The 57,671-nt window shown below is 62.1% G+C and carries 49 protein-coding genes, 1 other RNA gene, 3 pseudogenes and 1 riboswitch (1 of these 54 running past the window's edge); of the genes and pseudogenes, 35 read left to right on the top strand and 18 right to left on the bottom strand.

Going from position 1 to position 57,671, the window contains the following annotated elements; translation table 11 throughout:
- The 4 genes and pseudogenes from KQI12_RS08800 to KQI12_RS08815 form a co-directional block, all read right to left on the bottom strand.
- Positions 1-249, bottom strand: a pseudogene (locus tag KQI12_RS08800) (hypothetical protein); the annotation flags it as partial.
- Positions 250-416: 167 nt separating this feature from the next.
- Entirely contained in the window at positions 417-2,045 is a 1,629-nt protein-coding gene (gene groL / locus KQI12_RS08805; protein ID WP_216572589.1) for a chaperonin GroEL, read from the bottom strand.
- 87 nt (positions 2,046-2,132) lie between these two features.
- The gene (groES, locus tag KQI12_RS08810) at positions 2,133-2,417 is read right to left on the bottom strand and encodes a co-chaperone GroES (protein ID WP_216572590.1); all 285 of its coding nucleotides are present in this window, start codon (positions 2,415-2,417) and stop codon (positions 2,133-2,135) included.
- Positions 2,418-2,806: 389 nt separating this feature from the next.
- Complete coding sequence (locus KQI12_RS08815; RefSeq protein ID WP_216572591.1) at positions 2,807-3,931, bottom strand: class I SAM-dependent RNA methyltransferase; 1,125 nt, start codon at positions 3,929-3,931, stop codon at positions 2,807-2,809.
- A 205-nt stretch (positions 3,932-4,136) separates the two neighbouring features.
- Here KQI12_RS08815 and KQI12_RS08820 point away from each other — a divergent pair, with 205 nt between their 5' ends.
- The 12 genes from KQI12_RS08820 to hpf all read left to right on the top strand — a co-directional run bounded on the left by KQI12_RS08820 (position 4,137) and on the right by hpf (position 17,711).
- Positions 4,137-4,583, top strand: coding sequence for an NfeD family protein (locus tag KQI12_RS08820; protein WP_216572592.1), 447 nt, complete (start codon positions 4,137-4,139; stop codon positions 4,581-4,583).
- Between the two features lie 27 nt (positions 4,584-4,610).
- On the top strand, positions 4,611-5,534 hold the full coding sequence (locus KQI12_RS08825) for an SPFH domain-containing protein (RefSeq protein ID WP_216572593.1): 924 nt from the start codon (positions 4,611-4,613) through the stop codon (positions 5,532-5,534).
- 80 nt (positions 5,535-5,614) lie between these two features.
- Positions 5,615-7,702, top strand: a complete 2,088-nt coding sequence (locus KQI12_RS08830; RefSeq protein WP_216572594.1) for a hypothetical protein — start codon at positions 5,615-5,617, stop codon at positions 7,700-7,702.
- A gap of 182 nt (positions 7,703-7,884) precedes the next feature.
- Complete coding sequence (gene rfbD / locus KQI12_RS08835; RefSeq protein ID WP_216572595.1) at positions 7,885-8,751, top strand: dTDP-4-dehydrorhamnose reductase; 867 nt, start codon at positions 7,885-7,887, stop codon at positions 8,749-8,751.
- Positions 8,751-10,022, top strand: a complete 1,272-nt coding sequence (locus KQI12_RS08840; RefSeq protein WP_216572596.1) for a dicarboxylate/amino acid:cation symporter — start codon at positions 8,751-8,753, stop codon at positions 10,020-10,022. The genes rfbD and KQI12_RS08840 overlap by 1 nt, the downstream gene beginning before the upstream one ends.
- A 96-nt stretch (positions 10,023-10,118) precedes the next feature.
- Positions 10,119-11,279, top strand: coding sequence for a cation diffusion facilitator family transporter (locus KQI12_RS08845; RefSeq protein WP_216572597.1), 1,161 nt, complete (start codon positions 10,119-10,121; stop codon positions 11,277-11,279).
- Between the two features lie 112 nt (positions 11,280-11,391).
- Entirely contained in the window at positions 11,392-12,081 is a 690-nt protein-coding gene (locus KQI12_RS08850; RefSeq protein ID WP_216572598.1) for a response regulator transcription factor, read from the top strand.
- A complete protein-coding gene (locus tag KQI12_RS08855; RefSeq protein WP_216572599.1) occupies positions 12,081-13,514 on the top strand; it encodes a cell wall metabolism sensor histidine kinase WalK in 1,434 nt (477 codons plus the stop codon). The genes KQI12_RS08850 and KQI12_RS08855 overlap by 1 nt, the downstream gene beginning before the upstream one ends.
- Before the next feature lie 12 nt (positions 13,515-13,526).
- Positions 13,527-14,825 carry a S1C family serine protease gene (locus KQI12_RS08860; RefSeq protein ID WP_216572600.1) on the top strand — a complete coding sequence of 433 codons (1,299 nt, stop codon included), beginning with the start codon at positions 13,527-13,529 and terminating at the stop codon, positions 14,823-14,825.
- A 164-nt stretch (positions 14,826-14,989) separates the two neighbouring features.
- Positions 14,990-16,144 carry an amidohydrolase gene (locus KQI12_RS08865; protein ID WP_216572601.1) on the top strand — a complete coding sequence of 385 codons (1,155 nt, stop codon included), beginning with the start codon at positions 14,990-14,992 and terminating at the stop codon, positions 16,142-16,144.
- A 19-nt stretch (positions 16,145-16,163) separates the two neighbouring features.
- On the top strand, positions 16,164-17,006 hold the full coding sequence (locus tag KQI12_RS08870; protein ID WP_216572602.1) for a fumarate hydratase: 843 nt from the start codon (positions 16,164-16,166) through the stop codon (positions 17,004-17,006).
- Positions 17,007-17,159: 153 nt separating this feature from the next.
- A complete protein-coding gene (gene hpf, locus KQI12_RS08875; protein ID WP_216572603.1) occupies positions 17,160-17,711 on the top strand; it encodes a ribosome hibernation-promoting factor, HPF/YfiA family in 552 nt (183 codons plus the stop codon).
- Between the two features lie 454 nt (positions 17,712-18,165).
- On the opposite strand, the gene KQI12_RS08880 is transcribed toward hpf, so the two are convergent.
- Entirely contained in the window at positions 18,166-19,065 is a 900-nt protein-coding gene (locus KQI12_RS08880) for an Ig-like domain-containing protein (RefSeq protein WP_253290944.1), read from the bottom strand.
- 236 nt (positions 19,066-19,301) lie between these two features.
- On the opposite strand from KQI12_RS08880, the gene KQI12_RS08885 reads away from it, so the two are divergent.
- The 4 genes from KQI12_RS08885 to KQI12_RS08900 are packed head-to-tail and all read left to right on the top strand — an operon-like array spanning position 19,302 to position 24,777.
- Positions 19,302-20,801: an AAA family ATPase gene (locus KQI12_RS08885; RefSeq protein ID WP_216572605.1), complete on the top strand. Its 1,500-nt coding sequence runs from the start codon at positions 19,302-19,304 to the stop codon at positions 20,799-20,801.
- Positions 20,794-23,055 (top strand): ComEC/Rec2 family competence protein, encoded by a 2,262-nt coding sequence (locus tag KQI12_RS08890; RefSeq protein ID WP_216572606.1) that lies wholly within the window; start codon positions 20,794-20,796, stop codon positions 23,053-23,055. Before KQI12_RS08885 ends, KQI12_RS08890 begins: the two co-directional genes overlap by 8 nt.
- Positions 23,056-23,073: 18 nt before the next feature.
- Positions 23,074-24,135, top strand: coding sequence for a DNA polymerase III subunit delta (gene holA / locus KQI12_RS08895; RefSeq protein WP_216572607.1), 1,062 nt, complete (start codon positions 23,074-23,076; stop codon positions 24,133-24,135).
- 15 nt (positions 24,136-24,150) lie between these two features.
- Entirely contained in the window at positions 24,151-24,777 is a 627-nt protein-coding gene (locus KQI12_RS08900) for a toprim domain-containing protein (RefSeq protein ID WP_216572608.1), read from the top strand.
- 389 nt (positions 24,778-25,166) lie between these two features.
- Here KQI12_RS08900 and KQI12_RS08905 read toward each other — a convergent pair whose 3' ends face one another.
- From KQI12_RS08905 to KQI12_RS08925, 5 genes are read right to left on the bottom strand one after another with little or no spacing between them, the layout of a single operon-like run.
- Complete coding sequence (locus KQI12_RS08905; protein WP_216572609.1) at positions 25,167-25,994, bottom strand: hypothetical protein; 828 nt, start codon at positions 25,992-25,994, stop codon at positions 25,167-25,169.
- 18 nt (positions 25,995-26,012) lie between these two features.
- Positions 26,013-27,368, bottom strand: a complete 1,356-nt coding sequence (locus KQI12_RS08910) for a hypothetical protein (protein WP_216572610.1) — start codon at positions 27,366-27,368, stop codon at positions 26,013-26,015.
- Positions 27,355-29,145 carry an ATP-binding protein gene (locus KQI12_RS08915; protein WP_253290947.1) on the bottom strand — a complete coding sequence of 597 codons (1,791 nt, stop codon included), beginning with the start codon at positions 29,143-29,145 and terminating at the stop codon, positions 27,355-27,357. Before KQI12_RS08915 ends, KQI12_RS08910 begins: the two co-directional genes overlap by 14 nt.
- A gap of 58 nt (positions 29,146-29,203) precedes the next feature.
- Positions 29,204-29,929, bottom strand: a complete 726-nt coding sequence (locus tag KQI12_RS08920) for a response regulator (protein WP_216572612.1) — start codon at positions 29,927-29,929, stop codon at positions 29,204-29,206.
- Positions 29,930-29,971: 42 nt separating this feature from the next.
- Positions 29,972-30,508: an NUDIX domain-containing protein gene (locus KQI12_RS08925; RefSeq protein WP_216572613.1), complete on the bottom strand. Its 537-nt coding sequence runs from the start codon at positions 30,506-30,508 to the stop codon at positions 29,972-29,974.
- 202 nt (positions 30,509-30,710) lie between these two features.
- On the opposite strand from KQI12_RS08925, the gene KQI12_RS08930 reads away from it, so the two are divergent.
- From KQI12_RS08930 to ssrA, 4 genes are all read left to right on the top strand, one after another.
- A complete protein-coding gene (locus KQI12_RS08930) occupies positions 30,711-31,235 on the top strand; it encodes an adaptor protein MecA (RefSeq protein WP_216572614.1) in 525 nt (174 codons plus the stop codon).
- 53 nt (positions 31,236-31,288) lie between these two features.
- Positions 31,289-31,759 carry an SsrA-binding protein SmpB gene (smpB, locus tag KQI12_RS08935; protein ID WP_216572615.1) on the top strand — a complete coding sequence of 157 codons (471 nt, stop codon included), beginning with the start codon at positions 31,289-31,291 and terminating at the stop codon, positions 31,757-31,759.
- Between the two features lie 37 nt (positions 31,760-31,796).
- A complete protein-coding gene (locus tag KQI12_RS08940) occupies positions 31,797-32,321 on the top strand; it encodes a peptidylprolyl isomerase (protein ID WP_216572616.1) in 525 nt (174 codons plus the stop codon).
- 196 nt (positions 32,322-32,517) lie between these two features.
- Positions 32,518-32,865: a transfer-messenger RNA gene (ssrA, locus tag KQI12_RS08945) on the top strand.
- 472 nt (positions 32,866-33,337) lie between these two features.
- Here the strand turns inward: ssrA and KQI12_RS12800 are convergent.
- Positions 33,338-33,583 (bottom strand): annotated as a pseudogene (locus KQI12_RS12800) (zinc ribbon domain-containing protein); the annotation flags it as partial.
- A 404-nt stretch (positions 33,584-33,987) separates the two neighbouring features.
- On the opposite strand from KQI12_RS12800, the gene KQI12_RS08955 reads away from it, so the two are divergent.
- Together KQI12_RS08955 and KQI12_RS08960 are read left to right on the top strand one after the other, a co-directional pair.
- Positions 33,988-34,833, top strand: coding sequence for a GIY-YIG nuclease family protein (locus KQI12_RS08955; protein WP_216572618.1), 846 nt, complete (start codon positions 33,988-33,990; stop codon positions 34,831-34,833).
- Between the two features lie 103 nt (positions 34,834-34,936).
- Positions 34,937-36,169, top strand: a complete 1,233-nt coding sequence (locus KQI12_RS08960; RefSeq protein WP_216572622.1) for a hypothetical protein — start codon at positions 34,937-34,939, stop codon at positions 36,167-36,169.
- A 417-nt stretch (positions 36,170-36,586) separates the two neighbouring features.
- Here the strand turns inward: KQI12_RS08960 and KQI12_RS08965 are convergent.
- The 4 genes and pseudogenes from KQI12_RS08965 to gdhA form a co-directional block, all read right to left on the bottom strand.
- Positions 36,587-36,736 (bottom strand): annotated as a pseudogene (locus KQI12_RS08965) (transposase); the annotation flags it as partial.
- A gap of 58 nt (positions 36,737-36,794) precedes the next feature.
- On the bottom strand, positions 36,795-37,910 hold the full coding sequence (locus tag KQI12_RS08970) for a 5-methyltetrahydropteroyltriglutamate--homocysteine S-methyltransferase (protein WP_216572627.1): 1,116 nt from the start codon (positions 37,908-37,910) through the stop codon (positions 36,795-36,797).
- Positions 37,911-38,055: 145 nt separating this feature from the next.
- Positions 38,056-38,979 (bottom strand): LysR family transcriptional regulator, encoded by a 924-nt coding sequence (locus KQI12_RS08975; RefSeq protein WP_216572628.1) that lies wholly within the window; start codon positions 38,977-38,979, stop codon positions 38,056-38,058.
- Positions 38,980-39,105: 126 nt separating this feature from the next.
- Positions 39,106-40,443 (bottom strand): NADP-specific glutamate dehydrogenase, encoded by a 1,338-nt coding sequence (gene gdhA, locus KQI12_RS08980; RefSeq protein ID WP_216572630.1) that lies wholly within the window; start codon positions 40,441-40,443, stop codon positions 39,106-39,108.
- 486 nt (positions 40,444-40,929) lie between these two features.
- Here gdhA and KQI12_RS08985 point away from each other — a divergent pair, with 486 nt between their 5' ends.
- Both KQI12_RS08985 and KQI12_RS08990 read left to right on the top strand, forming a co-directional pair.
- Positions 40,930-41,988: a GTP-binding protein gene (locus tag KQI12_RS08985; protein WP_216572632.1), complete on the top strand. Its 1,059-nt coding sequence runs from the start codon at positions 40,930-40,932 to the stop codon at positions 41,986-41,988.
- A gap of 136 nt (positions 41,989-42,124) precedes the next feature.
- Positions 42,125-44,587, top strand: coding sequence for an ATP-dependent helicase (locus KQI12_RS08990; RefSeq protein ID WP_216572633.1), 2,463 nt, complete (start codon positions 42,125-42,127; stop codon positions 44,585-44,587).
- 66 nt (positions 44,588-44,653) lie between these two features.
- Here the strand turns inward: KQI12_RS08990 and KQI12_RS08995 are convergent, their stop codons facing one another.
- Positions 44,654-45,280, bottom strand: coding sequence for an HAD family phosphatase (locus KQI12_RS08995; RefSeq protein ID WP_216572634.1), 627 nt, complete (start codon positions 45,278-45,280; stop codon positions 44,654-44,656).
- Positions 45,281-45,362: 82 nt separating this feature from the next.
- On the opposite strand from KQI12_RS08995, the gene KQI12_RS09000 reads away from it, so the two are divergent.
- The 6 genes from KQI12_RS09000 (at position 45,363) to ppk1 (ending at position 51,102) form a co-directional block, all read left to right on the top strand.
- Positions 45,363-46,274, top strand: coding sequence for a DMT family transporter (locus tag KQI12_RS09000; RefSeq protein ID WP_371818000.1), 912 nt, complete (start codon positions 45,363-45,365; stop codon positions 46,272-46,274).
- A gap of 213 nt (positions 46,275-46,487) precedes the next feature.
- Positions 46,488-46,856, top strand: coding sequence for a CidA/LrgA family protein (locus KQI12_RS09005; RefSeq protein WP_216572636.1), 369 nt, complete (start codon positions 46,488-46,490; stop codon positions 46,854-46,856).
- Positions 46,849-47,538 carry an LrgB family protein gene (locus tag KQI12_RS09010; RefSeq protein WP_216572638.1) on the top strand — a complete coding sequence of 230 codons (690 nt, stop codon included), beginning with the start codon at positions 46,849-46,851 and terminating at the stop codon, positions 47,536-47,538. The genes KQI12_RS09005 and KQI12_RS09010 overlap by 8 nt, the downstream gene beginning before the upstream one ends.
- 75 nt (positions 47,539-47,613) lie before the next feature.
- A complete protein-coding gene (locus KQI12_RS09015) occupies positions 47,614-47,856 on the top strand; it encodes a TIGR03905 family TSCPD domain-containing protein (protein ID WP_216572640.1) in 243 nt (80 codons plus the stop codon).
- A gap of 191 nt (positions 47,857-48,047) precedes the next feature.
- Positions 48,048-48,950, top strand: coding sequence for a phosphatase (locus KQI12_RS09020; RefSeq protein ID WP_216572642.1), 903 nt, complete (start codon positions 48,048-48,050; stop codon positions 48,948-48,950).
- Positions 48,943-51,102 (top strand): polyphosphate kinase 1, encoded by a 2,160-nt coding sequence (gene ppk1, locus KQI12_RS09025; protein ID WP_216572644.1) that lies wholly within the window; start codon positions 48,943-48,945, stop codon positions 51,100-51,102. Before KQI12_RS09020 ends, ppk1 begins: the two co-directional genes overlap by 8 nt.
- Positions 51,103-51,168: 66 nt before the next feature.
- Here the strand turns inward: ppk1 and ftsH are convergent, their stop codons facing one another.
- Complete coding sequence (ftsH, locus tag KQI12_RS09030; protein ID WP_216572646.1) at positions 51,169-53,013, bottom strand: ATP-dependent zinc metalloprotease FtsH; 1,845 nt, start codon at positions 53,011-53,013, stop codon at positions 51,169-51,171.
- Positions 53,014-53,362: 349 nt separating this feature from the next.
- A riboswitch (glycine riboswitch) is annotated at positions 53,363-53,453 on the top strand.
- 186 nt (positions 53,454-53,639) lie between these two features.
- On the opposite strand from ftsH, the gene KQI12_RS09035 reads away from it, so the two are divergent.
- The 5 genes from KQI12_RS09035 to KQI12_RS09055 all read left to right on the top strand — a co-directional run bounded on the left by KQI12_RS09035 (position 53,640) and on the right by KQI12_RS09055 (position 57,092).
- A complete protein-coding gene (locus tag KQI12_RS09035) occupies positions 53,640-55,025 on the top strand; it encodes a sodium:alanine symporter family protein (RefSeq protein WP_216572648.1) in 1,386 nt (461 codons plus the stop codon).
- Between the two features lie 233 nt (positions 55,026-55,258).
- Positions 55,259-55,825: a uracil-DNA glycosylase family protein gene (locus KQI12_RS09040; protein ID WP_216572650.1), complete on the top strand. Its 567-nt coding sequence runs from the start codon at positions 55,259-55,261 to the stop codon at positions 55,823-55,825.
- A 291-nt stretch (positions 55,826-56,116) separates the two neighbouring features.
- Entirely contained in the window at positions 56,117-56,503 is a 387-nt protein-coding gene (locus KQI12_RS09045) for a DUF5655 domain-containing protein (RefSeq protein WP_216572652.1), read from the top strand.
- Between the two features lie 36 nt (positions 56,504-56,539).
- A complete protein-coding gene (locus KQI12_RS09050; RefSeq protein WP_216572654.1) occupies positions 56,540-56,884 on the top strand; it encodes a hypothetical protein in 345 nt (114 codons plus the stop codon).
- A complete protein-coding gene (locus KQI12_RS09055) occupies positions 56,871-57,092 on the top strand; it encodes a hypothetical protein (protein ID WP_216572656.1) in 222 nt (73 codons plus the stop codon). Before KQI12_RS09050 ends, KQI12_RS09055 begins: the two co-directional genes overlap by 14 nt.
- Positions 57,093-57,298: 206 nt before the next feature.
- On the opposite strand, the gene KQI12_RS09060 is transcribed toward KQI12_RS09055, so the two are convergent.
- Positions 57,299-57,671: the 3' portion of a V-type ATP synthase subunit D gene (locus KQI12_RS09060; RefSeq protein ID WP_216572658.1), read on the bottom strand. The gene runs 254 nt beyond the window's last position; only the last 373 of its 627 coding nucleotides appear in the window; the start codon falls outside the window, past its right edge; the stop codon is at positions 57,299-57,301.

Raw genomic sequence — 57,671 nt, forward strand, 5'->3', positions numbered from 1 at the left:
CTTGGACTGGATGCCGCTCCCGTCCCGGAAGCCGTCGAAGAGCATGGCCCGTTTGAAGCCGGTGTACTTGCCCTCGTAGTCGTTTTGCAGGAGCAGGTTGTAGAGGTGATAGTTCAGATTCGCGTGGGCCTGCGCCAGCCCGCCCAGCGCCCCGTCGATCTTGGCCAGGTCCCCGTTGAAGTCCGTCCGCAGGAACGGGTCCCCCGGCTCCCACTGGTGGAGCTGATAGTGTTCGGTATGATTCGGCATATCCATTCCTCCTTGTGTTGGATGTGACCGGGGAGGAGATGGCCCGAACGGGACGGGGACGTCGGACGGAGGGGGGAGATGATGGGGAAAAAAGCAGGAAAAAAGCCGACACCCACAGGCGTGAGTGTCGGCTTTCTCATCTCAGATCGGACCGAGCGGAGGACCGCTTAGTACATGCCGCCCATGCCGGGATCGGCGGGCATAGCGGGCTTGGGGGGCTCGGGCTTGTCGGCCACCAGAGACTCGGTGGTCAGCAGGGTGGCGGCGATGGAAGCCGCGTTCTCCAGAGCGGAGCGGGTCACCTTGGTGGGATCCACGATACCGGCGGGGATCATGTCCACGTAGGTCTCGTTGTAGGCGTCGAAGCCGTAGCCGGCCTTGCCGGACTCACGGATCTTCTCCAGGACCACGGAGCCGTCGATGCCGGCGTTGGTGGCGATCTGCTTCACGGGCTCGGTCAGAGCCTTGGCGATGATCTGGACGCCGGTCTTCTCGTCGCCCTCGACCTCGCCGAGCAGCTTCTCGACGGCGGGGACAGCGTTGATATAGGCGGTGCCGCCGCCGGCCACGATGCCCTCTTCCACGGCGGCGCGGGTGGCGTTCAGAGCGTCCTCGATGCGGAGCTTCTTCTCCTTCATCTCGACCTCGGTGGCGGCGCCCACGCGGACGATGGCCACACCGCCGGCCAGCTTGGCCAGGCGCTCCTGCAGCTTCTCACGGTCGTAGTCGGAGGTGCTGATGGCCAGCTCGTTGCGGATCTGGTCCACACGGCCCTTGATGGCCTCCTTGGTGCCGGCGCCGTCCACGATGATGGTGTTCTCCTTCTGGACCTTCACCTGACGGGCCTTGCCCAGCATATCCAAGGTGGCGTCCTTCAGCTCATAGCCCAGATCGGAGGAGATCAGGGTGCCGCCGGTCAGGACGCAGATATCCTTCAGCATCTCCTTGCGGCGGTCGCCGAAGCCGGGGGCCTTGACGCAGGCCACGTTCAGGGTGCCGCGCAGCTTGTTGACGATCAGGGTGGACAGAGCCTCGCCCTCCACGTCGTCAGCCACGATCATCAGGGGCTTGCTGGTCTTGACGACCTGCTCCAGCACGGGCAGCAGCTCCTGGATGTTGGAGATCTTCTTATCGGTGACCAGGATGAAGGGATCGTCCAGGACGGCCTCCATCTTCTCGGTGTCGGTGACCATGTAGGGGGTGATGTAGCCGCGGTCGAACTGCATGCCCTCCACGACCTCGCTGTAGGTCTCGGCGGTCTTGGACTCCTCGACGGTGATGACGCCGTCGTGGGAGACCTTCTCCATGGCCTCGGCGATCAGCTTGCCGATGGTCTCGTCGCCGGAGGAGACGGCGCCCACGCGGGCGATGTCAGCGCTGCCGTTGACCTTCTGGCTGTTGGCCTTGATGGCCTCGATGGCGGCGGTGGTAGCCTTGGCGATGCCCTTCTTCATGACCATGGGGTTGGCGCCGGCGGCCAGGTTCTTCAGGCCCTCGCGGATGATGGCCTGAGCCAGCAGGGTGGCGGTGGTGGTGCCGTCGCCGGCCACGTCGTTGGTCTTGGTGGAGACTTCCTTCACCAGCTGGGCGCCCATGTTCTCAAAGGGGTCCTCCAGCTCGATCTCCTTGGCGATGGTCACGCCGTCGTTGGTGATGAGGGGAGCGCCGAACTTCTTGCCCAGGACGACGTTGCGGCCCTTGGGGCCCATAGTGATCTTGACGGTATCGGCGAGCTGGTTGACACCGCGCTCCAGAGCGTGACGGGCGTCCTCACCGTAGCAAATGATCTTAGCCATGATGGATTACCTCCAATATATCGAGTAAGTTTATGATATGGGATCGGGTCCGGCGGACGGTCCGTCCGCCGGGAGGGGGGGAGCGTCTTACTCCACCACGGCCAGGATGTCGCCCTGACGCACGATGGTGTACTCCACGCCCTCGATCTTGATCTGGGTGCCGGAGTACTTGCTGGTGATGACCTTGTCGCCGGGCTCCACGATCATATCGACTTCCTTGCCGTCGACCAGACCGCCGGGACCGACCTCGATGACCTCGGCCACTTCGGGCTTCTCCTTGGCGGCACCGGTCAGGATGATGCCACCCTTGGTGGTCTCCTCGGCCTCCACCATCTTCAGAACGACACGATCAGCCAAAGGCTTGAGTTTCATAATGGGTTCCTCCTTATATGTGATAAGTGTTCAAACGATATCGGGGTTTAGCACTCAAAAACTCGGAGTGCTAACACGCCTATTATAATAAACTGACTTGTTCGATTCTGCAAGCCCTATTTTTTTAAATTTCTGTGAATGTTTTTGGGAACACCGCAAAAGAATGATGAAAACTCGCTATATGTCATCCAATCTCTTTTTTTCTCGCGATATCTCGGAAATGAGGAAATAGACCGGTCGGTCTCGCGCTGCTCCGGCGGCCCGACCGGAGCATTTTTAGCAGAAAGACCGTCTGAGAGACAGGGAAAGCGGCCTTTTTGCAGAAAAGACATCAGAAGAGCGCAAAAAGGGGAGGACCGCGGAACGGTCCTCCCAGGGGGATGCGAAGATCACTTTTTGCCGGTGTACTGGAAGAGGTCGCATTTGAGCATGCCGTTGTAGAGCTTGCGGCGCTTGTCGGCCGTCCGGCCGAAGGTCCGCTCGAACTCCGTGTGGGAGGAGAGGACGGAGACCTTCCAGCCCTGCGGGAGCCCCCGGACGGTCTGGCCGAAGGCCCGGTAGAGCTCCTCGGCCTCCTTCTTCTCCATGATCCGCTCGCCATAAGGCGGGTTGGTGACGACGCGGCCGTAGGGCTCGTCCCGGTGGAAGCGGGTGGCGTCGGCCACCTCGAAGCGGACGCAGTCCTCCACGTCGGCCTTCACGGCGTTGCTCCGGGCGATCTCCACGGCGTAGGGATCGATGTCGCCGCCCCAGATGTCATAGTCCCCGTGGAACTCCTTGTCCATGGCCTCGTCCGCGGCGGCCATCCACAGCTTGGAGGGGAGCCAGTCCCACTTCTGGGCGGTGAAGGACCGGTTCAGGCCGGGGGCCCGGTTCCGGGCGATGAGGGCGGCCTCGATGGCGATGGTGCCGGAGCCGCAGAAGGGATCGCAGAAGGGATCCCGCCCCCGGTATTTGGACAGCATCACCATGGCGGCGGCCAGCGTCTCCCGCAGAGGAGCGGCCACGCCCACGGCCCGGTAGCCCCGCTTGTGCAGGCCGGGGCCGCAGGTGTCCAGCATGACGGTGACCTCGTCCTTGAGGATAGAGAACTGGATCTGGTGGAGCGCGCCGTCCTCCGGCAGGGTCTCCAGGCCATACTTGGCGCCCAGACGGGCGGCCACGGCTTTCTTCACGATGGACTGGCAGGCGGGCACCGACCGCAGAGCGGAGTTGAGAGAGTGGCCCTTCACGGGGAAGGCGCCGCCCTTGGGGATGAACCGCTCCCAGGGGAGGGCCCGGACCCCCTCGAAAAGGGCGTCGAAGTCGGCGGCGTAGAAGCGGCCCAGCACCACCAGCGCCCGCTCGCCGGTGCGCAGGCCCAGCAGGACCCGGGGGATGTCGGCGGGGGAGGCGGAACAGAAGACGCGGCCGTTCTCCGCGGCCACGCCGGACAGGTCCAGCCGGCGCAGCTCCTCCGCGGCCAGGCCCTCCAGACCGAAGAGGGTGGGGATGACGAGTTGAAGTGTATCCATAAAATGAGGCTCCGATCCGATGTTTGATTGAGATGGTACCATCAGTATATCCTATCCGGGCAGAAACGGCAACCGTTTCCGCCGTATGGGACCGTCCCGGGCGGCGGACATCGGGAACTTTACCGCTTTCAAACTGGATTTCTCGTGCCATGTATGATATCATAAAGAGGACCAAGACCGATGCCGGGGAGAGGAGGGACGGATCATGTGGTGGATCTTCTGGCTGGCTGCGCTGGTGCTCTTCCTGATCGTGGAGGGGCTGACGGTGGGATTGGTGTCCCTGTGGTTCGCGGTGGGGGCGCTGGCGGCGCTCCTGCTCTCACTGGCCGTGGAGAGCGTCTGGGTCCAGACGGCCGCGTTCCTGGCGGTGTCCGCCCTGTGTCTGGCGGGGGTGAGGCCCCTCCTGCGCCGGTGGATGGCCCCCGGAGCGCGGGCGGCCACCAATGCCGACCGCCTCATCGGACAGGAGGCCGTGGTCACAGAGACCATCGACGACCTGGCCGGGAAGGGTGCGGTGCAGGTGGAAGGCCAGACCTGGACGGCCCGGAGCGGCGGCGCACCGATCCCGCAGGGCGCCGTGGTCAAGATCCTGCGCATCGAAGGCGTGAAGCTCTATGTCGCGCCCGATGTCCCCGTATCCCGACCGAACTGACCGAGCGAAGAAGAAGGAGGAACTGATATGCCTGTGCCTATGATCGTCCTGACCATCCTCATCATCCTGATCCTGCTGATCCTGGCGGTGAACCTGAAATTCGTCCCCCAGTCCAAAGCCTATATCATCGAGCGCCTGGGTGCCTTCCATGCGGTGTGGGGCGTGGGCCCCCACTTCAAGATCCCCTTCATCGAGCGGGTGGCCAAGGCCGTCTCCCTGAAGGAGCAGGTGGTAGATTTCGCCCCCCAGCCTGTCATCACCAAGGACAACGTGACCATGCAGATCGACACGGTGATCTACTTCCAGATCACCGACCCCAAGCTCTACACCTACGGCGTGGAGCACCCCATGAGCGCCATCGAGAACCTGACCGCCACCACCCTGCGCAACATCATCGGCGATCTGGAGCTGGACCAGTCCCTGACCAGCCGGGACCACATCAACACCCAGATGCGGTCTATCCTGGATGAGGCCACCGACCCCTGGGGCATCAAGGTGAACCGGGTGGAGCTGAAGAACATCATCCCGCCCCGGGATATCCAGGACTCCATGGAGAAGCAGATGCGGGCCGAGCGGGAGCGCCGTGAGGCGATCCTCCAGGCCCAGGGCCAGAAGGAGTCCCAGATCCTGGTGGCCGAGGGTGAGAAGCAGGCCGCCATCCTCCGGGCCGACGCCTCCAAGCAGGCCGCCATCCTGGAGGCCGAGGGCAAGGCGGAAGCCATCCTCAAGGTCCAGAAGGCTATGGCCGACTCTCTGGAGATGCTGAACAAGGCCGACCCCAGCGATCAGGTGGTGAAGATCAAGGCGCTGGAGGCTTTCCAGGCCGCCGCCGACGGCAAGGCCACCAAGATCATCATCCCCAGCGAGATCCAGGGCCTGGCGGGCCTGTGTGCCAGCGCCAAGAGCGTCTTTGACGGCATGGAGCCCGACAAGGCAAAGACGGAGCAGTAAGACAGCGTGTCGGACACGTCCGGCATGCGGAGTCCCCCGCCGCGGTGCGGCGGGGGACTTTTTGCGGAGGAGGGATGGACATGGAGACGGCGCGGAGAGGGAACTGGCCCGGACGGGTCTGCTATGCCCTGGCCGGGGGACTGATCGGCGTGTTCTTGGCGGTGCGTCTGGGGGCGTTCCTGTACCAGTTCCGGGAGCTGGCCCTGCCGCTGGGCGGGCTTCTGCTCCTGAGCCCGGTGCTGGCCCTCCTGGGGGCGGTCCTGGCTCCGGCCGTGGAGGACTGGCTGGCGGAGCGGGCCTTCGGCGGCCGGCGGTGGAGCTGGGCGGTCTGCGCCCTTTCGGTGCTGGCCTGCCTCCACTGGCGGGGGCTGACGCTGGACAGCGCCGTGGCCGGGGGCGGCCTCGTCCTGCGCCGGGGACTGAGCCTGGCGGCTCTGCTGGGCGGCGGGCTCCTGCTGGGGATCTTCCTGCTCCATCTGTCCTTCGCACTGTGGGAGTGCCTTCCCGGAGCGCGGCGGTGGCTGGCCGGGCTGGAACGGCGGGACTGGCTGACCGTGCTGGGCCTGTGGCTCCTCGTCAACGCGGCGGTGTTCGCCTACGCCAAGGGGAGCGCCACCATCTACAGCTGGGACGCGGCCATCTACTGGAGGCGGACCTATGCCCTGGCGGAGACGTTCCGGGATGAGGGCATCGGGGCGGCCCTGCGGGATATCTGGGATTCGATCTTCACCACCGACTACAACGATACGATCGGGCTCCTGTGTGTGCCCTTCGCCCTGCTGTTTGGCCCCTCCCGGCTGGTGTATCTCATGTCGGTGGGGAACTTCTGCCTCTTCCCCATGCTCCTGCTGATGTGGGGATATGCCCGGAGCCTGCGGCGGCCGGGGCTGTGGCCGGCCCTGGCCGGGATCGGAGCCCTGCCCTCCCTGTTTTACACATCTGTCACGGGATATGTGGACATCGCCGGGGCGGCGGTGGGGACGGCGGCCCTCCTGCTCCATCTGAAGGAGCCGGGGAGAGGACGGTTCTCCCGGTATCTGCTGATCGGCCTGCTGGCGGCGCTGGCCGTGGTCCTGCGCCGGTGGTATGCGTTCTACGCGCTGGCCCTCCTGCTGACGACTGCGGTGGATGCCGCGGCGTTCCGGCGGTCCCTCGCGCCGGTGCTGGGCTATCTCAGCGGCTTCGGCTTCCCGCTCCTGTTCTTCCTCCAGACCTTCGTATCCAGGCGCCTGCTGGCCAACTATGCCCAGATGTACGCCGCCTATGATCTGGGCCTGGGGGTGGATGTGCGGATGCTCTTCCGGTACTATGGGGCCGTACCGCTGATCCTGTTGACGGCGCTGGGGCTATGGCTCTGCCGGAGGCGGGAGGACCGGCCGGCGGCGGTGTCTCTCCTGCTGGAGCCGGTGCTGTGCTTCCTGATCTTCGTCCGGGTGCAGTCCCATGGACAGCAGCACCTCCTGCTCTATGCCCCGGCCCTGGCCTGCCTGACGATCCTGGGGATCCACCGTCTGGCGGAGCTGGGGCGGCCCGGACGGCTGGCCGCGGCGGCGCTGGTGCTGCCCACGTTCCTGAGTCCAGCCCTGCCCCGGACCCAGAGCGGGATCATCCAGGACTACCCCCTGTGGATCCCGTATCCCAACTTCTCCTACGCTCCGCCCCGGCGGGCCGACGCCGATGAGATGGTGGAGCTGATCCGGCGGCTGGACCGCTTCGGGGAGGAGGGGGAGACTGTGGGCCTGCTGGCCTCCTCGTTCACGCTGAACCGGAGCGCGCTGGTGAATGCGGAGGACTCTCTGGGCCTCCCCCGGACCTCTGACGCGGACCGGAGCGCCTATCTGATCGACCTGCCGGCGGTGGACCAGCGGGACGGCTTCTCCGCCGCTCTGTACGACTGCGATATCCTGGCGGCGGCCGACCCGATCCAGCTCCACCTGGCGCGGGAGGACCAGCAGGTGGTCTGGGCCCCGGCGGAACAGCTCCTCACCGGAACGGGGATCGCCGCCGCCTACGAGGAGCTGGACGAGCCCTTCGTGCTGGAGGCCGACGGCATCACGGTCCGGTTCTTCCGAAAAGTCCGTCCGCTCAGCCACGCCGAGATGCAGTCCTTGGCGGATCAGATCCATATGGTCCATCCGGACATGGCCATCCCCACTTGGCCCTCCTGAGGGATAGGGCGGGATGGGATCGGGAAGGATGGATCGAAGATAGACGGCGGGCGGAGGGGTGTGATATAATACCATATCGCACTCCCCGTTGAGAGGCGGCATCCCATCCACGCGTCATGCCCGGGCGGGATCCGCCCGGGCATTCGTTATTCCGAACTGTAGAAAGCGAGCGTATCATCACCATGAGTATCACTACACGCATTTGGATCGCGGGCGCGGGCGGCCGGCTGGGGTCGGCCCTGTGCCGTCGGTTCGACCGAAACATCGCCTATAAGCTGGTGACCAGCGACCGGGACCTGCCGGTGGAGGACAGCCGGGAGATCGGCCGCTTCGCCGATCTGAACCACCCGGACGTGATCATCAACTGCGCCGGCCTCACCGATGTGCATCTCTGTGAGGAGAAGCCGGAGGAGGCCTATAAGGTCAACGCCATCGGCGCCCGCAATCTGGCGGTGGCCGCCCGGCGGATCGACGCCAAGCTGATCCAGATCTCCACCGACGACGTGTTCGACGGCACCGGGGACGCGCCCCTGTGTGAGTTCGATGACGCCCACCCGGTGACCATGTACGGCAGGAGCAAATACGCCGGCGAGAGGCTCGTCGGAGAGCTCACCGACAAGCACGTGATCGTCCGGTCCTCCTGGCTGTACGGCGCGGGAGCGGACGACTTCATCACCCGGGTCATGGATGCCGCCGCCCGGGACAGCGTGGTCCGGCTGGCGGAGGATGAGATCTCCACGCCCACCTCGGCGGAGGCTCTGGCGGGCTTCATCGACTGCCTGATCCACTCCCGGGAGTTCGGCCTGTACCACGCCTCCTGCGAGGGCGGGTGTTCCCGGAGCGAGTACGCCCGGGAGATCCTGCGGCTGGCGGGCATGGAGGACGTGCCCGTGGTGGTGGAGGAGGGGACCGGCGCACGGGTCCTGCGCCCCCGCTATACCCTTCTGGACAACATGATGCTCCGGATCACCGGCCTCTACCGAATGCCGGACTGGAAGGCGGCCCTCCGGGACCACTTCGGGCATCGGACCGGGGGAGGGAAGCACTGATGGAAGAGACAGGCAAGAAAACGATCGGCCTCACCACGCAGATCTTCCTGGCCCTGCTGGGCGGCGCGGTGACGGGAATCCTGCTGTACTTCTTCGCAGGGGAGTCCGCCTTCGTGCAGGACGTGCTGGTGGACGGCGTGTTCTATGTGGTGGGCCAGGGCTTCATCCGGCTGATGCAGATGCTGGTGGTGCCTCTGGTGTTCTGCTCTCTGATCTGCGGCGCCGCCGCTATCGGCGACAGCCAGGCCCTGGGCAAGATCGGCGTCAGGACCATCGGCTTCTATCTGGCCACCACCATGCTGGCGGTGGCGGTGGCCCTGACGGTGGGCATGGTCATCCGGCCGGGCCTGGGGTTGGATATGTCCGCGATCCAAACGGTGGAGACTGCGGCGCCAAAGGAGAAGGTCAGCTTCGCCGAGACCCTGCTGAACATCATCCCCCAAAACCCGATCGCCTCGCTGGCCCAGGGAGAGATGCTCCAGGTCATCGTGTTCGCCCTGATCGTGGGCGTGATCCTGGCCAAGCTTCAGGACAAGGTCCAGATGGTGACGAACTTCTTCCAGCAGTTCAACGACATCATGATGGAGATGACCATGATGGTCATGGCGCTGGCGCCCGTCGGCGTGTTCTGTCTGATCGCCCGGACCTTCTCCGGCCTGGGGTTCGACGCCATGATCCCCATGTTCAAGTATATGGCGTCGGTGCTGATCGCCCTGGCCCTCCAGTGCTGCGGCGTGTACCAGATCCTGCTGAAGGTGTTCACCGGCCTCTCGCCGGTCCGGTTCCTGAAGAAGATGGCGCCGGTGATGAGCTTCGCCTTCTCCACGGCCACCTCCACCGCCACGATCCCCATGAACATCGACACCCTGGAGGAGAAGGTGGGCGTCTCCCGCCGGATCTCCTCCTTCACGATCCCGCTGGGCGCCACGATCAACATGGACGGTACCTCCATCATGCAGGGCGTGGCGGTGGTGTTCGTGGCTCAGGCCTTCGGCATCACGCTGACGCCGGTGGACCTGTTGACCGTGATCGCCACGGCCACACTGGCGTCGATCGGCACGGCGGGCATCCCGTCGGTGGGCCTAGTGACGCTGGCCATGGTGTTCGACTCGGTGGGCCTGCCCACAGAGGGCATCGGCCTCATCATGGGGATCGACCGGATCCTGGACATGGCCCGCACGGCGGTGAACATCACCGGCGACGCGGTGTGTACCACCATCGTGGCCCATCAGGACGGAACGCTGGACAAAGAAGTGTTCCGCAGAGACTGAGGGACCGCCGCATATCCGGCTGACCGACAGCGGGAAGAGGACAGAGGCCGCTCTGGCGGCCGGACCGAGGGTACGGCCCTCAGGATGGGAGACAGCATGATCGAACGACTCATCAGACGTTTCATACAGGAACCGGACCGGACGAAGGACCCCCGGGTGCGGGAGCAGTACGGACTGCTCTCCGGCGGGGTAGGCATCTTCCTCAACCTGCTCCTCTCCGGCGGAAAATTCTGCGCGGGGCTCCTGACCGGATCCGTGTCCATCACGGCGGATGCCTTCAACAACCTGTCCGACGCGGGCTCTTCGGTCGTGACCCTAGTGGGCTTCCGGCTGGCGGGACAGAGGGCCGATGACGAACATCCCTTCGGCCACGGTCGGATCGAGTATCTGGCGGGCCTGCTGGTGTCTCTCCTGATCCTGGTGGTGGGCGTGGAGCTGGGCTGGTCCTCCCTTCAGAAGATCCTCCACCCGGAGGCGGTCCGCTTCTCGGCGATGTCGGTGGGGATCCTGTTGGCCTCCATCGCCGTCAAGCTGTGGATGTGCCGATTCAACCGCTATCTCTCCAAAAAGCTGGAGTCGGCGGCCATGGCGGCCACGGCTCTGGACTCCCTGTCCGACGCGGTGGCCACCACGGCGGTCCTGCTGGCGGCAGTGGCGGGTCAGTTCACCTCCATCCCAGTGGACGGCTGGGCGGGCCTGCTGGTGTCGGCGTTCATCCTCCGGGGCGGCTGGCAGGCGGCCAGAGATACGGTGGATCCCCTCCTGGGCCAGAGCACCGATGAAGCCCTGACGGAGGAGATCCGGTCGATCGTCCTCTCCCACCCTCAGGTGGTGGGGATGCATGACCTGATCATCCACGATTACGGCCCGGGCCGGACCATGATGTCCTTCCACGCGGAGGTGGCCCGGGATGCCCGGCTGGTGGAGATCCACGAGGCGGTGGATCACATCGAGCGGGAGCTGAAAGACCGGCTGGGCATCGAGACCGTGATCCACATCGACCCGGTGGCGGCGGATGACGCCGCCACGGACCGGTGCCGTGCGCTGGTGGAAGAGGCCGTGCGGGCCGTGGCTCCCGAGCTGACCCTCCATGACTTCCAGTGTATGGCCTGCGGGGACCATACCGATGTATCCTTCGACGTAGTGGCCCCCCATAAATTGGCCGTGGACGACGATACGCTGACCTCTATGATCCTCCAGCGGATCCAGGCGGCGGACCCCAGATGCTATGCGGTGATCCAGATCGACCGGGCCTGACAGACCGAGATGGCCCGGCGTCGTTCACAGAATGTACACCCGTTCCGAGGAAAACGGGTGTATGATATCGAAACAGATATGACCTGATACAGAGGAAAGGAAGGAAAGTCCTATGGCAACGAAGGTCCTGATCGTGGAAGATGAGACCAACATTGCGGAGCTCCTCCATCTCTATCTGGAGAAAGAGGGCTTCGAGACCGCAGTCGCGCCGGACGGCGGCAAGGCAGTGGAGCTGTTCCGCTCCTTCCGGCCGGATCTGGTCCTGCTGGACATCATGCTGCCCGTCATGGACGGCTGGTCCGTCCTGAAGAAGATCCGGGAGAACGACAAGACCCCGGTCATCATGCTCACCGCCAAGGGCGAGACCGACGACAAGGTCAACGGGCTGGAGATGGGCGCGGACGACTACATCGTCAAGCCCTTCGAGATGAAGGAGGTCCTGGCCCGGATCCACGCGGTCCTCCGCCGCTTCGGAGCGGAGGAGAACAACGGGGAGAAGAAGCTCTCCTTCGACAAGCTGACCATCGACCTGGACTCCTATGAGCTGCGGGTGGACGGCAAGCGGGTGGACACGCCGCCTAAGGAGCTGGAGCTCCTCTACCATCTGGCCTCCGCCCCCAACCGGGTGTTCACCCGGAACCAGCTCCTGGATGAGGTGTGGGGCTTCGACTACTTCGGTGACTCCCGCACCGTGGACGTACATATCAAGCGCCTGCGGGAGAAGCTGGAAGGCGTCAGCGACCAGTGGAGCCTCAAGACGGTCTGGGGCGTGGGCTATAAATTCGAGGTCGTGAACTCCTGATGAAAAGCATCTACGGACGACAGTTCTCCATGATGGCAGCCATCATCCTGACCTCCTTCCTGCTCCTGGGCATCTCCTTCATCGCCCTGACCTACCGCTATACCATCTCGGAGAAGCAGGATGCCATGGCCCGGAATGCCGATTTCATCGCGGAGTTCACCAGCGCCATGGCCGCCAGCGGGGGGAGCCTCCAGGATTCCTCCTACAAAGCCTATGTCAGCTCGATCGCCAGCATCTCAGACATCTATGTGCTCATCTGCCGCACCGACGGGCGGGTCCAGCTCTACTCCACCGGTTCCATCCGGGACGGAATGGCGGCCCCCGCAGTGCCCGCCGCCATCTGCGACACCGTCAGCGAGAGCGGCAGCTACAGCGGCCTCACCGATCTGGGCGGCATCTTCCAGGAGCGGCGCTATGTGGCCGGCCGGGCGGTGGTGCAGAGCGACTTCACCGGACACACCTATGAGACCAACCTGATCTTCGTGGCGGCCAACAGCTCCAGCCTCACCGAGCTGTGGCGGGCGGTGGCCACCATCTTCCTGTTCACGGCGGTGGTGGTGCTGTGCGTGGCCTTCATCGGCAGCTCCGTCACATCCCTCCACCAGACGAGGCCCATGAAGGAGATCGCCGACGCGGCCCGGAAATTCGGACATGGAGAATTCGACGCCCGGGTCACGGGCTATGAGGACCGGAAGGACGAGATCGGCGAGCTGGCCGAGGCCTTCAATACCATGGCCGAGTCACTGGCCAAGTCGGAGGCCAAGCGCAGTGAGTTCATCGCCAACGTATCTCATGAGCTCAAGACCCCCATGACCACCATCGCCGGCTTTGCCGACGGTATCCTGGATGGTACCATCCCGCCGGAGCGGGAGAAGGAGTACCTCAAGACGATCTCCTCCGAGACCCGGCGGCTGTCCCGGCTGGTGCGGCGGATGCTGGACCTGTCCCGCCTCCAGTCCAAGGAGAACGTGACCGCGCAGGAGCAGTTCGACGTCTCCGAGGTCATGCTCCGGGTGCTGGTGAGTCTGGAGACCAAGATCAATGCCCGGCATCTGGACGTGGACACCCACCTGCCCGAGGGGCCGGTGACCGTATGGGGCGATCCGGACGCGATCACCCAAGTGTGCTACAACCTGCTGGATAACGCCATCAAATTCTCCGCCGAGGGGACCACCATGGGGATCGGCATCGTCACCAAGGGCGGAAAGGCCTATGTGTCGGTGCGCAACACCGGCGAGACCATCCCGCCGGAGGAGCTGGCCCTCCTCTTCGACCGCTTCCACAAGTCGGACCGCTCCCGCAGCATGGACCGGGAGGGCGTGGGCCTGGGGCTCTATATCGTCAAGACCATCCTGGGGAACCACAAGGAGAACATCACCGTCACCAGCGAGGACGGCGTGACCGAGTTCACCTTCACCCTGACTCTGGCATAAGGAGAGGGCACTATGCACAGCTACTATTTCGACCGGCCGGACCTGGAGACGGCGGGGCCTTCCGCCTCCGCTCCGGTCCCTCCGCCCCCGGAGGCCCCTCTGCGGCGGACTGCTCCGCCGCCCCGGCGCCCGCCCTGCCCCGTGGTGCGGCGGAGGCCCGGCGGTCCGAAGCGCCGCCGGGCAGTGCTGGTCCTGGCGGCGTTCCTGACCGTCACGCTGGGCGGGAGCGCGCTCCTGCTGGCCCTGGGGCTCAGCGGCTTCCTGCCGGGGACGATCACCACGCTCCCGGCGGACATCCCCGTGGGTCCGGCGGAGAGCCAGACGCCGGAGACCACCGTGGCCCGGGCCCCCGCCGGAGAGGGGACGCCGCTGACACTGGCCGCGCAGACGGGACGACAGGAGCTGACGCCCCGGCAGATCTATCAGAAGGTGCTCCCTTCTGTCGTCAGCGTCCAGAGCACCGTGCCCAAGGGCGTGTCTCAGGGCACGGGCATCATCCTCAGCGGGGACGGGTACATCCTGACCAACCACCACGTGATCGAAGGGGCCTCCACGGTACAGGTAGAACGCCTGGACGGCGGCGGAGCCTATGACGCCCGGCTGGTGGGGAGCGATGCCAAGACGGATCTGGCCGTGCTCAAGGTGGAGGCTCAGGGCCTGCTCCCGGCGGAGTTCGGGGACTCCGAACTCTTGCAGGTGGGGGATCCGGCCTATGCCATCGGAAACCCCTTGGGGGCACAGCTCCCGGGGACCATGACTGAGGGGATCGTGTCCTATCTGGACCGGACCATCCCGGTGGACGGCAATACCATGACCCTGATCCAGACCGACGCCGCCCTGAACTCCGGCAACTCCGGAGGCGCGCTGGTCAACGCCTATGGACAGGTGGTGGGCATCACCACCCTAAAGATGCGTTCCGAGTTCAATACGATCGAGGGCCTGGGCTTCGCCATCCCCTCCGCCACCGTGAAGGAGATCGGCGACCAGCTCATGGCGCAGGGCCATGTGACGGGCCGTCCGGTGCTGGGCATCACAGCCGGCCCTTCCGCCGCCTACGGGAATGGGACGGACCTGCCGGAGGGGCTCTATGTGGCCAGTGTGGACCCGGGGTCGGACGCCTGGGCCAAGGGACTCCGGGAGGGGGACGTGATCTGTGCCGCCAACGGCTGCCCGACCCCTGACATTGCGGCCCTCAACGCCCAGAAGGCAGGGCTGGCCGCGGGGGACACGCTCACGCTGACCGTCTGGCGGGACGGCGCGGAGTGGACCCTCACCGTGGCGCTGATCGAGGAGTGGACCTTGTCCCAGTAAAAGAAGAAAAAGGGGACGATCGTGTGAGCCACACGGTCGTCCCAAAGCACAAATAAGAGAGAATGGAGTTGGGCGCGGCAGTCAGGAGACCGCGCCGCAGGTATAGAATACCTGAATTTTCCAGTAATGTCAAACAGAACTTTTGTTGAGAGAGGTCGAAAGCGATGCTGATCCAAAACGGAGTGGTCCATCCCATGGACGGACCAGTGATCCCCAACGGCTATGTGTGGATCGAGGGGGAGAAGATCAAGGCGGTGGGGCCCATGGAGGGAGTTCCCGCGGCGGCGGGCGAGGTGCTGGACGCGGAAGGCGGCCACATCTTCCCGGGATTCGTGGACGCACACTGTCATCTGGGCATGTTCGGCGATTCCGTGGGCTTCGAGGCGGACGACGGCAACGAGTCCACAGATCCCTGTACTCCTCAGCTCCGGGCCATCGACGCGGTGAACGTGCTGGACCGGTGCTTCGAGGAGGCGAGAGAGGGCGGCGTCACCACCGTCCTCACCGGACCCGGAAGCGCCAACCCGATCGCCGGCCAGAGCGTGGTCCTCAAGACCAACGGCCGCTGGGTGGACGAGGCGGTGCTCCACTTCCCGGCCTCCATGAAATTCGCGCTGGGCGAGAACCCCAAGACCGTGTATAACGACCGGAAGGAGACCCCCATGACCCGCATGGCCACCGCGGCCATCATCCGGGAGAACCTGTCCAAGGCTTTGGAGTACCGGGACAAGCAGGACAAGGCCAACGAGGATCCGGAACTGGAGATGCCGGATCTGGACGTGAAGCTGGAGGCACTGGTGCCGGTGGCGGCCGGGAGCCTGCCCGCCCACTTCCATGCCCACCGGGCCGACGACATCGCCACGGCGGTGCGGATCGCGAAAGAGTTCGGCCTCCACTATGTGATCGTCCACGGCACGGAGGGCCATCGGATCGCCGACCTGCTGGCGGCGGAGGGGGCCGGAGTCATCACCGGGCCCTGTCTGGGAGACCGGTGCAAGCCGGAGCTGGCCGGGAGCACGCTGGAGGGCCCGGTGATCCTGGCCCGAGCGGGCGTGAAGGTGGCCATCTGTACCGACCACCCGGAGACTCCCATCCAGCACCTGCCCCTCTGTGCCGCCATGGCGGTCCGGGCGGGCATGGATGAGGAGGAGGCCCTGGCCTGCATCACGAAGAATGCGGCGGAGCTGGCCGGCGTGGACCGGCGGGTGGGTACCCTGACGCCCGGCAAGGACGCTGATATCGTGGTGGCCTCCGGTCACCCTCTGGACTGGAAGAGCAAGATCGAGGCGGTGTTCATCGACGGCCGCCGGATCAAGTGAGCGAGAGGAGCGCGAAGGCATGAGAGAGATCGCATATGAGGAGATCGTCCAGGCGGTGCGGGACCTGTGCATCCAGGCCAACTGCCACCTGCCCATGGACGTGCGGGCGGCCATCGAGCGGGCGGAGCGCACGGAGCGCTCTCCGGTGGGGAAGGCCATCCTGGGCGACCTGGAGGAGAACTTCAAGTTCGCCGACGAGCGGGGCCTGCCCATCTGTCAGGACACCGGCATGGCGGTGGTGTTCGCCGAGCTGGGACAGGAGGTCCACATCACCGGCGGTCTGCTGAGCGACGCGGTGGACGAGGGCGTGGCCCGGGGCTATGTGGAGGGCCATCTCCGCTGTTCCGTGGTGGGGGATCCCCTCCGCCGGGTGAACACCAACGACAACACCCCGGCCGTCCTCCATCTGAGCATGACGGCCGGAGACCGGCTCAGGCTGATCGTGGCCCCCAAGGGCTTCGGCAGTGAGAACATGACCGCTCTGCGGATGCTCAAGCCCTCCGTCGGCCCTGACGCCGTGGTGGACTTCATCGTGGAGGCCGTGTCCAAAGCCGGGTCCAACCCCTGCCCGCCGATCGTGGTGGGCGTAGGCTTGGGCGGCACGGCCGAGATGGCGGCGATCCTGGCTAAGAAGGCACTCCTCCGGCCTCTGGACCAGCACAACGCGGATCCCTTCTACGCCGACCTGGAGGCCAAAGCTCTGGAGCGGATCGAGCGGCTGGGCATCGGCCCGCAGGGCCTGGGCGGCTCGACCACTGCCCTGTCCGTGTGCATCCTGCCCTACGGGACCCACATCGCGGGACTGCCCTGTGTGGTGAACATCGGCTGTCATGTGACTCGGCACGCCGAGATGACTTTGTGAACAGATCGTAAAAAACATCCAAAAAGGAGTGGAAATTTCCAACGGATCATGTTATACTTGCCACAAGGAGGACCGATGAGGGCTCCGGTGGGAGTCAGAGGCGCTCCGGCAACGACAAAGGCCCTCTCCGGAGGGCAGTAAGGAGCTGACACTATGAAATTCGTGTTCACCGACAAGAAGGTCGACCTCCCCCGCAAGGTGCATTCCTACGCTGAGAAGAAGGTCAGCAAGCTGGACCGCTATTTCAAGGCGGACGCGGAGGCCTCTGTCGTGTTCAGTGTTGAGAAGGACCGCAACAACGTGGAGTTGACGGTCCGCTCCGGTGGTACCATCATCCGTGTGGCGGAGAGCACGTCTGATATGTTCGCCACGATCGACGCCGCGGTGGCCTCTGTGGAGCGCCAGCTCCGCAAGAACAAGGCCCGTCTGGAGAAGCGGCTCCGTCAGGATGCCTTCACCCGCTCCGTGGACGAGGAGGACGTCTCCACCTTTGCCCCGGACGCGGAGACCGAGGACGATGACTTCAAGATCGTCCGCACCAAGAAGTTCCCCATCAAGCCCATGACGGTGGAAGAGGCCGTCCTCCAGATGAATCTGGTGGATCACACCTTCTTCGCCTTCAAGGACGTGGACCATGACGGCAGCTTCTCCGTGGTGTACAAGCGCAACGACGGCGGCTATGGCCTGATCGAGGACGCGGAGTAAGCGGCAGGCAGTCCAAGGACGGACCGCGAGCCGATAGCTGCGCATCCGTAAGACAGGTCTCGAAAGATGACATGACCCTTGCCGGTCGAGATCGGCCGTGAGTACCCGGCCAGGCCAAAGAAACATCAAGTCCCATGCCCGCGCCATCAAGGCGTTGGGCATGGGACGTTTGTGTATCGGGGCTCTGTATACCTTTCTGGAAATATGGTATGCTCGGCTCGGCGGATCGAACTCGAAAGGGGCCAATGGTATCAGGGAGAGGGTGGAGGCGCTCTCGCGCTGAGTCCGATCGATATTCGAGTGGAATGATCCCTGCCCTTACCGATCACAGAAAGACCAGGACGGTGCCGCTGATCCAGCCGACCGTTCTGGTTTTTCCACAGTGTGTGGAAAAAGGTCCCGGTACTTTCTCAGAGCAGGAGGAAGTACCGGGACCTTGCTGTTTTGCGGAAGATCAGCCGCTGCACCGGACGATGCAGGTGAGCTCCTGGCCGTCCACCTTGCAGACGAGGGTAGTGGTGCCTTTGCCGGCCATGGTGATGAGACCATTGGCATCGACGGTAGCGACAGCGCTGTCGGTGGTGCTCCAGGCGGGGGTGGAACTGGTGCCGGACACACGCATCTGCACGGTGGAGCCCTTGGGCATGGTGAAGTCGGTCTGGTTCAGGGAGAGAGCCGCGCTGGAAGCACCGCTCCCGGAGGGGGAGGCGCTGGGCTCAGCGGCCCCGGCGGGGGCGTCGAAGCGCACCCGGACGATACAGCTCTGAGCGATGTCGGTGCCCTTCAGCGTGGCGGTGATGGTGGCGCTGGCCACGCCGTTGGACTTGCCGATGCCCTTGACCGTGCCGTTCTCATCCACGCTGACCACATTGGGGGCGCTGCTGGTCCAGACCAGATAGCCCACGCTGTCGGCGGGGGAGAAGGAGGCGGAGATGGTATGGGTCTCCCCATAATGGGAGAGGGTGAAATCGCTCTGGCTCAGGGTGAAGCCGGTGGCGGTCTGGTCCGCGGGCGGGGTGACGGAGGGCTCCGCCGCGGGATCGTCCGTGGGAGCGGGGGTGGCAGAGACCACGGGAGTGGCGGAGGGAGGCGTGGTGGTGCTGCCCCGGTCGATCATGGGTTTGACGATGGAGACCACGATGCACACCGCCGCTACGATCAGGGCCAGGGAGATCACCGTGGTGAGGACCTTGGCGGGAGTGGGGCCGCTGGAATATCCGCCGCCCCGGGTGTTGGTAGCCACACGCCGCCCGCCCCGGCGTCCGTCGTCCTCCTCAGGGGGACGGCCGTTGCAGAATGGACAGCGTCTATAAGTAGCGGCGTAATCCTCGCCGCAGACATCACAATGGATCATTTTGTTCCGATTCGGCGCAGAGGCTTTCGGCATCGGGATCCCTCCGTTCAATGATTCGATATCGACTCTATTCTACACGGGAAAGAGGGGAGCGTCAACCGCGGGGGAGGATCGTTCAATAAAAATTAATAATTATGTAGACTCCTGTAACAAACACGGATCCGGCGGGACGCTTGCATCCGGGGCCGGATCACAGTATAATCGATCGTACGACAGAACGACAGCGAGGTGGTCAGATGAAGGGGAGCATGACCGCGGCGGCGGTACACAAGCAGTATGTGGACAGCGTCAGCGCCTTCCGGGCACAGATCGCCGACCCCACTCTCCGGCTCCGGTTCGGGCAGGAGGCGGACATCTTTTTCCGGGCCTGTGCCCTGGGCGTGTGGCAGAAGGACAGCGGGGCTCTGACGCCCCGGCATGTGGAGTACTACGACGCGGTGTACCAGCCCGGCGCGCCGGTGCCCAGCATCCTGTTCTGGGAGCTGAGCACCGCCGTCACCGAGTATCCGGGGTTCCGGCCTCTGGACTGCTTCGCCCGGATGCGGGCCTGCGACAGGGTCTCAGGCACCCATCTGGCCCGGCGGTTCATCGACCTGACCGGGCTGATGATCCTGCTCTTCGCGGCGGTGGACGACTGCGTGAGCCGGGAGGAGGCCGTTTTCGCCCAGTCCTGCATGGACGCGCTCTCTGCCTTGTGCGACCGGGACGGGATCGGTACGGAGAAGGCCCCGCTGGCCCCCATGGACTTCGTGACGCCCCGGCCGGATGCCCCGGTGCCCTCAGTTCCCGAGGGTCCCGCCGCCTCCGCGCCGGAGGCCGGGAAGACGGGCGAAGCGGACGCGGAGGGGGAGCCAGTCTCCGAAGAGGCCGCCCAGCCGGAGCCCACGCTGGAGGAGCTCCTGGCCGAGCTGGATGGGCTGTGCGGATTGGATAAGGTGAAGGCCGACGTGAAGAGCCTCATCAATCTGGTGAAGGTGCGGAAGCTCCGGGAGGAGAACGGGCTCCCGGTGCCGCCCATGTCCCTCCATCTGGTGTTCCTGGGCAGCCCCGGCACCGGAAAGACCACCGTGGCCCGGCTCCTGGCCAAGATCTACAAGGCTGTGGGGGTGCTCTCCAAGGGCCAGCTGGTGGAGGTGGATCGGTCCGGCCTGGTGGCCGGATTCGTGGGACAGACCGCCATCAAGACCAACGAGGTGGTCCAGAAGGCTCTGGGCGGCGTGCTCTTCATCGACGAGGCCTATGCCCTGGCCTCCTCGGAGAATGCCAACGACTTCGGACATGAGGCCATCGAGGTGCTCCTGAAGAACATGGAGGATCACCGGAAGGACCTGATCGTGATCGTGGCGGGCTATACCCAGGAGATGGGGCGCTTCATCCACGCCAACCCCGGTCTGGAGAGCCGCTTCAACAAGTACTTCTATTTCGATGACTATACCGGGGACCAGCTGGTGATGATCTTCCGCTCCATGTGCGCCAAGAACGGCTATACTCTGGACAAGGAGGCCGGCCGGTGCGCGGAGGAGGTGTTCCGGACACTCTACGAGGAGCGGGATGAGAACTTCGGCAACGCCCGGGAGGTCCGCAACCTCTTCGAGAAGGCCGTGGCCCGTCAGGCCGACCGGGTGGCCCAGCTGGAGGCCCCCACGAAGGAGGACCTGATGGCCCTGTCCGCCGCCGATATCCGAGGGGAGGAAGAGAAAGAGAAAGAGCCGTCCACGTCGGAAACAGATGCGTAAGCTCTTCTGCTTCACCACCGCCTGCTCTGCCGCCATGCTGGCGGCGGTGTCCCTGCTCCCGTCCGGGCTCCTCCTGCCGCTGGCGGCGCTGTGCGCCGCATTGGGCGGAGCCGCCTTCGCCCTCCATGGACGGAGCGGTCTGCGGGTCCGTCTGGTGTGCTTCGGGCTGGCGGTGGGACTGGCGTGGACGGCCCTCTACCAGAGCCGGACGCTGATGCCGGCTCAGATGCTGGATGGGGTCGAGCGGCCCATCGAGGCGGTGATCGGAGACTGGCCCAGCGAGACGAGATATGGATGGTCTGCCGAGGCCGCCCTGCATACAGAGCAGGGCGCTGGCCTGCGGATCCGCCTCTATGGGGATGAGGCACCGGCAGATCTGCGTCCCGGAGACCGGATCCGGGGGACGGCGGTCCTGTCCCGGACGGATGCGCCGGGGAACGAGGCTGAAGGCATCTTCCTGACGGGGACCCTTCGGGACGGATGGACGGCAGAACGCCCGGAACGGGTGCCGCTCCGGCTCCTCCCGGCGATGTGGAGCCGAGTGCTGAAGGACGGGATCGGCCGGGCGTTCCCGGAGGACCTGTCCGGCTTCTTCACCGCGTTGGTGACAGGGGACAAGAGCGGTCTGGACGAGGGGACCTACGGCGCCCTCAAGCGGGCAGGGGCAGCCCACATCGCGGCGGTATCCGGCCTCCATGTGTCCTTTTTGGCAGGACTGGCCGTCCGGCTCCTGGGGACGGGACGGAAGCGGACCGCCCTGGGGACGATCCTGCTGATGGGGGCGTTCGCCGGGATCGCGGGCTTCACGCCGTCGGTCCTGCGGGCGGTGTCCCTCCAGACGATGCTCCTGCTGGCGCCTCTCTGCGAGCGGGAGAACGACGGGCCGACCTCCCTGTCGCTGGCCCTGATGCTGATCCTGCTGAACGGCCCCTATGCGGGGCTTGGGATCGGGCTCCAGCTCTCCTTTGCCTCGGTGGCGGGGATCTATGCCCTGTCCGGAAGGCTCTATGAGAACTGGACCTGGTGGATCCCACGGAAGCCGAAGGGGCTCCGGCGGACCGGCTGTCGGGCCTTCCGCTTCCTGGCGGCCTCTCTGGCCACGACGCTGGGGGCGATGGTGTTCACGGTGCCCCTGACGGCCTGGTACTTCGGGACCCTGTCTCTGATCGGGCCGGTGACGGACCTGCTGATCCTGGGACCGGTATCGGCGGCCTTCGCCCTGGCCCTGCTGGCCGGGGCGCTGGGCCTCGCCGTCCCGGCCCTGGGATGCCTCCTGGCGTTCCCGGCGGCCCTGTTGGCCCAGTATGTGCTGTGGGTGACAGAGGAGCTGAGCCGCCTCCCGCTGGCGTCGGTGCCGCTGGAGAGCGTCTACCTCCGGGGCTGGCTGGGGCTGGTCTATGTCCTGCTGATCCTGCTCTTCTTCCTGCGGAAAGGGGAGCACGTCCATATCCGGCCGGTCCTGCCTCTCTGCGCGGGGACCGTGGGGCTGTGTGCGGCGCTGGTCTGCACCGCGGCAGAGTTCCGGGGCGACCGGCTCACCGTGTCCGTCCTGGACGTGGGGCAGGGGCAGAGCGTGGCGTTCCTCTCTCAGGGCCGGACCGCGCTGGTGGACTGCGGCGGCTCGGACGGCACAGCGGCCGGGGATACGGCGGCGGACTTCTTCCGGAGCGCGGGGATCGGGACGCTGGATGTACTGATCCTGACCCACTACCATGCCGACCACGCCGGCGGCGTGGCGGAGCTCCTGCGCCGCATGGAGGTGGGGACTCTGATCGTCCCTGATGTGGAGGAGGGGGACGCCCTCCGCCGGGAGATCCTGTCTCTGGCGGAAGAGAAGGGCACGGAGGTCTGCCTGCTGTCGGAGGACGCCTCCTTCCGGCTGGGCGGGGCGGAGTTCCGGATCGTCCGGCCTCTGGGAGCCGGGACCGCCAACGAGGAGGGCTTGTCGGTCCTCTGCTCGGCGGAGGGGTTCGATGCCCTCCTCACCGGAGATATGGACGATGCCGTAGAGCGCCGTCTGGTGAAATACGGGGCGCTGCCCCAGGTGGATCTTCTGGTGGCGGGCCACCACGGCTCCCGCTATGCCACGTCCTGGGACCTGCTGGAGGCGGTGGAGCCGGACTATCTGGCGGTGTCCGTGGGGGAGAACGCCTATGGACAGCCCGCACCGGAGACCTTGGCCCGGGCGGCGGGGGCGGGCTGTGCCGTCTACCGCACCGACTGGCAGGGCCGGATCGACTTCCATGTGAAATGACAGAAAGGGGTGGGGACCATGCCGCCCAAGGGCACGAAACGGGCCGGGAAGAAGGAAACGACGGATGGCGGAGCTTCCTTCCGGCGGCTGAAGAACGACATCAAGGCCGGGACTCTGGGGAACCTCTATCTCTTCAAGGGAGAGGAATCCTATCTGCGGGACCACTACCTGAAGGCCATGAAGCAGAAGCTCCTGACCGGCATGGAGGAGTTCAACCTCCACACCATGGCGGGGAAGGACTTCGACCTGAAGAAGCTCCAGGAGCTGGTGGACTGCCTGCCCATGATGAGCCAGCGGACCCTGATCGTGGTCAACGACTATGACATCTATAAGGGAGACAGGGAGGGGATGATGAAGGTCCTCTCCGACCTGCCGGATTATGTGTGTCTGGTGTTCGTCTACGACCTGATCGGCTACAAGGCGGACGGACGCACCAAGCTGGCCACGCTGATCCAGGAGAAGGGACAGGTGGTGTCCTTCGACCGGCAGGGGCAAGACGATCTGGTGGCCTGGATCGCCCGGCACTTCCGGGCCATGGACCACGATATCAGCTCTGATGACGCCAAGTACCTGATGTTCCTCTGCGGGGACCTGATGAACGTCCTCAACTCGGAGATCGGGAAGATCGGGGCCTACGCCAAGGGGCGCCGGGTGACCCGGGAGGATATCGACGCGGTGGCCACGCCCCAGCTGGATGCCATCGTGTTCCAGATGACCGACGCGATCGGGGAGGGGGATTTCGACCGGGCGGCCTCCGTCTTGGGGGACCTGTTCCAGATGCAGGAGATCCCGATCAAGATCCTGGCGGCCCTGAGCAAGAACCTGCGCCAGCTCTACGCCGCCCGCCTGCTCCTGGAGCGGAGGAAGGGGATCTCCGACCTGATGGGCCTGTGGAAGATCAAGAACTACTATCCGGCCCAGAAGCTGATGGGCTCGGCCAAGCGCTTCTCGCTGGAGTGGTGCCGCCGGGCGGTGATCCGGTGCGCGGAGACGGATCTGGCCATGAAATCCAACGGCGCGGACGCGGAGCGCCTTCTGGTCACGCTCCTGATGGAGCTGGCCGTCCCTAAGCGGAGCTGAGAGGAGAAAGAGACCATGCTGCATATCCAAGAGGCCATCGTGGTAGAGGGCCGGTACGACAAGAACACGCTCTCTCAGGTGGTGGACGCCATGATCGTGGAGACCTCTGGCTTCGGGATCTTCAAGGACAAGGAACAGCTCGCCTTCCTGCGGAAGTTGGCGGAGGAGCGGGGCTTGATCGTCTTCACCGACTCGGACGGGGCGGGCTTCGTGATCCGCAATTTCCTCAAAGGGAGCATCCCGCAGGACCGGGTGAAGCAGGCGTACATCCCAGACCGGTATGGCAAGGAGCGCCGGAAGCGTCAGCCCGGGAAAGAGGGCAAGCTGGGCGTGGAAGGGATGCGGCCGGAGGTGCTGGTGGAGGCCCTGCGCAAGGCGGGGGCCACGTTCCTGGAGAAGTCTGGGGAGGACTGCCCTGCCGGACGGAGGATCACCAAGGCAGATCTGATGATGGACGGCCTGGCCGGCGGCCCTGGCGCGGCAGAGAAGCGCAAGGCCCTCCTGAACGCTCTGGATCTGCCAGAGCATCTGACGGCCAATGCCCTGCTGGACGTGCTGGACCGGATGTACGGCTACGATGCCTACCGGGCGGCAGTGGACCGGCTGGACGGATGGAACGGAGCGGATCGAGCAGGTGTGTGACACGCTTTTCACGGTTTGTGTCGTGTGCATTTTGAAATCGTGCGGGCGATGGATCGGGCGGCATGGGCAATGCGCAGGGAGTCATATGCGATGGGCGAAAGTCTTGCAGGAGGGAAGAAAGATCCCGTACCTACTGCGGTGCAGTGGGTACGGGATCGGTGGACCTGGGCGGGCCAAATAAGAGCTTATAACGCTTTGTGGAGGCGTTTTCGATTACGATACAAATTAGTCAAAGGCCTCGATGAACGCAGATATCTTGAAAGAGTTCGTAAAAGATGCATTATACTCAGAGTCTTCGAAGAAAGGACTGGATAACGCTTCTTTTATCCTCATGAACAGCGCCTCATTTGGATCAGATGAGATCAGTTTCTGAATAAATACAAAATATATCATCGCCGTTCGTCCCGAAGGGCGCCAGTGGCGCCGTCCAGGATGCTGGTGCCGGTGTCGGTCTCGACGCACCACACCGGGACCAGACTGTATGGCCGGCCGCCGGAATACTGGTATCCGGCGGTCAGGGAGCGGATCTCGCTGGACATCCGGCCGGTCTCGTTCCGCTGGCCCAGGGACCGGATCAGCACTGTAGGCACGTTGAGCATCTCCGAGGGGCCGCTCCGCACCGTCTCGCCGAAAAAGCGGCGGCCCTCGATGCGCCGCAGGTCTCCTCCTTCATAGGTCAGGGTCAGCTCACAGCCGAACACCGGTACCCCGTCCAGCGTCTGCCGGAAGGTCAGCGTCTGCTCCTGTGCGCCGTCCTCCTGACTCAGGAGGACGGCATCCACTCCCAGCCGCTCCAGTACGCTCAGGGCGTGGACCAGCGTAGCCGTCCCGTTCAGCGGCACGGCTCCTTCCTCCAGCTCTGCTTGGAGGCGGCCGTTGCTGAAGGACTCCAGCCATCCGGCGGCGCTCGTGTAGGTCATCCGGACACCGCCCCGCTCCTCCCTCTGCTCACAGTCGCCCAGCAGGGCCTCCGCCTGCTCCCGGCTGGTCTGCATAGACTCCCGATCGATCTGGAGCGGATACAGGGCGGATCCCTGAGGCAGTCCGGAGCGGGACACGGTGACGCCGTTGGCCTCCATGGTCTGGAGCACCTGGCTCAACGCCTGCTCCCGGCTGGAACGGCGCTGTTGGTCCTGCCCCATCGCGATCACCAAAAGGAACCCGTTGAGCAGGAGCAGGATCAGCAGGATGATGTTTTTGATCTTGGACCATTCCAAAGGCTGTCCCTCCCGATCTTAGCGGGCCGTCCAGACGACATCCACCGTCCCGCCGCTGTCCTCATAGCAGAGCGCCAGCTCCCGCTGTCCCTCCATCTCCAGTCCCCGCAGAGCGGCGGCGGCCTGCCGCTCCGGGAGGACCAGCGCGGTCTCTCCGACCGCGGTATAGCTGCGCAGACACAGCTCATAGCGGGCGATATGTCCATCCTCGATCTGGAACACCGCGGCGGGCTTCCCATCCACCAACACAGGCGCTCCGTCCAGCACATAGGAGAAGGTGAAGCTCCAGGCTCCATCCGCCGGCATCTCCGCGCTCCACAGGCAGAGCGAGGCGGCGTTCGCCCCGCCGCTCCAGGCGGTCTCCGCGTCGTTCAGCAGAGACCAGACCACATCCAGAGCAGAGGCCGCGTCGTCTCCCGCCACCGGATAGCGGGCGGCCCCCTCCTGTCCGGCGGAGTCATAGGCTAGAGTCCCGTCCTCGGAGAGGCGCAGGGTGTCCCCGTCCCGGAGCACCCACTCGCCGGGCACGGCGTAGTCCGTCCCCCGGAAGCCCAAGAGACGCTCCAGCTCACCCCGGACCGCGTCATCCGCCAGGTCCAGTCCTCCAGCCGCCTGATAGCGCTCCGGCGTCGGAGCGTCTGGCAGGATCATGGTCTCCGGGGCCAGCTCGGCATAGTCCTCACCGGACAGCTCGTAGGCGAAGCGGGCACCGTTGTCGGTATAGTCCCAAAGGGCCTGCTCCAAATAGCCCTCGATCAGCACGGATGTGGCGCAGGCATAGTATGAGCCGTCCTCTTCGTTCCGGTAGCAGAGTACGGCGGTCTCCGCCCCGGCCTGCTCCACCAGGATCAGTCGCCGGACGGAGCCGGACAGCTCCGCCGCCGCGCCGCCCTCTGCCGACCAGCGGCACAGGGCCTGCATGGGCACCGTCCCCAGCAGGCCGAAGTAGACTCCTGGGGTGCTCAGAGCTTCCCGCCAGGCCCGCTCACTGATCTTCTCCGGGTCCCGGGCGCTGGCCAAAGCCTCGCTGAGGAAGCCCTCCAGCGCCGCATAGTCCCGGTCCAGCTGTTCCTCATCATATTGTACGCCATAGCGCAGGACGGTCTCCCCCGGCAGACAGACCGCCAGACGCACCGGATGGACCGTGCCGTCCCAAGTGCCCTGCCCCGCCGGGGCGACGGTGGGGAGCGCCTCTCCCCGGACCCGCTCCACGATCTGGCCCAGCCAGCTGTCGCCGCTGATATGGTAGAGCTGGCTCCGGGCGGACAGGTAGACCGCCGAGCATACCAGCAGGAGGATCAGCAGATCCTTGCCCAACTCGATGACGCTCCGCCGCCGGGACCGGGGGGCGGGGACCACATCACGCAGCTTCATGGCTGGGCCCCTCCACCTTCAATTCCATGCGTACCGTCAGGCCGGGACCGGGACGGTCCACCAGCCGGAGGCTGCCCTCGTGCCGGTCCACGATCTCCTTGGCGATGGAAAGGCCCAGACCGGTGCCGCCGGACTCCCTGGAACGGGCCTTGTCCACCCGGTAGAACCGCTCGAAGATCCGGGCGCGGTCCTCCTGCGGGATGCCGATGCCGTTGTCCGACACCTCCATCCACACCTTCTGCCCGATGCGGCCGGCCTGGATCAGGATCTTGCCGTTGTCCGGGGTGTACTTGATGGAGTTGGATACGATGTTCATCATCACCTGCACGATCCGCTCCCGGTCGCCGATGACCGGCGGCAGGTCAGGCTCCAGCAGGACGCGCATATCATGACCATGGCGCTGGGCCTCCATGCGGTTGGCATCGTACACATCCTGCACCGCCTGTCCGAAGGGGAAGGGCGCCAGCTTGAGCCCGCTGTGCCCCGAATCGAACCGGGACAGGGTGAGCAGATCCTGGACGATATGGGTCATGCGGTCGCTCTCACTGAGGATGACCCCCAGAAAGTTTTTCTCCATGTGCGGGGGCATCTCCCCGGCGCTGTCCACCAGCGTCTCGGCATAGCTCCGGATATTGGTCAGAGGGGTGCGGAGCTCGTGGGACACATTGGCCACGAACTCCCGGCGCATCTCCTCCGTCTTATGCTGTTCTGTCACATCGTGGATCAGCACCAGCACGCCGCCCTGGCGCTCTCGGTAGAAGGGGGCCAGACGAAGCTCCAGACTGCGGCCGCCTACCTCCCGGGTACCGCTGAGACAGCCGTCATCTTCCACCGCCAGCACCGCATCCAGAGGGGCGATGTCGCCGAAGAGGAATTCGTAGTTGTAGCTGGGCTCGTCTCCGGTCTCCTCACTGGCCACAGGGATGGGCCGGCCCAGCATCTCCTCGGCGGCCGGGTTGGCGTGGATCACCGCTCCCGCCGCAGAGAAGGCCACCACACCGTCGGTCATGTAGCGGAAGAGGGTGTCCAGCTTGTTGCGCTCGTTCTGCACCTCACGGAGGGTCTCCTGGAGGCGCTGGGCCATGGTGTTGAACGTGCCCGTCAGGACGCCGATCTCGTCCCGGGAGGCCACCTCCAGCTTGTGGGAGAAGTCCCCCTCGGCCACCCGCTCGGCTCCCTCGGTCAGATGCTCGATGGGGATCACCATGGTCTTGGACATGAGGAAGGACAGGAGCACCGAGATCGCCAGTCCGAAGAACAGGGACTTGAGGATCAGGTCCACCAGAGCGCTGTTCAGCTCGGAGATACTGGCCCGGTCATCGTAGATATAGACGATGTAGTCCCCATCCCCCCGCCGGATGGGATAGGCCACGTCCATATAATCATCGGATGCGTCGCACTCATAGCCGCCGTCCCGGCCGTTCAGGGCCAGGCTCAGGTTCAGGGACTGGAAGTCCAGGACCGGGTCGCTCTGGCTGTCGGAGGTCTCCAGACACTGGCCGGTACTGTCCAGGACATAGTAGTTCCGGCTGCGGCCGTCCACGCCCAGGGCACCGTTGTTGGCCTCCAGGATCTTGGCGATCATCTCCGCGCCGTTCTCCTCCCCTTGGGTAGAGCTGCGCAGATCGTTGACCAACTCGGTGTCCTGCGCGAACACCTCCTCCATCCGGGCGTAGAAATCATGGATATAGTAGCTCACCACGGAGTTCACGAGGAACGCGCCCACCACCGTCATCAGCGACACGATGAGCAGGGTCATGATGAGTACGAGCTTCATATGCAGACTGCGGAACATGGATGGCATCCCTCATTTCCCGGCGCGGTCCAGCCGGTGGTCACTCTTCCCCGTGGAACAGGTAGCCCAGTCCTCTCCGGGTGAGGATGAACTGGGGGGAGGCCGGGTCATCCTCCACTTTTTCCCGGAGCCGGCGGACGGCCACGTCCACGGCCCGTACATCGCCCACATAGCCCTCATAGTTCCAGACGCGCTCCATCAGGACCTCCCGGGAGAACACCTTCCCGGGCTGAGCGGCCAGGAAGCGGATCAGCTCATACTCCCGCTGGGTCAGGTCCAGCGGCATCCCATCCTTATAGACCACCATGGCTCCGGTATCGATGCGGATGCGGCCCTGGACGATCTGGTCCACGTGTTCCTGCGGCCCGGGCGCAGTCTGGGCCGCGGCATCCTGGAGCACCTCGGTGCGGCGGATATTGGCCTTCACCCGTGCCAGGAGCTCCCGCATGGAGAAGGGTTTGGTGATGTAGTCGTCGGCACCCAGTTCCAACCCCATGACCTTGTCGGTCTCCTCTTCGCGGGCGGTGAGCATGAGCACCGGCGTGCTCCGGTCCTTCTCCCGAAAGGCCCTGCACACGTCGAAGCCGTTCTTCTTGGGGAGCATCAGGTCCAGCAGGACCAGGTCCGGATGCTGTTCCAGAGCCAGCTGGAGGCCGGCCTCTCCGTCATAGGCTTCCAGCGTCTCATAGCCCTCCTTCGTCAGGTTGAAGCTGAGGATGTCCACGATGTTCTTCTCATCCTCCACGATCAGGACTCGCTTCTTCATGCTCTTCCCTCCTCTTGGTCGTTCTCTCTATCTCGGAAGGGCTCACAGTCCCAGCAGGACCTTCGCCTTGAGGGCGGCCGCCACGGTCTTGCCGTCAGCGATCTCCCCCGACATGATCTGGTCGATCAGGGTCTGGAACGGGATGCGCTCCCTCTCCAGGAACTCGTCCTCGTCTGGGTGGCTCTCTCCCTGTGTCAGCTCCCGGGCCAGATACATATGGAGCACCTCGCTGGAGAAGCCGGGGGAGGTGTAAAGGCAGCCCAGATACGTCAGCTCGCCGGGGACAGCGCCCACCTCCTCGCTCAGCTCCCGGAGGGCGGCCAGCCGATGGTCCTCGCCATGCTCCAGCTTGCCGGCGGGGAGCTCCGCGATCACCTTCCGGAAGGGATAGCGGAACTGCCGCACCAGCGTGACGGTGCCGTCATCGTGGAGGGGCAGGATGACTACGCCGCCGGGGTGCTCCACCACCTCCCGGGAGGCGATGCGTCCGTTGGGCAGCTCGGCCTGATCCAGCCGCAGAGTGACGATATGTCCCTTGAACTTGATCTCAGAAGAGACAGTCTTTTCCAGCAGTTCCATAGGATACGCTCCTTCCCCGGGCCCGGCCCGGACGATGTCATCAGTATTTTCTAGTGTATCACAAAAACCACCGCTCCGCCACCCCCTCCGGCCTTCACCGGCCGGGCAAACATTACCGCTGTCCCCGGCGGGCGGGACATGGTATCATCATAGGGATATCCGCGCCCTGCGGTCCGCAGGGGCTTTGAAAGGAGAGACTGCCATGACCATCCAGCCCATCGGCCCCGACAGCGCCCTGCTCTATCTCTCTCCGGCAGACCTGCGGGAGAGGGGGCTCTCCGGAGTGGAGCTGACGCTCGCCCAGATCCTCCCCCTCTGCCGGGCGGCCTGCCGCTCCGCCGATTTGGATCCGGAGGGTTCGGCGGAGCTGGAGATGTTCCCCGGGGAGGCCGGGGCCCTCATCTTCCTCCGGGTCCGGCCGGCCCAATATCTGTGGTGCTGTTTTGATGATCTGGAGGACCTGACCGCCGCCGTCCGCACCCGGCCAGACCCGCCTCCAGAGGCCGCCCTCTACTGGTGGCGGGACCAGTGGTGGCTCTCCATCCCCCGCACCGAGGAGGGCTGGGCGGCCCATCTCTCTGAGTTCGGAGCCCCAGTCCGGGACCGCCCCTGGCTTTCCGCCCGGCTGGCGGAGCACGGGGCCCTCATCTTCCCGGAGCGGGCTTTGGAACGGATCCTTCCATACGGCACGGCGGAAAATGAACGTTCCCCCCGTTTCTTCCCTTGACAGCTGTGGTATAATATTGGTACGATAGATATGGAACATCAGGAGGTGAGACCGTGGACCGCAGAGGAACGAAGCTGATCGCCAAAAACAGCAAGGCCTTCCATGACTATTTCATCGAGGATCGTTACGAGGCCGGCATCGCTCTGGCGGGCACCGAGGTCAAATCCATCCGGCAGGGCAATGTGAACCTGAAGGACTCGTTCTGTCTCATCAAAGATGGGCAGATGCAGGTCCATGGGATGCACATCAGTCCTTATGAGAAGGGCAACATCTTCAATAAGGACCCCCGCCGCCCCCGCCAGCTCCTGATGCACAAGAGAGAGATCCTCCGCCTCTTCGCCAAGGTGAAGCAGGACGGCTACTCTCTGGTCCCTCTGTCCGTCTACTTCAAAGATTCCAGGGTCAAGCTGGAGGTCGGTCTCGCCAAGGGCAAGAAGCTCTATGACAAGCGGGACGCGGCTGCGGCCAAGGACGCCAAGCGCGAGATGGACCGCACCATGAAGACCCAGCGCAGATACGGCTGATCCCAGCCATCTCTCAACAGAAAGGACGTATGTTCCCATGGCTCAGAACCCCATCGTCACCTTCGAGATGGAGGACGGCGGCAAGATGGTCGCCGAGCTCTATCCCGATGTGGCCCCCAACTCTGTGAACAACTTCATCAGTCTGGTGAAGAGCGGCTTCTATGACGGCCTCATCTTCCACCGCGTGATTCCTGGCTTCATGATCCAGGGTGGCTGCCCCCAGGGCACCGGTATGGGTGGTCCGGGCTACTCCATCAAGGGAGAGTTCTCCGGCAACGGCTTCCGTCAGAACACCCTGAAGCATGACCGGGGCGTGCTCTCCATGGCCCGCGCCATGCATCCCAACTCCGCCGGCAGCCAGTTCTTCATCATGGTGGAGAAGGCTCCCCATCTCGATGGCCAGTATGCCGCCTTCGGTAAGGTCATCGAGGGCATGGACGTGGCTGACGCCATCGTGAACGTGGCGACGGATGCCATGGACCGGCCCAAGCAGGACCAGCGCATGAAGTCCGTCACCGTGGAGACCTTCGGTGTGGACTATCCCGCGCCTGAGAAGGTCTGATCCAAACCGATCCTATCTCCCGCTCCCTGACCTTCAGGGGGCGGGAGCGGATATCCGCTCCTCCCCAGAGAGGAGCCCCATATCTCTTTCACCTCCCGCCAAGCGGGCCTCCGATGGGATCCCAGCGAAGCGGGAAGAGAGATAGCGGAACGAGCAAGCTTTCGCCGTGAGGCGGTGTAGCTTGTCCCGACGACGAGGGGGCGTACTGGTTTCGACGGGGACGCAGAGGCAGGAATAGCGGGCGGGTGCGCCTAGCACCCTAAAAATGGGCAACTTATAAATCAAAGAACAACGATAACGTCGTTCTCGCCGCTGCTTGATAGCGGCCGTCCTGCCCGGAAGGACCACGAGCCGGGTCTGGGCGTCGTTTAGTGGTGCCCGTGCGTGCGCAAAGCTTTGAGCGCACCATGAATCATGAAGCTACCGACCTTTGAAGCGTGATGGCTCGCGTCAGAGTTAGGGAATCGTAAAAAACCGTCTGCGCCCGGAGAGGTTCCTGCTGAAACGTTTTCGGACGGGGGTTCGACTCCCCCCGCCTCCACCAAAGCGACCCTAGACGAACTCAAATCGTCGATGGTCACATCAGAATGGCTGTCCTGTGTGTTATACAGGACAGTCATTTTGTCATCATAGAGGTAAATCCTGTTGACAAAAGTATCCACTAAGGCCTGACGGTATTTCAGGTCATTTACATCGCCTTTACGGAACTGGTTCAGGAAGAACCGCACTTCATTGACCGTGGGCGTAGGGTGGGAGGAAGTCTCCACAAGAATCTGCTGTTCCAGCTCGTTGCGTTCCCGTTTCTTCTGGGAGATACGCTCCGCAATCACATCGACGATTTGACCCCTTTCATGGGCCTTAAAGAGATTTTCTGTAGCCCGCTCGTTTTCTTTTAGGAGCTTTTTGAGTCGCTTGAGGTTATCTGTGTCTTTCTCCTGTTCACAAAGCCGCATGACTTCTTTGGCGATTCGGCCAATATTTTCCTTGGTCAACAGTTTTCTGGTTTCCTTGATTACCAAATCCTCAATATATGCTTTGCTGACAGTCTTTTTATGGCAGGACTTGTCCCGGCGGTTGGCCACACACTGGTAGTAGTGATACTTGGTTCCAGTCTTGCTGGTTCCGCTAATGCCTGTCATAGCAGCCTGACAATACCCGCAGAATAGTTTGGTGCTCAATATGTAATTTTCGAAGGCCTTTGCACGCGCAGGGGCTTTTTTCTTTTTGTCCATCATATCCTGCACCTCATAAAACAAAGTCATCGCTGATAATCCGGGGCAATCCGTCCGGGGTCTCTGTGCCTCTGTAAGTGTAAACTCCAATATACCGCTTGTTGCGGAGAATCCTCTTTTTGATTTGACAGATTATCAAGCGCGTATTCGCAGCATTGGCACACTAGATTGTTCAAAGAAACCTTTTGGGCTTGTGCTACTACATTTAACCGCTCAACCAACTCTGCCGGCATTCGAAATGTCTTGTTGACCATTTCGGGTTTGCTGACCTTAAACATAGCCTCACCTCTTGGCACAAGTATAGATGAAAAACCGCGTGTTAAATACATGCTATTTTTACACTTATATTTTTATGTGTAATCTATTGCGATGCGCCAAAAGATGCTTTATCATGTGGGTATGAATTCAAAAAAACAGAGAGAAGGACGGATACCATGAAATTTCAAGAGCTATTGGCTGGAAAGCAAATCAACTGGGACAGAGTAAAGCTGATTCGTCACAATCTTACAAATGAGGTGGTGGCTGCTAACTTTGAACAAGGATATTTGGAACTGTATCAATCAGTGCAGTCCCCTACACGCTTCAAGAACTGTGACATGGTCATCAGCTTTTTAGGGACAGAGGGAACAAATGGCGTTTTTCAAGGCTGTTACCGGGTAGGCGATTTCAAGCCCTATCGCCGCGCCCAATTCCCAGATGATTTTACACCGGACGGCGGTATGACCGAGGACAAGTCTGTGGTATATGAGCTAGCCAAGACGGATTTGCTTGCTGATATGAAAGACCGCCTTGTGATTGATTGGGGCAAGGGGGCTATCAACTGGTGCCAGAACGGTACAACGGAGAAGGAATTATTGGAAATCCGCCCTGCCGTATCTGAAATCAGCTTTATCAGCTATGACAAGGTACTGCTTTCCTTTGAGGCTCTTCACAAAATTGTCTACAACAAAGCGGCCTACAAGGAGTGGGAAGAAAAGCTGTCCGCCGTGGCGGGGGTATATCTTATTACGGATACCAAAACTGGTAAGCACTATGTCGGCTCCGCCAGTGGCGAACAGGGTGGTATCTGGGGACGGTGGAGCGAATACGCCAAGACGAAACACGGCGGCAATAAGCGCCTCAAGGAGCTTATCACCGCCGATGCCGACTATTGCAGCAATTTTCAGTATTCCATTCTGGAGGTATTCCCCATCAAAAGAGATAGGCACGAAGTGTTGGAGTATGAGCAGTTGTATAAGAAAAAGCTGTGGTCGATTCAGTTTGGATTGAACGATAACTAGACGCTAGCAGAATGGTAAGTTGTGGTTGAAATCAGAAGACTATATGTGTAAAATAATTAAAAGATTACATTAAACAGTATTCAAAAGAAAGAAGGACAGATGTATGAATGATCTAGAACAGTTTACACAAGAGCAAGCCTTTCTTGATGCAATTCTTGCGTACGACCTTCGAATAATCAAAGATGAAACAAGGTTTTGGATGATTCGTACTAAAAAAGGGTATTTTTACAATGAATTTATCTCTAATGACTTTGTTGCCTTAGCATGGAATACAATTACATCAGCTACTGATTTTTCAGAAGCGAATCAAGAAGCATTGAAAGATCAAGTTTTGCTGGATTATGAAGAAATAAAGAGGCCAACTACTGTTATAAATAAATGTGAGAGTTTTATTCACGATGTCAAGCCGGGAGATTATATTGTAATTCCAAATGCGGGTTCGGAATATATTACCATTGCTATTGCGGGCGAATATTATGAGGAAGAAAGCAAGACATATGAGATTGAAAAGGAAATAATTGCTCGTATTGAGAAAAAAGATGTCCAAATAAACGAGGTATCATGCCCCTACCGCAAGCGTCGAAAGATAACTCCGTTGAAAACATTAAAATCTTCAGAAATTGATGGAAAACTATTCAAGGCTATTTCAAATTATCATGGTATTAGCAATTTTGATGACTATTGGAGAAGCATACTTGGGGTTTTGTATGATACTTATAGCTATCAGCAAAATCTTAATATTGTGTATCACATAAATCGCACTTCTCCTGTTGGGCCGCGAACCCTTTCAAAGTTACTATGGGCAGCTACAGATTGTTGGTGTGAATTAGTAAGCGAAGATAATATTTCGGCACAAGTCCATATTGCTTCGCCGGGGCCAGTCGATTTCCAAATTGTAGAAGTTATTCCACAGTGTTTGGATGCTGTAAAAATTTTGGCGGGTTTAACTATCGGTACAATTTCTGTTGTTAAACCAGAAGCAATACCAACATTTATAAAAAGTCTCCTTACTTTACCTACAGAAGTTGATCGAGAATATATTGCGACAAAGCGAGCGAAACTACAATTAGAGAAAGAAACCAAAATGTTGCCATTAGAGATTGAAGAGAAGAAACTCAATAATCTTGAAAAGAAAGTGTCTATTCTCGAACGATTAAAGGGGTTGGGTGTTGATACCAAGAAACTCGAAGCATCTGCTACAGAGCTTGCAGAGACATTTGAATATTTAAAAATTGAAAGTGCAGAAAAAGATTTGCCGGAAGCCTTAACAGATAACGAGACAGTTTCAGATGAACTTATTGAGGAAGATATTGCAGAGGAAGAAACCGTTAATTGATAATGACTGTATACACAGCTCCTCCCGCAAAACACCACAAGTTCTTATTTGGCCCGCCCAGGTCCACCAATCCCGTACCTACTGTACCGCAGTAGATACGGGATTTTTCCTTACTCTCGCAACGGCTTGCTGGTATCGTAAACGCATTGCGGGGAAGCACCTGTGATGGGTTGAAATGCGCGTACGATCGAATAAATTACAGATGGAATTACAGATGAAAATGCACACGACACAGGCCGCGAAAAGGGCCGTTCCGGCCCTCAGACTGTCAAAGGATCCCCCGCTTTCAGCAAGCAAAAGCGGGGGATCCTTTATAATTAGGACAAAAATAGACGAACAATGTGAAAGAATGGAGTTCTTCCAACTCCACTCTGCCAGCTTTTTCAGGCCCATGGCAGCAAATTTAAGCCTGAGCTATCTGGTGCCTGTGGCCAAGCCTCGGTGGTGTGTATAACGCATCGTATGGTTCTCTTTTGCATCCGCAAAGACCCTCTCGATGGTGTCTTTTCGCTGGGCATAGATTTTTTTGCCCCTTCTTGTGCCCTCTCGGTTTGTTGTGGTATGGCGAAGTTCCTGGCCGCGGGGACAGGTGAACATAGAGACATAGATATCGCAGGAGGCGGGATCAGCCCCAGACTTCTTCGGCGATCTCCTTGACCAGCGTCAGCTTGGCCCACTGCTCTTCCTCGGTGAGCTTGTTGCCCACCTCGCAGGAGGCAAAGCCGCACTGGGGGCTCAGGCAGAGACGGTCCAGAGGAAGGTACTGGGCGGCTTCGTGGATCCGGGCGATCACCGCGTTCTTCTGCTCCAGCACCGGGGACTTGGTGGTGATGAGGCCCAGCACCACCTTCTTGTCGCCGGAGACGGCCTTCAGCGGCGCGAAGCTGCCGGAGCGCTCGTCATCGAACTCCAGATAGTAGGCGTCCACGTCCTCCCGGCCAAAGACCAGCTCGGCCACCGCGTCGTACCCGCCCTGGCAGGCCCAGGTGGAATGGAAGTTGCCCCGGCAGATGTGGGTGGTGACGGTCAGGTCTGCGGGCTTGTCCCGGAGGGCCAGGTCGTTGACGGCCAGGAGCTGCTCCTCCACCTCGGCCAGACCGGCGGCGTCGGTGCCGAAGAAGCCCAGCGCATTGGGATCCACACACACGCCCCAGGAGCAGTCGTCCAGCTGGATGTTCCGGCATCCGGCATCATAGAGCGCCCGGATCACCTTCCGGTATCCGGCGGCGATGTCGTCGATCAGCTCCTGCGTGGTGGCGTAGAAGGTCCGGGTCCCCTGGATGTTCATGGGCATGATCATCTGCTCCAGGAACTGAGCGGGGGCGGGGATGGTCTGCTTGGCCACGGTGTGCGCGTCCTCCAGGGCCTTCACGAACTTGAAGTGGTCCACGAAGGGGTGATGGTCCACAGAGATCTTGCCGGTGAGATAGGTGTCGTCGATCAGGGCGGCCTCGTCATGGAAGGGGAGACCGGTGTCCGTGCGGCTGTGGCCCACGCCCTGGAAGCCCCACATGAAGTCCAGGTGCCAGGTAGCCCGACGGAACTCGCCGTCGGTAATGACGGAGTAACCGGCCTTCTTCTGCTTGGCCACCAGATCGCGGATGGCGGCATCCTCTACGGCGGTCAGGGCCTCACGGGAGATGATCTCGGCCTCGAAGTCGGCGCGGGCCTGTTTCAAAACGTCAGGGCGCAGGAAGCTGCCCACATAGTCATAACGGAAGGGGATATGTGCGTTGCTCATGGTGATCGGTTCCTTTCTGGTCTCAGAGATGGCGGCCGGGCCGCGTGGACGGTGATGGATGATAGTATATCCCTATCTCCGTGGTATGTAAAATACCAAAAAACGAGGTCCAGCCATCGGAAAGACCGATAGCCAGACCTCGTGGTCAGGGCTCCGCCGCTGTGCCCATGCCCTGAGTGCGGCGCTTGAGGGCCTCGATATACTGCCGGCCCAGATAGCCGGGGAGAGCCTTGCTGTGGGTGATGTACCCCACCTCCATGGAGTCGTCCACCAGCAGGGGGCGGGCCACGATGAAAGCGCCGTTCAGCTCCGCGTTGATGACGCCGCTGCAGATCGTGTAGCCGTCCAGTCCCACCAGCAGGTTGAAGAGGGTGGCACGGTCTCGGACCAGGATGTTCTTCTTCCGCTCCAGCGTGCTGAGGATCTCCTCGGAGAAATAGAAGGAGTTGTGCTCCCCCTGCTCATAGGAGAGGCGGGGGTAGGGGGCCAGATCGTCCAGCGTCAGGGCTTCCTTGGCCGCCAGGGGGCTGGAGGAGCTGATGAACACATGGGGCCTGGCGGTGAAGAGGGGCTGGAACACCAGCTCCTGGGCCTTCATGGCCTTGCGGAGGATATCCTCGTTGAAGCGGTTCAGATAGAGGACGCCCACCTCACTGCGCAGATGGGCCACGTCCTCCAGGATCTCATAGGTCTGGGTCTCCCGGATGCGGAAGTCATACTCGTCACCGCCGTGCTCCCGGAGCAGGTCCACGAAGGCCTCTACCACGAAGGAGTAGTGCTGGGCGGAGACACAGAACTCCTGGCGGCCCTTGGGGCGGCCGGTGTATTTCTCCTCCAGGAGCTCCATCTGCTCCACCACCTGACGGGCATAGCCCAAAAACTCCTCGCCCTCCCGGGAGAGGACCACGCCACGGTTGGTGCGGCTGAAGATGGTGAGGTCCAGCTCCCGCTCCAGGTCCTTGATGGCTCCGGTGAGGGTGGGCTGGGAAATGAAGAGGCTCTTGGCCGCGCCGCTGATGGTGCCCTTGGCCGCCACGGCCACCACATAGCGGAGCTGTTGGATCGTCATAGGGATGCTCCTTTCCGTATAAAGCGTGCCCATTATAACACAAAGCCGAACCCCGCGCCAGGATGACGCGGGGCTCAGCTCGTGCAGAGAGGTGTATCGAAAGAAAGAGAGGGGCAAAAGGAAGGCTTACACCAGACCCTGGGCCATCATGGCCTCGGCGACCTTCAGGAAGCCGGCGGCGTTGGCGCCGGTGACGAAGTCCTCGGGGCTGTCGCCGTACTCGGCGGCGGCGGCGGACATGCTCTCATAGATGTGGGCCATGATCTCCTTCAGGCGCTGGTCCACCTCCTCGGCGCTCCAGGACAGGCGCAGGCTGTTCTGGCTCATCTCCAGAGCGGAGATGGCCACGCCGCCGGCGTTGGCCGCCTTGCTGGGGGCAAAGAGGATGCCGGCCTTCTGGAAGGCGGCCACGGCCTCCAGCGTGGAGGGCATATTGGCGCCCTCGGAGACCATCCAGCAGCCGTTCTTCAGCAGGGACTGAGCGGACTCCAGATCGATCTCGTTCTGGGTGGCGCAGGGGAGGGCGATGTCGCAGGGCACGCTCCACACGCCCTTGCAGCCCTCGTGATACTCGGCGGAGGGGTGGCCGGCCACATACTCCTTGATACGGCCGCGGTGGACCTCCTTGATCTGCTGGACGGCGGGCACGTCGATGCCGTCCTTGTCGTAGACATAGCCGTTGGAGTCGGACATGGTGACCACCACGGCGCCCAGCTCCTGGGCCTTCTTGGCGGCATAGATGGCCACGTTGCCGGAGCCGGAGATCACGACCCGCTTGCCCTCCAGGCTCTTGCCGCGGTGGCTGAGGATCTCGTGGGTCAGATAGACCAGGCCATAGCCGGTGGCCTCGGTGCGGATCAGGGAGCCGCCATAGGTGGTGCCCTTGCCGGTGAGCACGCCGCAGTACTGGCGGGTCAGGCGCTTATACTGACCGTAGAGATAGCCCACCTCACGGCTGCCCACGCCGATGTCGCCGGCGGGCACGTCGCAGTCGGGGCCGATGTGGCGGTAGAGCTCGTTCATGAAGCTCTGGCAGAAGCGCATGACCTCGTCATCGCTCTTGCCCTTGGGGTCGAAGTCGGCGCCGCCCTTGGCGCCGCCGATGGGCAGGCCGGTGAGGGAGTTCTTGAAGATCTGCTCGAACCCCAGGAACTTCAGGATGCTCCGGTCCACGCTGGGGTGGAACCGCAGACCGCCCTTATAGGGGCCGATGGAGGAGCTGAACTGCACACGGTAGCCGCGGTTGATCTGGTACTCGCCCTTGTCATCTACCCAGGGCACCCGGAAGCTGATGACACGCTCGGGCTCGGTGATGCGCTCCAGGAGCTTGGCCTTCTCATACTCGGGGTGCTGTTCCACCACCCGGCGCAGGGAGCCCAGCACCTCGGTGACGGTCTGAAGGAACTCAGGCTCGTAGCGGTTCTTTTCCTTGACGGCGGCCAAGGCGCGGTCGATATAATCCATGTGAAAAACCTCCTGATCATTGCTGCTCCGGCGTACATATTCCATGTAAAATGCATGAGGCTTGAAAAAGCGCTGCAAGATCACGGCGCGGGGATCTCATACAAAAAAGCGGGGAAAACACCGCCTTCTGAGACATGCACCCCAGTGTTGCGTTGGGTGTTATTATAATTTCCTGCCGCTGTGCTGTCAATAGCTTTTTCAAGAAAAAGTCAAAAATATGCATGAAGATGCATTGCTACTTGCAAAATTGGGACGGATGCCGAACGACTGCCGTCAAAACGACGGATCAGTTCAAAGCGGTCTTGACGCACTTTTGTACGTCTACTGCGGACTACGGCCGGAGCGGGGATGGGACAGCAGGGACGCTTGACAGAGGGGGCGGCGGGGTGTAAGCTTTTTCCGGGAAATACGAGGGATCCGGTCGAAACACCGTCCGGAGGGCCGGATGGGCGGAGCCGTTCCGTATGATCCGTTAGGAGGAATACAATGAGTCATCAAATCATGCCGATCACTCTGCTCACCGGCTATCTGGGGGCGGGCAAGACCACCCTGCTCAACCACGTCCTGCGCAACCAGCAGGGCTATCAGGTCGCGGTCATCGTCAACGACATCGGCGAGATCAATATCGACGCCGATCTGATCGCCGAGGGAGGACAGGTGACGGAGGGGGACCAGAGCCTGGTGCCCCTGCAGAACGGCTGTATCTGCTGTACCCTGAAGATGGACCTGATCGCCCAGGTCATGGATCTGATCCGGATGGACCGGTTCGACTATATCCTGATCGAGGCCAGCGGCGTGTGCGAACCTCTGCCCATCGCCCAGACCCTCACCCTGATCGACGGGAGCCAGAAGGGAGAGGACGCCCTGCCCCAGCTCTGCCGGCTGGACAACATCGTCACCGTGGTGGACGCCAAGCGCATGGCCGATGAGTTCGTCAACGGCGCCGCCCTCCTGCGGAAGGATCTGGAGGAGAACGATGTGGAGAACCTGCTGATCCAGCAGATCGAGTTCTGCAATACCATCATACTCAATAAAGTGGATATGGTGTCGGAGGAGGACAAGCAGGCGGTCCGGAAGGTCATCCGGGCCCTCCAGCCCACGGCCCGGATCATCGAGGCCAACTACGGCGCGGTGGACTGCGCCGACATCCTGGACACGTATGCCTTCGACTTCGAGGAGGCCGCCCAGTCCGCCGGCTGGGCGGAGGCCCTCATGGAAGGGGAGGAAGAGGAGCCGGAGACCGACGAGTACGGCATCAGCACCTTCGTCTACCGGGAGAAGCGGCCCTTCCGCATGGAAGCCTTCACTGCGTTTGCCGGACAGCGGTTCCCGGATACGATCATCCGGTGCAAGGGGCCCATCTGGTTCCAGGAGGAGCCGGAGACCGCCTACCTCTTCGAGCAGGCCGGTCAGGAGATCACCGCCACCCCCATGGGCCGGTGGACCCACCGCCGCCCGGAGAACCGTCTGGCCGTCATCGGCCGGAACATGGACAAAGAGGCGATCTGCCAGGCCTTCGACGAGTGTCTGGGCAAACTGCGGTAAGCGTTCGGGACGGGACCGGATGCCCGGCGGCCATCGGGGGACGATGGCCGCCGGGCATTTCATATTTGCGGGGCAGAGGCATCTGTGGTACAATAAAGAGCAATTTGTGTTGAACCGAGTTAGAAAGAGGGATCGTATGCTGGATCAAGAACAAGAGCTGCGTTTCTGTCAGGCCCGGCGGGCGGCCATCGCGCTGGACTTCCCGGGCCTGAACCCGCAGCAGCGCAAGGCAGTGCTGGCCACCGAGGGGCCGCTCCTCCTGCTGGCCGGCGCAGGCAGCGGAAAGACCACTGTGCTCATCCACCGGATCGCCAACCTGATGAAATATGGCCGCGGCTCTGACTGCGATGAGGTCCCTGAGTGGGTGGGGCCGGCAGAGCTGGCCGCCCTGGAGGCCTATGTAGCCGCCCCCGACCCGGTCCGGAAGCCGGAGATCGAGCGGCTGTGCCGGGTGGAGCCGGCAGTGCCCTGGTCCATCCTGGCCATCACCTTTACCAACAAGGCCGCCGGAGAACTCCGGGAGCGGCTGGAGAAACTGCTGGGGCCCTCCGCCAATGATATCTGGGCTTCCACCTTCCACTCCGCCTGCGTGCGGATCCTGCGGCGGGACATCGACCGCCTGGGCTTCGACAGCTCGTTCACGATCTACGACAGCGCCGACTCCGAGCGGGTGGTGAAGGACATCGTCAAGGACTTCGGCCTGGATGACAAGTCCTTCCCGCCCAAGACCATCCTGGGCTATATCTCCCGGGCCAAGGACGCCATGAAGCTTGGGAAGGACTATCTGGCCGAGTGCGAGAAGGCCGGAGACTTCCGTCTGACCAAGATCGCCAAGGTCTATGTGGAGTATGAGAAGCGCCTGCGGGACGCCAACGCGCTGGACTTCGACGACATCATCCTCCACACGGTCCGGCTCCTGCTGGGCTTCGAGGAGGTCCGGAGCTATTATCAGAAGAAGTTCCGCTATGTCCTCATCGACGAGTATCAGGACACCAACAACCTCCAGTACCTGCTGGCCTCCACACTGGCGGGCGGCTATGAGAACTTCTGTGTGGTGGGCGATGACGACCAGTCCATCTACCGCTTCCGGGGAGCCACGATCGAGAACATCCTCTCCTTTGAGAAACAGTACGACAAGCGGGGCGTCCGGGCCATCCGGCTGGAGCAGAACTATCGCTCCAGCGGCAACATCCTGGCAGCCTCCAACGCGGTGATCCGCAACAACCAGGGCCGCAAGGGCAAGGAGCTCTGGACGGATCAGGCCCCCGGCGACAAGGTGAAGTGCTACACCGCCATGAACGAGAGCGACGAGGCCCAGTTCGTGGCCGCCCAGATCCTGTCGGATGTCTCCGAGGGGCGGCATTGGCGGGACCACGCGGTCCTCTACCGGATGAACGCCCAGTCCAACCAAATCGAGCAGGCCTTCAAGCGAAACGGCATCCCCTACCGGATCGTAGGCGGCATCCGCTTCTTCGACCGGGCCGAGGTCAAGGATATGCTGGCCTACCTGTGCGTCATCAACAACCCCAACGATGACCTGCGCCTGACCCGCATCATCAACGTGCCGGCCCGGGGCATCGGCGTCACCACCATCGAGCGGGCTCAGGATCTGGCCCTCCAGCTGGGCAAGCCCCTGTGGGAGATCGTCTCCCGGGCACGGGAGTTCCCGGAGCTCCAAAAGGCCGCCCCCAAGCTGGGCCAGTTCGTGGAGATGATCGGGGACCTGCGGAAGGAGGCGGGTGAGATGGAACTGCCCGCCTTCTATGAGGAACTGGTGGCCCGCACGGGCTACGCCTCCATGCTGGAGCAGAAGAACACCATCGAGGACCGGACCCGTCTGGAGAACGTCCACGAGCTGTCCTCCTCGATCCAAAACTACCTGGACAACGCCGGGGACGAGCCCAGCCTGGCCGGGTTCCTGGACGAGATCGCCCTCTATACGGATCTGGACAGCCACGACCCCAACGAGGACTGTGTGGTCATGATGACCATGCACTCAGCCAAGGGCCTGGAGTTCCCAGTGGTGTTCGTGGTGGGCGTGGAAGAGGGCATCTTCCCCGGCATCCGCGCCATCGGCGAGCCCGATGAGATGGAGGAGGAGCGCCGTCTGTGCTATGTGGCCATGACCCGGGCCAAGGAGCGGCTGTACATGACCTGCGCCGCCCAGCGGATGCTCTTCGGCCGGACCAGCGCCAACCGGCCCTCCCGCTTCCTCAGTGAGATCCCGCCGGCCTGTGTGGAACAGACCGGACGGAGCGGCGCCTCCGGCGGTGAGGGCATCCGGCGGACGGCCCAGTCCCAGAGCGCGGGGCGGTCCCGGATCTCTTGCGACCGGGGGTATTCCGTGGGCGGCCAGACCGCCGCCGGCCGTCCCGCGGCCGGGGCCCGGAGCGTAGAGCTGGTCCGCGCGTCCCGGGCCGCGGCGCCTCTGCCCGACTTCCAGAAGGGCGACACGGTGGTCCACAAGGCCTTCGGCAAGGGCATGATCACGGGCTTGACCCCCATGGGCGGCGACGCTCTGGTGGAGATCGCCTTCGAAGGGAACGGTACCAAGAAGCTCATGCTCAAGGCCGCGGCCCAGCATATGAAGAAGGCGTGACCGCTTGGCGGGACCACAACAAAAGGCCCGCGCCGCCAGGATCGGCGGCGCGGGCAGCGCAGGATATCACAGAAGCTCTGTGAAACAGTGGATATACCGGTGGGAGAGGGTGCGGACCTCCTCCTGCCGGGCCTCATAGAAGGCGTCGTAGACGCCTACTACCCGGATCCCGGCCTCCCGGGCGGTCCGGCAGGCGCCAGGGGAGTCCTCAAAAAGGGTGCAGTCCTCCGGACGAGCGGACACCCGGTCCAGCACGGCTTGGAAATAGCGGGGGTCCCGCTTCTCCACGCCCAGCTCCTGAGCGAAGAGGATGGGGGCGAAGGTCTCCCGGAGACCATGGCGTTCCAAGACGGAGAAGCACAGCTCCGGCACACAGGCCGTGGCCAGGGCCATCTCTTCTCCGGCCGCCTGACACCGGGCCAGGAAGGGGCGGACGCCTGGCTTCAGAGGAACATGATGGGCATAGGCATCCCGGGCCAGATCCATCCACTCGGCCATGATGGCCTCCGGCGTGTCCTCCAGATGGTAGTAGTCCCGGGTGAACCGGGCCGCCGCCGGGAAGATGGAGTGGCCCACGGTGTCGTTGTACTCCGGCGTGGGCCGGAGCCCCCGGCGGGCCAAAAATGTGTCATCGACTTGGACCCAGACTCCGTTGGAGTCGATGAGGGTCCCGTCCAGGTCGAACAAAAGCATGGCACAGATCCTTCCTGATATCCTGTTTTCCTCTATTATAGCACGATCCCGGTATGATCACGATAAGGGAGTGGAACGAACTGTGAACGAACATCTCATGCGCCGTCTGGCCAAGCCCATGCTTTTTGCCGCGGCGTTCATCTGGGGCTCCTCTTTCTTCATCATGAAGGGGGCGGTGGACGTGATCCCCACCTTCTATCTGCTGGCCGCCCGCTTCACCGGCGGCGCGGCGCTCCTGGCCCTGGTGTGCTGGAAGAAGTGGAAGGAGTTCACGCCGGACTACCTGTGGCGGGGCGCGGTCATCGGCGCGTTCCTCTGTACCGCCTATTCGGTGCAGACCTTCGGCATCCAATGGACGACGCCCTCCAACAATGCGTTTTTGACGGCGGTATACTGTGTGCTGGTGCCCTTCCTGTACTGGGCGGTGATGAAGCGCCGCCCGGACTGCTGGAACATCCTGGCGGCGGTGCTCTGCGTGACCGGCGTGGGGCTGGTCTCCATGAACGGCGGCTTCCACATCGCGCTGGGCGACGGCCTGACCCTGATCGGGGCTTTCTTCTACGCCGCTCATATCGTGGCAGTGGCCAAGGTATCCCCAGGGAAGGACATCTATCTGCTGACGGTGTTCCAGTTCGCCTTCGCGGCCCTATACGCCTGGATCGGAGGACTGCTGTTCCAGACTCCGCCGCCGGCGGAGATCTTCCGCATGGACCTGATCGTGCAGATGGCCTATCTCACCATCATGTGTACCTGCGTGGCCCTGCTGTTCCAGAACGTGGGCCAGGTCTGGTCCGACCCGGCTTCCGCGTCGATCATCCTGTCGCTGGAATCAGTGTTCGGCGTGCTCTTCTCGGTGATCTGCTATGGCGACCCAGTGACGCCAAGACTGATGGCGGGCTTTGCGCTGATTTTCGTGGCGGTGGTCTGCTCGGAGACCAAGTTCGCCTTCCTGCGGAGAGGGAAGAGAGGCGTCCCGGCGGGGGAGCCGGAATAAGACCAGATATGATGTAAGATGAGACGGCGGCAGGCGCTTCGGGCCTGCCGTCGTCTCTGTTCAGGACGGAAAAAACTGCATAAAATGGGACAGGAAAAGAGGGAGGATCTTGGTTTGACATCGGAGGCGGTTCGCCGTAAACTGTTAGTCATCCCACTCGTTGTATGATGACTGCGGATACACTACTGGAACGACCACCGGAGGCGGATACCCTTGAAGATCATCTATCAGATCGCCATCATCTTTTCCATCTGCTGGGTCAGTCAGGTCATCGAGAAGCTGCTGCCCATCGATTTCCCGGCCAGCGTCATCGGCATGATCCTGCTCTTCCTGCTCCTGTCCATCGGAGTGCTGAAGATCGAGCACATCCGGGAGAAGTCGGACTTCCTGCTGGCCAATATGGCCTTCTTCTTCATCCCGGCGGGGGTGAGCGTCATCAACTACTTCGATGTGCTCAAGTCCAGCCTTCTGCCCCTGCTGGCGATCTGCGTGATCACCACTGTGGTGACCTTTGCCGCCACCGCATACAGCATCAAGCTCACCCTGCATCTGATGAGAAAGAAGGAAAACAAGGATGTCTGATCTCTACGAACTGTTCGCGTCCCCATTCTTCGGCATCAGCCTGAGCGTCATCGCGTTCTGGATCGGCATCCGGATCCAGAAAAAGACCGGGCTGGTGGCCTGCAACCCGCTGATCATCGCCATCGTGCTGATCGTGGGGGTCCTGCTGGTGTTCCATATCCCCTATGAGTCCTACAACGTGGGCGGGTCCCTGATCAACTTGTTCCTGGCCCCGGCCACGGCCTGCCTGGCGGTGTCCATCTACACCCGGGTGGAGCTGTTGAAGAAGAACTGGCTGCCCATCCTGGTGGGCTGTGCTGTGGGCTCCGTCACCTCTATGGGGAGCGTGTACGGGCTGTGCCGTCTCTTCCGGCTGGATGAGAGCATCACCGCCGCCCTGATCCCAAAGTCGGTGACGACCCCCATCGCCGTGAGCATCTCCGGGACTCACGGGGGCATCACCTCTATCACCGTGGTGGCGGTGATCCTCACCGGCATCCTGGGCAGCATCCTGGCCCCCACTCTGATCCGGCTCTTCCGGGTGGAGGACCCTATGACCGCCGGCTTGGCGATCGGCGCCTGTTCCCATGCGGTGGGCACCTCCAAGGCCATCGAGCTGGGCGAGACTGAGGGCGCCATGAGCGGCCTGGCGATCGGCATGTGCGGCATCCTGACGGTGGTGTTTTCCATGCTGGTGATGTGAGAGGCTCGACATTTTTTCCACCGTGTGCTATGATATCGGTGGAAAAAGTCTGATCATTTTGGAGGAAACGAGAACGTGAAGATCGATCATCGGACGAAGGGCGTCTGCTCCCAGCGGATGCTCATCGAGGTAGAGGACGGCATCATCCAGTCCGTGGAGATCATCGGTGGCTGCGACGGCAACCTCCAGGGGATCTCCAGGCTGGTAGAGGGCATGAAGGTGGAGGACGTGATCCCACGCCTGGAGGGCATCCGGTGCGGCTGGAAGGACACATCCTGTCCCGACCAGCTGGCCCAGGCCTTGAAGCAGGCACTGTAAGTCGAACGCGCCCGCAGTCAGTCATGACTGCGGGCGCGTTTTTGGTCCAGACCGGGCGGTCTGTGTAAAATGCTTGTAAAGATCGTCCGATATGCGCTATCCAGCATCTCGATATGGTATAATGAGCTTGGAAAACGAGGCGTCCCGCTGGGATGCGGACCATATAAGACTGGAAATGGAGAAGAGACGATATGAAATGCGGCATCATCGACGTGGGCTCCAACACGATCCGGCTCTCAATCTATCATTGGGAGGGGAAGCGCTTCAAGCTCCTCATGAACAAGAAGGAGATGGCCGGGCTGGCCGGATACATCCATAAGGGCGTCCTCTCGGACGAGGGCGTGCAGGTGGCCTGCCAGGTACTGGGGAGCCTCAAGGCCCTCACCGACAATCTGGAGATCCGGGAGGTCCGGGCCTTCGCCACGGCCTCTCTGCGGAACATCATCAACACCGGAGAGGCGGTGGAGGCGATCCACACCGCCACCGGTCTGGACGTGGAGGTCCTCTCCGGCACGGACGAGGCGTCCTATTCCTTCCTGGGGGCCACCGTAGGGGGCGGCGCCCCGGAGACTGGCCTGCTGGCCGACATCGGCGGCGGCTCGACCGAGCTGGTAGCATACCGGGATGGGGAGATCGTGTCTGAGTGCAGCCTGCCCATCGGATCCCTGTCCCTCTATACGAAGTATGTGGGCGGGCTCCTGCCTACCCGGACGGAGCGCAGGGCCATGCGGGACCGGGTGCTGGAGGAGCTGGACCGGGCCCGGACCGCCGGGATCTCCTGTGCCCATTTGACCGGTGTGGGCGGCACCATCCGGGCGGCGGGGAAGCTCTGCGCGGCGGCCTCCGGCGACGCCCGCGACCTGTCCGCGGAGGAGATCCGGGCGCTCTACAAGGAACTCAAGAAGGGGGACCTGGACACCATGCACCAGCTCCTGCGGGTGGTGCCCGACCGGGTCCACACGATCCTGCCCGGCCTGACGATCCTGAAGGCGGTCATCGAGCGCTACGGGATCGAGTCGGTGACCGTCAGCGGCTATGGCGTCCGGGAGGGCTATCTCCTGGACCGGGTGATGGGGGTGAAGGGACATGGCTGAGAAGATCGACACCAGATATACCCAGGAGCGGGAGCTCTCTTGGCTGAAGTTCGACCTGCGGGTGCTGGAGGAGGCGGCGGATGAGAGCGTCCCCCTCTTCGAGCGGCTGAAATTCGCCGCCATCTTCACCAGCAATCTGGACGAGTTCTTCATGATCCGGGTGGGCTCCATCACGGACATGACCCTCTCCAAGCAGACCCATGTGGACAACAAGAGCGGCCTGACCCCGGCTCAGCAGATGGAGGCGATCTGCCGGGTCATGCCTGACCTATACCGCCGGCGGGACAAGACGGTGAAGGAGCTGGAGAAGCGGCTCTGCGCCCGGGGCATCTGCCGCCTGTCCATGGACGAGCTCAGCGAGGGCGAGCGGGAACAGACTGAGCGCTGGTTCCGGGACTATGTCCAGCCGGTGCTGTCCCCCATCGTGATCGGGAGCCATATGCCCTTCCCGCACCTGCCCTCCAAGAGCCTGAACATCATCCTCTCCCTGCGGCGGGAGGGGGAGCACTGCTTCGGTGTCCTGCCAGTGCCCAAGAGCCTGCCGCCCTTCCTGGTGCTGGAGGGGCCGGGCCTGCGGTATGTGCTGACGGAGCAGATCGTGATGGGCTACGCCGCCCGGCTCTTCTCCGCCTACAAGGTGGAGGAGCAGAGGATCGTCTCTGTCACCCGCAACGCCGACATCAGCCCGGAGGACGAGGACTACGATGTGGGCGAGGACTTCCGGGACCATATGCAGAAGGTCCTCAAGCGTCGGGCCCGTCTGGCCCCGGTGCGCCTGGAGTTTCAGGGCGAGCCCTCCAAGGAACTGCGCCGCTATCTGTGCCAACGGCTGGAGCTGGCCGACGCGTATGTGTTCTGCTCCAAGGCCCCGCTGGCCATGGGCTATGTCTATGGGTTGGAGAGCCGTCTGCCGCCGGAGTCGGCGGTGGAGCTGTGCTACCCGCCCTATACGCCCCAGTGGCCCTCCAGTCTGGTGAAGGGCGCGCCTCTGATCCCTCAGATCCTGCGGCGGGACGTGCTCCTCTTCTATCCCTACCACACGATGGACCCCTTCCTGAAGCTGATCCGGGAGGCCGCGGCGGATCCGCTGGTGGTGTCCATCAAGATCACGATCTACCGGCTGGCCTCCACGGCCAAGCTGGCGGAGTATCTGGCCGCCGCCGCCGAGAACGGCAAGGACGTGACCGTCCTCATGGAGCTGCGGGCCCGATTCGACGAGCAGAACAACATCCGCTGGGCCCAGCGTCTGGAGGAGGCGGGCTGTACCGTGTTCTACGGCTTCGAGCGGTATAAGGTCCACTCCAAGCTCTGCCTGATCACCCGGCAGGAGAAGGGGCACATCCAGTACATCACCCAGGTCGGTACCGGAAACTACAACGAAAAGACCGCCAAGCTCTACACTGACTTCTGCTTCCTGACCGCCAGCCCCGCGATCGGGAGCGATGCGGCGGCGGTGTTCCGGAACCTGTCCACCTCGGACCTGAAAGCCAAGTACCAGTATCTGCTGGTGTCGCCCAACAGCCTGAAGGACCGGCTGATCCACATGATCGACGGGGAGATCCAGAAGGCCCGGCAGGGGAAAAAGGCCGGCATCTTCCTCAAGACGAACTCCGTCACCGACCGGGAGCTGATCGACAAGCTGGCTGAGGCCAGCCAGGCGGGGGTGCCGGTGACGATGAACGTCCGGGGCATCTGCTGTCTCCGGCCGGGGGTCCCCGGTCTCACAGACCACATCAAGGTGTTCTCGGTGGTGGGCCGTTATCTGGAACACGCCCGGATCTACGCCTTCGGCGTGGGCGAGGACACGAAGCTCTACATCGGTTCGGCGGACCTGATGACCCGGAACACGGAGCGCCGGGTGGAGGTGGCCTGTCCCATCTGGGACCCGGCGGTCCGCCGCCAGATCCGGCACTATATCTCCCTCTACTGCGCCGATAATGAAAAGGCCCGGCTCCTTCAGCCGGATGGGAGCTATCTCCCGGTGCCTCAGCCGGAGGGGGAGCCTGCCCTCAGTGTCCAGACCGCCCTCATGGAGGAGGCCGTCAAGGAGGGCCGCACGGCCGCGGTCCATCAAAAGGCGCTGACGCCGGAGCCGGAGAAGGCCCCTGGCCTCCTGAGTCGTCTCCTGGGCCGCTTCCGGAAGGAACGATGACGAGAACGACAAAAGCGCCCCGCGCGGATCCGTCCGTGCGGGGCGCTTCCATATCCTGATGCTGCATCAAACCTTGACGCCCATGTCCTTGAGGAGCCCCATGAACTCCTCGCCGGTGATGGTCTCGTGCTCATAGAGATACTGGGAGAGGGCGTTGAGGGCGGACATATTGGCCCGGAGCAGGTCCTCCGCCTTCTGGTACTGCTTCTTCACCAGCGCGATCACCTTCTGGTCCACCAGAGAGGCGGTCTCCGCCGAGCAGGCCAGAGAGGCGTCCCCGCCCAGATACTGGTTGGAGACGGTCTCCAGAGCCACCATGCCGATGTCGTCGGCCATGCCGTAGCGGGCGATCATGGCCCGGGCCAGCTTGGTGGCCTGTTCGATGTCGTTGGAGGCGCCGGTGGTGATCGAGTGGAAGATCAGGTCCTCTGCCACCCGTCCGCCGGTGAGGGTGGCGATCTTGTTCTCCAGCTCCTCCCGGCTCATGAGGTTGTGGTCGTCCTGCTCCACCTGCATGGTATAGCCCAGAGCGCCGGAGGTGCGGGGGATGATGGTGATCTTGGTCACGGGAGCGGAATGGGACTGGAGGGCCGCCACCAGAGCGTGGCCGGTCTCGTGGTAGGCCACGATCCGCTTCTCGTGGTCGGAGAGGATGGCGTTCTTCTTCTGGTAGCCGGCGATGACCACCTCCACGCTCTCCTCCAGGTCGTTCTGGTAGACCGTGCTCCGGCCGGAGCGGACGGCCCGGAGGGCGGCCTCGTTGATGATGTTGGCCAGCTCCGCGCCGGAAGCGCCCGCCGCCACCTTGGCGATGGCCGCCAGATCTACGCTCTCGTCCATCCGGACCTTCTTCGCGTGGACCTTCAGGATGTCCTCGCGGCCTTTCAGGTCGGGCAGCTCCACAGGGATCCGCCGGTCGAAGCGGCCGGGCCGCAGGAGAGCGGGATCCAGAGAGTCGGGGCGGTTGGTGGCGGCCAGGATGATGACGCCCTTCCGGGCATCGAAGCCGTCCATCTCGGTGAGGAGCTGGTTCAGAGTCTGCTCCCGCTCGTCATTGCCGCCGGTCACGCCGCCGCTGTCCCGCTTCTTGCCGATGGTGTCGATCTCGTCGATGAAGACGATGCAGGGGGCCTTCTCATTGGCCTGCTTGAACAGGTCCCGGACCTTGGCGGCTCCCGCGCCCACGAACATCTCCACGAACTCCGAGCCGGAGATGGAGAAGAAGGGGACCTGGGCCTCGCCGGCCACGGCCTTGGCCAGCAGGGTCTTGCCGGTGCCCGGAGGGCCCACCAGCAGAGCGCCCTTGGGGATCGTGGCGCCGATGGAGGCGTATTTCTCCGGCTGGTGCAGGTAGTCTACGATCTCGGCCAGGAGCTCCTTGGCCTCGTCCTCACCGGCCACGTCGGCGAAGCGGATGCCGTTGGTGGACTGGACATAGACCTTGGCGTTGCTCTTGCCGAAGGACATGGCTCCGCCCAAGCCGCCGTTTTGAAGGAGCTTCTGGTTGGCCTTCTTCATCATGAACTGGCCCAGAGCGGCGAAGAGGATCACCGGCAGGATCCAGGTGACCAGGAACTCCGCCAGAGGACTCATCTGCTCCACGATGGGGGAGCCGTATTGGGTGATGCCGGCGTCCTGGAGGCGGTCCACCAGGAAGGGGTCCTCCATCCGACCGGTCTTGTAGTACTTCACCGGGTCGCTCTGGTCAGCGAACACGATCTCATTGTCCGTGACCTGGACCTGGGAGAGCTCGTGTTCCTTTGCCATCTGCAAAAAGACGCCGTAATCCACCTCGGATACCTGAGCCGACAGGATCCGGGGCGTGACCAGGAGGTTGAAGAGCATCAGGACCACCAGGACGATGCCGTAATAGTAGATCCATGGCTTTTTGGACCGCTTGACTTCTTTCATAGGGACCGTTCCTTTCAAACACTGTCATCGTGCATCATATCGCATCCGGGATACCATAGTTTAGCATCCAAAACGAGGCCAATGGTGGATAGTTCGTGTCGATACTATGAACGATATATGAACCTGAAGTGGGAACATCAGCTTTTTTACACTAAAGCGTCTCTGTGATAAAGACGCGGGAAGGAGATGAAGTATTCCTTGGAACGACAAAAACGCTTGACGGAAGCGTAGGGATGCGTTATGATAAGAGCGTGATAGAAAACTGCATAAGTGATCGCGCTGTATCATAGAAGATATCGTTGAAGATGCCAAAGCAAAGACGAGAATGTCTTTGTGGTGCGGACGATACCGCGCGGACTCTGGAGAGACTCGATGACGGGGGCCGAAGGTGTAAGGCACGGAAGTGCCGATCTCTCAGGCAAAAGGACAGAGTGGGCTACAGCGCTCCGGGCAGACCGGAGCGGTGGAGCCGTATCTGGCCGGACCGTCGAATGAGGGTCCGGCCGTTTTCGTCCGAAGAGGAGGTGGGCAATCTGTCCAACATACGCGGGAGGCCCTGCCGAAGCGAGACCCGGCGGGGGCCATAGCGCTACCATCCCTGTGGAGGGAGAGAAAGGAAGGTCAGTATGGAACAACTCTCTAATTTCGTCAGCGCGGCCAGCAATTTCGTGTGGAACAGCATCCTGCTCTATGTGCTGGTGTTCACCGGCCTGCTCTTCACGATCCGGCTGGGCGTCATCCAGTTCCGGAAGTTCGGCACCGGATGGCGGGCCATGTTCGGCGGCTTCAGCCTGAAGGGCGCTAGGGCGGACAAGGACGGCATGAGTTCCTTCCAGGCGGCGGCCACGTCCATCGCGGCGCAGGTGGGCACGGGCAACATCGTGGGCTGTGCCACGGCCATCCTGCTGGGCGGCCCCGGCGCGGTCCTGTGGGTGTGGATCGCGGCGTTCCTGGGCATGGCCACGATCTATGCCGAGGCAGTCCTGGCCCAGAAGTACAAGAGCCGGGATGAGAAGGGCGAGGTCATCGGCGGACCTGTCTATTATATCCGGGCCCGGTTCCAGGGCGGTTTCGGCAAGTTCATGGCTGCTTTCTTCGCTGTGGCGATCATCCTGGCGCTGGGAATCATGGGCAACATGGTCCAGGCCAACTCCATCAGCAACGCCTTCGAGACGGCGTTCCATGTGCCCAAATTCGCGGTGGGCATCGTTCTGGCGGTGCTGGCGGGCTTCATCTTCATGGGCGGTGTGACCCGGATCGCCTCCGTCACGGAGAAGCTGGTGCCGATCATGGCGATCTGCTACCTGATCGGAAGCCTCATCGTGATCCTGCTCCACATCACCAAGGTCCCGGAGGTACTGTACGACATCGTCGTGGGCGCTTTCTCTCCGTCTGCCATCTTCGGCGGCGGCGTGGGCATCGGCATCATGCAGGCCATGCGCTACGGCGTGGCCCGTGGCCTCTTCTCCAATGAGGCCGGCATGGGCTCCACCCCCCACGCCCACGCTATGGCCAAGGTGGCGAGGCCGGAGGATCAGGGCCATATCGCCATGGTCTGCGTGTTCATCGACACCTTCGTGGTCCTGACCCTGACGGCACTGGTCATCCTGACCACCGGTGTGGTGACGCCCGATATGATCGGAAATGATTCCACGGCGGCCTCTCTGACCCAGAGTGCCTTCTCCACTGTGTTCGGCCATTTTGGTAATATATTCGTGGCGGTCTGCCTGCTCTTCTTCGCGTTCTCCACCATCATCGGGTGGTACTTCTTCGGGGAGCAGAACGTGAAATACCTCTTCGGCCGGAAGGCGGTCAAGATCTACGCGGTGCTGGTGGTCCTCTGCATCGTGGTGGGTTCCATGCTGAAGGTGGATCTGGTATGGAACCTGGCGGACTTCTTCAATGCGGTGATGGCGCTGCCCAACCTGATCGCGCTGATCGCTCTATCCAGCGTGGTCGTGAAGATCTCCAAGGACTCTGACGTCCTGGATCATAAAAATCAAGCAAAATGAACAGAAAAAATCGGGAAAGTTATTGACGGATCAGATGAGATGACATACAATAGCACATGAGGAGGCGTCGGTGGGCCATGATGCTCCACCGGGTCCCCAGATCCCATCATCCTTCTTCTTTCTTTCTTCTTGCGGGCCGGCCGGCGCTTTTTAGAGCGCCGGCCGGTCTGCTTGTGCCGGGCGGAGAGCTGTGATATGATAGGGGACGAGAAAATAAGAGAGGAGGCGCGGGGATGAAGGATTGGAAGTCCCTCTATGAGGAGTGTATGTCCTGCCAGAAGTGCCCGCTCTGGGAGACCCGCCACAACGTGGTGTTCGGAGAGGGCCCCCAGAACGCCGAGGTCATGTTCATCGGGGAGGGTCCCGGCGAGCAGGAGGACCTGTCCGGCCGTCCCTTCGTGGGACGGGGCGGCAAATTTTTGGATGAGATGCTGGCCATGATTGATCTGGACCGGTCCAAGGTGTTCATCGGCAATATGGTGAAGTGCCGTCCACCGGCCAACCGGGACCCCCTGCCCGCGGAGCAGGAGGCCTGTATCGGCTATCTGCGGAACCAGGTGGCTCTGATCCGGCCCAAGATCATCGTCTGTCTGGGCCGCATCGCGGCCATGAAGCTGATCCGGCCGGACTTCAAGATCACCCGGGACCACGGCCAGTGGACTAAGAAAGCAGGGGTGGAGATGATGGCCATCTTCCACCCGGCAGCCCTGCTGCGGGACCCCCGGAAGCGGCCGGAGACCTACGCGGACCTGAAGTCCCTCCAGGCCAAGATCCAGGAGGTCTGCGACCACACTTATTGATCGAGCAGAAACGTACAGATCCATAAGACCGGGTTTGAGAAATGACACGGCAGCGGTCAGGATCGGTCACGAGGACCCGGCTGGGCTGAGGAAGCATCAAGTCTCATGTCTGCGCCGTAAGGTATTGGACATGGGGCTTTTTGCATATCGGGGTTCTGTACATCGCTGTCAAGGTGTAACACATTAGACGTTAGACTTTGTACCGAAATCGTGCGACAAGAAGTATTCTTTGGCTGGAGAATATGGTATACTCGGTCCAACGATCATCGTTCGTGTACGGGAGTGAGCAGGATGGATACCACGTTGCAAGATACCTTGCTTTTCTTTAGCCAGCACCAAACCGTCTATCCTTTGTATGAGCATTTTCAGAAAAAGCTGCTTGCCAGATTTCCCGAAAGCCGGATCAAGGTGCAAAGATCCCAAATCTCATATTACGATCGGCACCTCTATGCCTGCGTATCCTTCTTGAAGGTGAAAAAGAAAGCGGAGCTGCCCGAAGATCATTTTGTACTTACGCTGGGGCTGCCCGCCCCGCTGGGATCCGACCGGGTGGCAGCAAAAACTGAGCCGTATCCGGGACGGTGGACAACACATTTCGTCATCAGCGATTTGTCGGATCTGGACGGAGAATTGTTCGGCTGGATCGAACAGGCGTACCATTTTGCCCGGTCGAAGTGATGCTGTACGACTCGTGATTTGCAGGAGGTGCTTTTGATGAAAATGAAGCGCTCGGGGCTGTGTGCGATAGCAGTGTTTCTGATCGTGCTGTTGATCGATTCCAGTGTCCAGAAAAAACATATAGTCACTCTTCCAAAGGACGAAGGTAAAATAAAGACAGAACAAATACAGCCACTTTGGGGAACTATAAAAGTGAGTGGCGATAGCGATACCGATGTAGTCTTTACTGATGTTGAAACAGGAGAGCGATACATGATCGGGTATATTACACATGGCGTGACAGAAAAGATCGCCCTCGAAAAGGATAAATGGTACAAGGTGGAGGGTGGGGGCGATCTCACACTGTATCCTGTAAACGTTCGGTTTGATGAAGGAACGTGATCGCATGAAAAAAGGTGTTATTCTAAAAGTTATTAGTATTGTTTTTGCGCTCATGACCATTTTAGCGATCGCCTGTGCTATTACAGGTACAGGAAGTGGCTTCTTGGATTTGAGCAATATTGCGAGAGCCGGCTTCATCGGAGCTGCTGTGATCTGCGGTATCCTTGCATCTATCACTTGGAAATGCGCTAAGTCAAAAACGGACTGATCCCTCTTTGGCGCGTTGTTTTTATAAACGGATCAAACAGTGTGACAGGAATTGGAATAGGAATTTGCTTAGGTATATCTTGCGGATAACAGAAAAACCAGAACTGCGCAGCTGATCCAGCCGACAGTTCTGGTTTTCTGTTATCAGGTCAAAATGCTGTTTTATGGAGCCTCTGCATTCGTTCGGCCCCGCACGTTTTCTCATATTCAGGCTTTTTGGGCATCCTGTTCAGCCTTGGTCCGCTTGATGACCTTCAGGCGGACGAACTCCTCCCGCTCTTTCTCCTCCAGCGCGTCGGTGATGGTACGGATGGTGCCGTCCAGGCCGGGGATGACGATGTTCTGGAGGGCGTTGGCCCGCTTCTGCGTCTTACGGATCGCCACAGCCAGCCGGTAGATGGAAGTCTCCACCTCCGCCTGTTTCTGGACTAGAGCCTTCACCCGGCGGAATTTCAGGAAGGCGTCGTCCAGCGCGGCGCCGGTATCGGCGAAGCCGTAGTCCGGCGGGACAGGGTCCCCACGGTCGGGGATATGGGGGAGCTCTACGCCCATGACGGAGCGGTACTGGAGTTCCAGAGAG

The sequence above is a fragment of the Pseudoflavonifractor sp. MSJ-37 genome (genome assembly GCF_018917965.1).
In the GTDB taxonomy this organism is placed as follows: Bacteria; Bacillota; Clostridia; order Oscillospirales; family Oscillospiraceae; genus Pseudoflavonifractor_A.

Excerpts from the sequence above, each read along its gene's own strand:
- groL (WP_216572589.1), bottom strand. The coding sequence starts at position 2,045 with ATGGCTAAGATCATTTGCTACGGTGAGGACGCCCGTCACGCTCTGGAG.
- groES (WP_216572590.1), bottom strand. The coding sequence starts at position 2,417 with ATGAAACTCAAGCCTTTGGCTGATCGTGTCGTTCTGAAGATGGTGGAG.
- KQI12_RS08815 (WP_216572591.1), bottom strand. The coding sequence starts at position 3,931 with ATGGATACACTTCAACTCGTCATCCCCACCCTCTTCGGTCTGGAGGGC.
- KQI12_RS08820 (WP_216572592.1), top strand. The coding sequence starts at position 4,137 with ATGTGGTGGATCTTCTGGCTGGCTGCGCTGGTGCTCTTCCTGATCGTG.
- KQI12_RS08825 (WP_216572593.1), top strand. The coding sequence starts at position 4,611 with ATGCCTGTGCCTATGATCGTCCTGACCATCCTCATCATCCTGATCCTG.
- KQI12_RS08830 (WP_216572594.1), top strand. The coding sequence starts at position 5,615 with ATGGAGACGGCGCGGAGAGGGAACTGGCCCGGACGGGTCTGCTATGCC.
- rfbD (WP_216572595.1), top strand. The coding sequence starts at position 7,885 with ATGAGTATCACTACACGCATTTGGATCGCGGGCGCGGGCGGCCGGCTG.
- KQI12_RS08840 (WP_216572596.1), top strand. The coding sequence starts at position 8,751 with ATGGAAGAGACAGGCAAGAAAACGATCGGCCTCACCACGCAGATCTTC.
- KQI12_RS08845 (WP_216572597.1), top strand. The coding sequence starts at position 10,119 with ATGATCGAACGACTCATCAGACGTTTCATACAGGAACCGGACCGGACG.
- KQI12_RS08850 (WP_216572598.1), top strand. The coding sequence starts at position 11,392 with ATGGCAACGAAGGTCCTGATCGTGGAAGATGAGACCAACATTGCGGAG.
- KQI12_RS08855 (WP_216572599.1), top strand. The coding sequence starts at position 12,081 with ATGAAAAGCATCTACGGACGACAGTTCTCCATGATGGCAGCCATCATC.
- KQI12_RS08860 (WP_216572600.1), top strand. The coding sequence starts at position 13,527 with ATGCACAGCTACTATTTCGACCGGCCGGACCTGGAGACGGCGGGGCCT.
- KQI12_RS08865 (WP_216572601.1), top strand. The coding sequence starts at position 14,990 with ATGCTGATCCAAAACGGAGTGGTCCATCCCATGGACGGACCAGTGATC.
- KQI12_RS08870 (WP_216572602.1), top strand. The coding sequence starts at position 16,164 with ATGAGAGAGATCGCATATGAGGAGATCGTCCAGGCGGTGCGGGACCTG.
- hpf (WP_216572603.1), top strand. The coding sequence starts at position 17,160 with ATGAAATTCGTGTTCACCGACAAGAAGGTCGACCTCCCCCGCAAGGTG.
- KQI12_RS08880 (WP_253290944.1), bottom strand. The coding sequence starts at position 19,065 with ATGATCCATTGTGATGTCTGCGGCGAGGATTACGCCGCTACTTATAGA.
- KQI12_RS08885 (WP_216572605.1), top strand. The coding sequence starts at position 19,302 with ATGAAGGGGAGCATGACCGCGGCGGCGGTACACAAGCAGTATGTGGAC.
- KQI12_RS08890 (WP_216572606.1), top strand. The coding sequence starts at position 20,794 with ATGCGTAAGCTCTTCTGCTTCACCACCGCCTGCTCTGCCGCCATGCTG.
- holA (WP_216572607.1), top strand. The coding sequence starts at position 23,074 with ATGCCGCCCAAGGGCACGAAACGGGCCGGGAAGAAGGAAACGACGGAT.
- KQI12_RS08900 (WP_216572608.1), top strand. The coding sequence starts at position 24,151 with ATGCTGCATATCCAAGAGGCCATCGTGGTAGAGGGCCGGTACGACAAG.
- KQI12_RS08910 (WP_216572610.1), bottom strand. The coding sequence starts at position 27,368 with ATGAAGCTGCGTGATGTGGTCCCCGCCCCCCGGTCCCGGCGGCGGAGC.
- KQI12_RS08915 (WP_253290947.1), bottom strand. The coding sequence starts at position 29,145 with ATGAAGCTCGTACTCATCATGACCCTGCTCATCGTGTCGCTGATGACG.
- KQI12_RS08920 (WP_216572612.1), bottom strand. The coding sequence starts at position 29,929 with ATGAAGAAGCGAGTCCTGATCGTGGAGGATGAGAAGAACATCGTGGAC.
- KQI12_RS08925 (WP_216572613.1), bottom strand. The coding sequence starts at position 30,508 with ATGGAACTGCTGGAAAAGACTGTCTCTTCTGAGATCAAGTTCAAGGGA.
- KQI12_RS08930 (WP_216572614.1), top strand. The coding sequence starts at position 30,711 with ATGACCATCCAGCCCATCGGCCCCGACAGCGCCCTGCTCTATCTCTCT.
- KQI12_RS08940 (WP_216572616.1), top strand. The coding sequence starts at position 31,797 with ATGGCTCAGAACCCCATCGTCACCTTCGAGATGGAGGACGGCGGCAAG.
- KQI12_RS08955 (WP_216572618.1), top strand. The coding sequence starts at position 33,988 with ATGAAATTTCAAGAGCTATTGGCTGGAAAGCAAATCAACTGGGACAGA.
- KQI12_RS08960 (WP_216572622.1), top strand. The coding sequence starts at position 34,937 with ATGAATGATCTAGAACAGTTTACACAAGAGCAAGCCTTTCTTGATGCA.
- KQI12_RS08970 (WP_216572627.1), bottom strand. The coding sequence starts at position 37,910 with ATGAGCAACGCACATATCCCCTTCCGTTATGACTATGTGGGCAGCTTC.
- KQI12_RS08975 (WP_216572628.1), bottom strand. The coding sequence starts at position 38,979 with ATGACGATCCAACAGCTCCGCTATGTGGTGGCCGTGGCGGCCAAGGGC.
- gdhA (WP_216572630.1), bottom strand. The coding sequence starts at position 40,443 with ATGGATTATATCGACCGCGCCTTGGCCGCCGTCAAGGAAAAGAACCGC.
- KQI12_RS08985 (WP_216572632.1), top strand. The coding sequence starts at position 40,930 with ATGAGTCATCAAATCATGCCGATCACTCTGCTCACCGGCTATCTGGGG.
- KQI12_RS08990 (WP_216572633.1), top strand. The coding sequence starts at position 42,125 with ATGCTGGATCAAGAACAAGAGCTGCGTTTCTGTCAGGCCCGGCGGGCG.
- KQI12_RS08995 (WP_216572634.1), bottom strand. The coding sequence starts at position 45,280 with ATGCTTTTGTTCGACCTGGACGGGACCCTCATCGACTCCAACGGAGTC.
- KQI12_RS09010 (WP_216572638.1), top strand. The coding sequence starts at position 46,849 with ATGTCTGATCTCTACGAACTGTTCGCGTCCCCATTCTTCGGCATCAGC.
- KQI12_RS09020 (WP_216572642.1), top strand. The coding sequence starts at position 48,048 with ATGAAATGCGGCATCATCGACGTGGGCTCCAACACGATCCGGCTCTCA.
- ppk1 (WP_216572644.1), top strand. The coding sequence starts at position 48,943 with ATGGCTGAGAAGATCGACACCAGATATACCCAGGAGCGGGAGCTCTCT.
- ftsH (WP_216572646.1), bottom strand. The coding sequence starts at position 53,013 with ATGAAAGAAGTCAAGCGGTCCAAAAAGCCATGGATCTACTATTACGGC.
- KQI12_RS09035 (WP_216572648.1), top strand. The coding sequence starts at position 53,640 with ATGGAACAACTCTCTAATTTCGTCAGCGCGGCCAGCAATTTCGTGTGG.
- KQI12_RS09040 (WP_216572650.1), top strand. The coding sequence starts at position 55,259 with ATGAAGGATTGGAAGTCCCTCTATGAGGAGTGTATGTCCTGCCAGAAG.
- KQI12_RS09045 (WP_216572652.1), top strand. The coding sequence starts at position 56,117 with ATGGATACCACGTTGCAAGATACCTTGCTTTTCTTTAGCCAGCACCAA.
- KQI12_RS09050 (WP_216572654.1), top strand. The coding sequence starts at position 56,540 with ATGAAAATGAAGCGCTCGGGGCTGTGTGCGATAGCAGTGTTTCTGATC.
- KQI12_RS09055 (WP_216572656.1), top strand. The coding sequence starts at position 56,871 with ATGAAGGAACGTGATCGCATGAAAAAAGGTGTTATTCTAAAAGTTATT.